This window comes from Sphingobacterium sp. JB170, assembly GCF_900163865.1.
GTDB lineage: Bacteria > Bacteroidota > Bacteroidia > Sphingobacteriales > Sphingobacteriaceae > Sphingobacterium.
In genome coordinates this window covers 1-57,671 of the sequence record NZ_FUKU01000005.1, presented here as the reverse complement: position 1 = coordinate 57,671, position 57,671 = coordinate 1, and the positions used below count along the sequence as shown (strand labels likewise).

At 39.5% G+C, this 57,671-nt stretch carries 49 protein-coding genes, 2 tRNA genes and 1 pseudogene (1 of these 52 running past the window's edge); 26 read left to right on the top strand and 26 right to left on the bottom strand.

Annotated features, from left to right (window positions below; all coding sequences use genetic code 11):
• Together FM107_RS00905 and FM107_RS00900 are read right to left on the bottom strand one after the other, a co-directional pair.
• A protein-coding gene (locus FM107_RS00905) for an efflux RND transporter permease subunit (protein ID WP_086946645.1) crosses the window boundary here: on the bottom strand, positions 1 to 494 show its 5' end (the start). It extends 2,671 nt beyond the left edge of the window; 494 of the gene's 3,165 nt are visible here — the first part of the coding sequence; it begins with the start codon at positions 492 to 494; the stop codon falls past the left edge of the window.
• 87 nt (positions 495 to 581) lie between these two features.
• Positions 582 to 1,742 carry an efflux RND transporter periplasmic adaptor subunit gene (locus FM107_RS00900; protein WP_086946644.1) on the bottom strand — a complete coding sequence of 387 codons (1,161 nt, stop codon included), beginning with the start codon at positions 1,740 to 1,742 and terminating at the stop codon, positions 582 to 584.
• Positions 1,743 to 1,913: 171 nt separating this feature from the next.
• Between FM107_RS00900 and cls the strand changes: the two genes are divergently transcribed.
• Both cls and FM107_RS00890 read left to right on the top strand, forming a co-directional pair.
• Positions 1,914 to 3,389: a cardiolipin synthase gene (gene cls, locus FM107_RS00895; protein ID WP_086946643.1), complete on the top strand. Its 1,476-nt coding sequence runs from the start codon at positions 1,914 to 1,916 to the stop codon at positions 3,387 to 3,389.
• A gap of 68 nt (positions 3,390 to 3,457) precedes the next feature.
• Positions 3,458 to 6,181 carry a carboxypeptidase-like regulatory domain-containing protein gene (locus FM107_RS00890; protein WP_143559392.1) on the top strand — a complete coding sequence of 908 codons (2,724 nt, stop codon included), beginning with the start codon at positions 3,458 to 3,460 and terminating at the stop codon, positions 6,179 to 6,181.
• Positions 6,182 to 6,270: 89 nt separating this feature from the next.
• On the opposite strand, the gene FM107_RS00885 is transcribed toward FM107_RS00890, so the two are convergent.
• Genes FM107_RS00885 through FM107_RS00875 form a run of 3 tightly spaced genes read right to left on the bottom strand, consistent with a single transcriptional unit; the run spans position 6,271 to position 9,862 of the window.
• Positions 6,271 to 7,089: a DMT family transporter gene (locus FM107_RS00885; RefSeq protein ID WP_086946654.1), complete on the bottom strand. Its 819-nt coding sequence runs from the start codon at positions 7,087 to 7,089 to the stop codon at positions 6,271 to 6,273.
• A 23-nt stretch (positions 7,090 to 7,112) separates the two neighbouring features.
• Positions 7,113 to 8,099, bottom strand: a complete 987-nt coding sequence (locus FM107_RS00880; RefSeq protein WP_086946642.1) for a YihY/virulence factor BrkB family protein — start codon at positions 8,097 to 8,099, stop codon at positions 7,113 to 7,115.
• The gene (locus FM107_RS00875) at positions 8,099 to 9,862 is read right to left on the bottom strand and encodes a long-chain fatty acid--CoA ligase (protein ID WP_086946641.1); all 1,764 of its coding nucleotides are present in this window, start codon (positions 9,860 to 9,862) and stop codon (positions 8,099 to 8,101) included. Before FM107_RS00875 ends, FM107_RS00880 begins: the two co-directional genes overlap by 1 nt.
• Positions 9,863 to 10,035: 173 nt before the next feature.
• Here FM107_RS00875 and FM107_RS00870 point away from each other — a divergent pair, with 173 nt between their 5' ends.
• On the top strand, positions 10,036 to 10,563 hold the full coding sequence (locus FM107_RS00870; protein WP_086946653.1) for a hypothetical protein: 528 nt from the start codon (positions 10,036 to 10,038) through the stop codon (positions 10,561 to 10,563).
• A 242-nt stretch (positions 10,564 to 10,805) separates the two neighbouring features.
• On the opposite strand, the gene FM107_RS00865 is transcribed toward FM107_RS00870, so the two are convergent.
• Positions 10,806 to 12,539 carry a M61 family metallopeptidase gene (locus tag FM107_RS00865; RefSeq protein ID WP_086946640.1) on the bottom strand — a complete coding sequence of 578 codons (1,734 nt, stop codon included), beginning with the start codon at positions 12,537 to 12,539 and terminating at the stop codon, positions 10,806 to 10,808.
• Positions 12,540 to 12,812: 273 nt separating this feature from the next.
• Between FM107_RS00865 and FM107_RS00860 the strand changes: the two genes are divergently transcribed.
• A complete protein-coding gene (locus tag FM107_RS00860; protein WP_086946639.1) occupies positions 12,813 to 13,679 on the top strand; it encodes an N-acetylglucosamine kinase in 867 nt (288 codons plus the stop codon).
• A gap of 5 nt (positions 13,680 to 13,684) precedes the next feature.
• The gene (locus FM107_RS00855; protein WP_086946638.1) at positions 13,685 to 14,203 is read left to right on the top strand and encodes a glutathione peroxidase; all 519 of its coding nucleotides are present in this window, start codon (positions 13,685 to 13,687) and stop codon (positions 14,201 to 14,203) included.
• Positions 14,204 to 14,307: 104 nt separating this feature from the next.
• Here FM107_RS00855 and FM107_RS00850 read toward each other — a convergent pair whose 3' ends face one another.
• A complete protein-coding gene (locus FM107_RS00850) occupies positions 14,308 to 14,850 on the bottom strand; it encodes a thymidine kinase (protein ID WP_256959263.1) in 543 nt (180 codons plus the stop codon).
• Positions 14,851 to 15,079: 229 nt separating this feature from the next.
• Here FM107_RS00850 and FM107_RS00845 point away from each other — a divergent pair, with 229 nt between their 5' ends.
• Positions 15,080 to 16,171: a hypothetical protein gene (locus FM107_RS00845; RefSeq protein WP_086946636.1), complete on the top strand. Its 1,092-nt coding sequence runs from the start codon at positions 15,080 to 15,082 to the stop codon at positions 16,169 to 16,171.
• 139 nt (positions 16,172 to 16,310) lie between these two features.
• Here FM107_RS00845 and FM107_RS00840 read toward each other — a convergent pair whose 3' ends face one another.
• Positions 16,311 to 16,811: a hypothetical protein gene (locus FM107_RS00840; protein WP_086946635.1), complete on the bottom strand. Its 501-nt coding sequence runs from the start codon at positions 16,809 to 16,811 to the stop codon at positions 16,311 to 16,313.
• Between the two features lie 118 nt (positions 16,812 to 16,929).
• Here FM107_RS00840 and FM107_RS00835 point away from each other — a divergent pair, with 118 nt between their 5' ends.
• Together FM107_RS00835 and FM107_RS00830 are read left to right on the top strand one after the other, a co-directional pair.
• A complete protein-coding gene (locus FM107_RS00835) occupies positions 16,930 to 17,235 on the top strand; it encodes a YbaB/EbfC family nucleoid-associated protein (protein ID WP_086946634.1) in 306 nt (101 codons plus the stop codon).
• Between the two features lie 8 nt (positions 17,236 to 17,243).
• The gene (locus FM107_RS00830; RefSeq protein ID WP_306298622.1) at positions 17,244 to 17,930 is read left to right on the top strand and encodes a metal-dependent hydrolase; all 687 of its coding nucleotides are present in this window, start codon (positions 17,244 to 17,246) and stop codon (positions 17,928 to 17,930) included.
• Between the two features lie 82 nt (positions 17,931 to 18,012).
• Here the strand turns inward: FM107_RS00830 and FM107_RS00825 are convergent, their stop codons facing one another.
• Both FM107_RS00825 and FM107_RS00820 read right to left on the bottom strand, forming a co-directional pair.
• Positions 18,013 to 18,873 carry an N-acetylglucosamine kinase gene (locus FM107_RS00825; protein WP_086946633.1) on the bottom strand — a complete coding sequence of 287 codons (861 nt, stop codon included), beginning with the start codon at positions 18,871 to 18,873 and terminating at the stop codon, positions 18,013 to 18,015.
• A 236-nt stretch (positions 18,874 to 19,109) separates the two neighbouring features.
• Positions 19,110 to 20,834: an MFS transporter gene (locus tag FM107_RS00820; protein ID WP_086946632.1), complete on the bottom strand. Its 1,725-nt coding sequence runs from the start codon at positions 20,832 to 20,834 to the stop codon at positions 19,110 to 19,112.
• A 360-nt stretch (positions 20,835 to 21,194) separates the two neighbouring features.
• On the opposite strand from FM107_RS00820, the gene rho reads away from it, so the two are divergent.
• Positions 21,195 to 22,685, top strand: coding sequence for a transcription termination factor Rho (gene rho / locus FM107_RS00815; protein WP_086946631.1), 1,491 nt, complete (start codon positions 21,195 to 21,197; stop codon positions 22,683 to 22,685).
• Between the two features lie 68 nt (positions 22,686 to 22,753).
• Positions 22,754 to 23,431 carry a phosphatidylcholine/phosphatidylserine synthase gene (locus FM107_RS00810; protein ID WP_086946630.1) on the top strand — a complete coding sequence of 226 codons (678 nt, stop codon included), beginning with the start codon at positions 22,754 to 22,756 and terminating at the stop codon, positions 23,429 to 23,431.
• Between the two features lie 3 nt (positions 23,432 to 23,434).
• Here the strand turns inward: FM107_RS00810 and FM107_RS00805 are convergent, their stop codons facing one another.
• Together FM107_RS00805 and folK are read right to left on the bottom strand one after the other, a co-directional pair.
• Complete coding sequence (locus FM107_RS00805) at positions 23,435 to 23,788, bottom strand: Hpt domain-containing protein (RefSeq protein ID WP_086946629.1); 354 nt, start codon at positions 23,786 to 23,788, stop codon at positions 23,435 to 23,437.
• A complete protein-coding gene (gene folK, locus FM107_RS00800) occupies positions 23,785 to 24,276 on the bottom strand; it encodes a 2-amino-4-hydroxy-6-hydroxymethyldihydropteridine diphosphokinase (protein ID WP_086946628.1) in 492 nt (163 codons plus the stop codon). Before folK ends, FM107_RS00805 begins: the two co-directional genes overlap by 4 nt.
• A gap of 139 nt (positions 24,277 to 24,415) precedes the next feature.
• Here folK and sppA point away from each other — a divergent pair, with 139 nt between their 5' ends.
• Both sppA and pgk read left to right on the top strand, forming a co-directional pair.
• Positions 24,416 to 26,182, top strand: a complete 1,767-nt coding sequence (gene sppA / locus FM107_RS00795; protein WP_086946627.1) for a signal peptide peptidase SppA — start codon at positions 24,416 to 24,418, stop codon at positions 26,180 to 26,182.
• Between the two features lie 85 nt (positions 26,183 to 26,267).
• Positions 26,268 to 27,458: a phosphoglycerate kinase gene (gene pgk / locus FM107_RS00790; RefSeq protein WP_086946626.1), complete on the top strand. Its 1,191-nt coding sequence runs from the start codon at positions 26,268 to 26,270 to the stop codon at positions 27,456 to 27,458.
• Positions 27,459 to 27,510: 52 nt separating this feature from the next.
• On the opposite strand, the gene FM107_RS00785 is transcribed toward pgk, so the two are convergent.
• On the bottom strand, positions 27,511 to 30,312 hold the full coding sequence (locus tag FM107_RS00785; protein ID WP_086946625.1) for a hypothetical protein: 2,802 nt from the start codon (positions 30,310 to 30,312) through the stop codon (positions 27,511 to 27,513).
• A gap of 661 nt (positions 30,313 to 30,973) precedes the next feature.
• On the opposite strand from FM107_RS00785, the gene mgtE reads away from it, so the two are divergent.
• The 5 genes from mgtE (at position 30,974) to FM107_RS00755 (ending at position 35,339) form a co-directional block, all read left to right on the top strand.
• Positions 30,974 to 32,347, top strand: coding sequence for a magnesium transporter (mgtE, locus tag FM107_RS00780; RefSeq protein ID WP_086946624.1), 1,374 nt, complete (start codon positions 30,974 to 30,976; stop codon positions 32,345 to 32,347).
• A gap of 120 nt (positions 32,348 to 32,467) precedes the next feature.
• Positions 32,468 to 32,541: transfer RNA gene (locus FM107_RS00775), tRNA-Asn, on the top strand.
• A 412-nt stretch (positions 32,542 to 32,953) separates the two neighbouring features.
• A tRNA-Asn gene (locus tag FM107_RS00770) sits at positions 32,954 to 33,030 on the top strand.
• 184 nt (positions 33,031 to 33,214) lie between these two features.
• Positions 33,215 to 34,543 carry a phage integrase SAM-like domain-containing protein gene (locus tag FM107_RS00765; RefSeq protein WP_179204358.1) on the top strand — a complete coding sequence of 443 codons (1,329 nt, stop codon included), beginning with the start codon at positions 33,215 to 33,217 and terminating at the stop codon, positions 34,541 to 34,543.
• 382 nt (positions 34,544 to 34,925) lie between these two features.
• Complete coding sequence (locus tag FM107_RS00755; protein ID WP_086946622.1) at positions 34,926 to 35,339, top strand: GNAT family N-acetyltransferase; 414 nt, start codon at positions 34,926 to 34,928, stop codon at positions 35,337 to 35,339.
• A 36-nt stretch (positions 35,340 to 35,375) separates the two neighbouring features.
• On the opposite strand, the gene FM107_RS00750 is transcribed toward FM107_RS00755, so the two are convergent.
• From FM107_RS00750 to FM107_RS00725, 6 genes are all read right to left on the bottom strand, one after another.
• Entirely contained in the window at positions 35,376 to 35,642 is a 267-nt protein-coding gene (locus FM107_RS00750) for a hypothetical protein (protein WP_086946621.1), read from the bottom strand.
• Positions 35,643 to 35,772: 130 nt separating this feature from the next.
• The gene (locus tag FM107_RS00745) at positions 35,773 to 37,104 is read right to left on the bottom strand and encodes a cytochrome c (RefSeq protein ID WP_086946620.1); all 1,332 of its coding nucleotides are present in this window, start codon (positions 37,102 to 37,104) and stop codon (positions 35,773 to 35,775) included.
• 13 nt (positions 37,105 to 37,117) lie between these two features.
• Positions 37,118 to 38,590: a cytochrome c gene (locus tag FM107_RS00740; protein ID WP_086946619.1), complete on the bottom strand. Its 1,473-nt coding sequence runs from the start codon at positions 38,588 to 38,590 to the stop codon at positions 37,118 to 37,120.
• Between the two features lie 230 nt (positions 38,591 to 38,820).
• On the bottom strand, positions 38,821 to 39,693 hold the full coding sequence (locus FM107_RS00735; RefSeq protein ID WP_086946618.1) for an AraC family transcriptional regulator: 873 nt from the start codon (positions 39,691 to 39,693) through the stop codon (positions 38,821 to 38,823).
• A 42-nt stretch (positions 39,694 to 39,735) separates the two neighbouring features.
• Positions 39,736 to 40,095 (bottom strand): hypothetical protein, encoded by a 360-nt coding sequence (locus FM107_RS00730; RefSeq protein ID WP_143559391.1) that lies wholly within the window; start codon positions 40,093 to 40,095, stop codon positions 39,736 to 39,738.
• A gap of 33 nt (positions 40,096 to 40,128) precedes the next feature.
• Positions 40,129 to 40,689 (bottom strand): SCO family protein, encoded by a 561-nt coding sequence (locus tag FM107_RS00725; RefSeq protein ID WP_086946616.1) that lies wholly within the window; start codon positions 40,687 to 40,689, stop codon positions 40,129 to 40,131.
• A 237-nt stretch (positions 40,690 to 40,926) separates the two neighbouring features.
• Between FM107_RS00725 and FM107_RS00720 the strand changes: the two genes are divergently transcribed.
• From FM107_RS00720 to FM107_RS00680, 9 genes are all read left to right on the top strand, one after another.
• Positions 40,927 to 41,487 (top strand): SCO family protein, encoded by a 561-nt coding sequence (locus FM107_RS00720; RefSeq protein WP_086946615.1) that lies wholly within the window; start codon positions 40,927 to 40,929, stop codon positions 41,485 to 41,487.
• 48 nt (positions 41,488 to 41,535) lie between these two features.
• Positions 41,536 to 42,309, top strand: a complete 774-nt coding sequence (locus FM107_RS00715) for a DJ-1/PfpI family protein (protein ID WP_086946614.1) — start codon at positions 41,536 to 41,538, stop codon at positions 42,307 to 42,309.
• A gap of 16 nt (positions 42,310 to 42,325) precedes the next feature.
• Complete coding sequence (locus FM107_RS00710; RefSeq protein WP_086946613.1) at positions 42,326 to 44,491, top strand: TonB-dependent siderophore receptor; 2,166 nt, start codon at positions 42,326 to 42,328, stop codon at positions 44,489 to 44,491.
• A gap of 79 nt (positions 44,492 to 44,570) precedes the next feature.
• The gene (locus tag FM107_RS20125) at positions 44,571 to 44,759 is read left to right on the top strand and encodes a carboxypeptidase-like regulatory domain-containing protein (protein ID WP_086946612.1); all 189 of its coding nucleotides are present in this window, start codon (positions 44,571 to 44,573) and stop codon (positions 44,757 to 44,759) included.
• Positions 44,760 to 45,310: 551 nt separating this feature from the next.
• On the top strand, positions 45,311 to 45,925 hold the full coding sequence (locus FM107_RS00700) for an SCO family protein (RefSeq protein ID WP_256959262.1): 615 nt from the start codon (positions 45,311 to 45,313) through the stop codon (positions 45,923 to 45,925).
• Between the two features lie 181 nt (positions 45,926 to 46,106).
• Positions 46,107 to 46,322, top strand: coding sequence for a hypothetical protein (locus FM107_RS00695; RefSeq protein WP_143559390.1), 216 nt, complete (start codon positions 46,107 to 46,109; stop codon positions 46,320 to 46,322).
• Between the two features lie 93 nt (positions 46,323 to 46,415).
• Positions 46,416 to 46,685, top strand: coding sequence for a hypothetical protein (locus tag FM107_RS00690; protein WP_086946609.1), 270 nt, complete (start codon positions 46,416 to 46,418; stop codon positions 46,683 to 46,685).
• Between the two features lie 23 nt (positions 46,686 to 46,708).
• Entirely contained in the window at positions 46,709 to 47,008 is a 300-nt protein-coding gene (locus FM107_RS00685) for a transposase (RefSeq protein ID WP_086946608.1), read from the top strand.
• Positions 47,008 to 47,871: an IS3 family transposase gene (locus FM107_RS00680; protein ID WP_086946607.1), complete on the top strand. Its 864-nt coding sequence runs from the start codon at positions 47,008 to 47,010 to the stop codon at positions 47,869 to 47,871. The genes FM107_RS00685 and FM107_RS00680 overlap by 1 nt, the downstream gene beginning before the upstream one ends.
• Here FM107_RS00680 and FM107_RS00675 read toward each other — a convergent pair.
• The 7 genes and pseudogenes from FM107_RS00675 to FM107_RS00645 form a co-directional block, all read right to left on the bottom strand.
• Positions 47,860 to 49,536 carry a heavy metal translocating P-type ATPase gene (locus FM107_RS00675; protein WP_086946606.1) on the bottom strand — a complete coding sequence of 559 codons (1,677 nt, stop codon included), beginning with the start codon at positions 49,534 to 49,536 and terminating at the stop codon, positions 47,860 to 47,862. The two genes, FM107_RS00680 and FM107_RS00675, sit on opposite strands and share 12 nt — an antisense overlap.
• Positions 49,537 to 49,546: 10 nt before the next feature.
• Positions 49,547 to 50,308 carry a phosphatase PAP2 family protein gene (locus FM107_RS00670; RefSeq protein WP_086946605.1) on the bottom strand — a complete coding sequence of 254 codons (762 nt, stop codon included), beginning with the start codon at positions 50,306 to 50,308 and terminating at the stop codon, positions 49,547 to 49,549.
• 11 nt (positions 50,309 to 50,319) lie between these two features.
• The gene (locus FM107_RS00665) at positions 50,320 to 50,781 is read right to left on the bottom strand and encodes a cytochrome b/b6 domain-containing protein (RefSeq protein ID WP_218778882.1); all 462 of its coding nucleotides are present in this window, start codon (positions 50,779 to 50,781) and stop codon (positions 50,320 to 50,322) included.
• A 143-nt stretch (positions 50,782 to 50,924) separates the two neighbouring features.
• Positions 50,925 to 52,082, bottom strand: coding sequence for an efflux RND transporter periplasmic adaptor subunit (locus FM107_RS00660; RefSeq protein WP_086946604.1), 1,158 nt, complete (start codon positions 52,080 to 52,082; stop codon positions 50,925 to 50,927).
• 66 nt (positions 52,083 to 52,148) lie between these two features.
• Positions 52,149 to 56,489 (bottom strand): CusA/CzcA family heavy metal efflux RND transporter, encoded by a 4,341-nt coding sequence (locus FM107_RS00655; protein ID WP_086946603.1) that lies wholly within the window; start codon positions 56,487 to 56,489, stop codon positions 52,149 to 52,151.
• Between the two features lie 160 nt (positions 56,490 to 56,649).
• On the bottom strand, positions 56,650 to 57,045 hold the full coding sequence (locus tag FM107_RS00650) for a hypothetical protein (RefSeq protein ID WP_066852706.1): 396 nt from the start codon (positions 57,043 to 57,045) through the stop codon (positions 56,650 to 56,652).
• 87 nt (positions 57,046 to 57,132) lie between these two features.
• Positions 57,133 to 57,671: pseudogene (locus tag FM107_RS00645) on the bottom strand (type II toxin-antitoxin system MqsR family toxin); the annotation flags it as partial.

Below are 57,671 nucleotides of genomic sequence, written 5' to 3'. Positions count from 1 at the left end.
ATCATATTAATCTGTGCATATGCTTGAAGAAATGTTTCGTCATATACAGAGTCTTTATGGTCGGAAAACAGATTGATAGTCATTATCGCCCCACTTTGTCGAGGTTGGACGGTAATACCATTGTCGTTTACTTCGGAAGGAATGCTACTTATTGCTTTTGATATACGTGTTTGCACGTTTACCGAAGCAATATCGGGGTTAGTTCCTGTTTTAAAAAAAACTTGTACTGAACCGGATCCTGAGTTCGTGGCGGAAGACTTAATATATGTCATATCCTCAACGCCGTTAATTGCTTCTTCTACCGGAAGCAACACGCTTTCTGCTACCGTTTCTGAATTCGCTCCCGGATAACTAAGAGAGACAACCACACTAGGCGGTGCAATTTCAGGAAATCGACTTACGGGAAGCGTTTTTAACCCTACAAGCCCCAGAATAACGAGGATTAACGAAACGACGGTAGCTAATACGGGTCTATTTACAAATGTTTTTAACATAGATGCGGATTAAGGTGCATATGAATTTTGCACTATATCAAATGATATAATTTTTTTAGTTTTTTTTGATAATTAATATAAAAGAAATTATTGCTGAATCGGTGTTATACTTGATCCGTCCGTAATTTTATCTAATCCAGAAATTAAGACTCTATCTCCAATTTCTAATCCAGAAGCGACTATATATTTATCTTTACTTGTACCGTTAATCGTAATTGAGCGTCGTTCTGCTTTATTATCTGCTGTCAGAACATAAACAAATGTACGGTCTTGTAATTCACTTGTGGCGATTTGAGGAATCTGTATTACACCTTTTTTAACTTCTGAAATCTTCAATGTACCTGTACTACCACTGCGTAATATATTGTCAGTGTTTTCAAATGAAGCACGTAACGAAATTGCGCCCGTTGTCCGATCTACTTGACCATTGATCGCATCCACCTTTCCTCTTTTTTTATAGGCTTCGCCGTCAGCTAGGATTAAAGTTGCATCGGGGAAGCTTAATTGGTTTTCACGTTTTATACCATTAATACTATCTTCCTTCGCTTTCTGTTTCGAGAAATACAAAAAGTCAGATTCATTCATTGAAAAATACACGAATACTTCCTGTACATCAGACAACATCGTAAGTGGCTCTTTATCGCCTTTAGTAACTAGGTTCCCAATTCGTTTAGGAATCCGGCTTATATAGCCTGTAACAGGTGCTGTAATTAGAGTAAATTCTTTATTAATTTGCGCACTACCGACTGCAGCAGTTGCCTGAGCTAAGGATGCTTTTGCTACGTCATAATCAGATTTTGCCGAACGTAAACGCACTTCAGAAATTACATCGTTTTCAACGAGCGGTTTTAAGCGATCGATCTCAAGCTGGGCATTTTCAAGTTTGGCTTTGGCAACGTTCTGAGTTGCTACGGCATTGTTTAATTCTTCTTGAAATGCGGATGCATCAATCTTGAACATTTTTTGACCCTTTTGTACAAACTGACCTTCGTCTACATATATTTCTCGAAGTATACCTTCTATTTGTGGTCGAACGTCTACCGTTACTTTCCCTTCAATTGTCCCGAGGTAATCTCGAACAGTAACAGCGTCGCTTGTATCCACTGTATATACAGGAAGTGCCAGCGGTTTATTTGAGGTGTCATTTTCTTCGGATTTGCCCGTCGAACATTTTATTGCAATCGTAGCAGTTACAACTACTAATGATAAAGATAGAATTTGTTTTATCCTTAAGCTTTTTATATTCATCACTTTTAATTATCTTGTTTAACCAGCTTTTGTGTGTAACAGCGAAGTTACAGTAGGTGCAATAATAAGACAAAATAGGCATTTTTTTTGGTTCTTTAACAATTCTTAACGTTAATATTACTCTGTATCCGCCTTTAAAATAGGCCTTTTTTTGAATATTTTGAAATATTTATGGAATTATTCTTAGTTGTTTTGGATTTTGTAAAGCAGTGGTATTGGATACCTTTGTTTATCCTTTATTTGGGCGTAATTTCAACTATTCTAATTGAAAATCGAAATCCTTCGAAAACGATTTCCTGGGTTTTAGTTATTGCATTTGTACCATTCGTTGGTCTACTATTGTATTACCTATTTGGTCAGAAATTTATTAAAGTCAAGCGTATTAAGCGTGAAAGTCGCATACAAGAACTTCGATTACGGAACGAATGGAATAGGTTCATTCCGTATATGGAAAGAGACTTGGAACGCTTGAGCCATCGAATTGGTAACCTTTCGCGTGTTTTTAGATTTTCCACGAATGAAAGACTTTCCTCGCCAACTTTAGGAAATCAGGTGACCTTGCTTATTAATGGAGAACAAAAATTCGTGGAGTTAGTGAAATCCATTAGAGACGCAAAGCATTCGATACATTTAGAGTACTATATTTTTGAACTGGATCGAATTGGAACGCATATATTGGATTTGTTAGAACAAAAAGCTGAGAAAGGACTTTCCGTTCGACTCTTAGTAGATAGTATTGGTTCGCCGACACTGACGAAATATTTTGTAAAGCACAAGGAATCGAAAATTAAATTCGTTTCATTCATGCCTGTACAGTTTACTTCTTTGGCAAATAGTAACTACCGTAATCATCGTAAAGTAGCAGTCGTCGATGGGAAAATTGGTTTTATAGGGGGAATAAATATTTCCGATCGATACATAAACGATAAAGAGGACGATGGTGAACTTTATTGGCGGGACACGTCGGTTAAAATTGTCGGGAACGGAGTTGCAATGTTGCAAATTGGATTTTGGAATTCATGGAATTTGGCGGGGGGATATCCCTATCAACTTAAAGACGGTTATCTAATTCGCGACGACACAAACCCCAAAAAGGGCGACGCTGCTGTAACATTTGTTTCAAGTGATCCGGGGTCAGTAGGTCCTTTCAATATGGAAGCGATTCTTATTGGAATTGGAGAAGCGGATTGGAAAATTCAATTAGTAACGCCATATTATGTGCCGAGCGATGAACTTTCGACAGCTTTAAAAGTAGCCGCAGCCGCTGGAATAGAGGTTGAACTTATGTTGCCAAAAAAATCAGATTCCTACCTCGTACAACACGCCACCTTGTCATTTGTCAAACCGCTATTGGAAAGAGGTGTTAAGGTTTATTTTTATGATAAGGGTTTTATTCATGCAAAAACTATAAATATTGATGGAAAATTATCTTTCATAGGTACCGTTAACCTCGATATACGCAGTTTTTATATTAACTATGAAGTTGCTGCTATAATTTCTGATGAGGTGTTATGTAGTCAACTTGAAAAGCAATTCGAATTGGATAAAAAAGAATGTGAAGAAATGACTTTAAGTAAGTGGAAAAAGCGACCAGCGTGGAAACGTGGCTTGGATTCAATTTGTCGATTATTGGCTCCCTTGTTATAAGCTGTTAAATTCTTTTATATTGGGAATAAAAATCAATATATTTAGCGCTTTGAATAATCAAAGTTTTAATGAAAAAAAGCTATTTCTATTTTGCCGCCATCTTTCTGTTGCTATCAAACGTACAATACTTGTCCGCACAAGAGCGGCCAACTGTTCCTATTAATACCGTAGTTGAGAAAGTTCAAAAATATTTTGGCTCTTATCCTGTAGAAAAGGTACACTTACATTTTGATAAGCCATATTACGCCGTGGGTGACACACTGTGGTTTAAAGCTTATCTGAATCATAATCTGTTTGAATATACACCAAGTAAAATCGTGTATGTCGAGATGCTTGACAGTAAGGATTCGTTGATACAGACGATGCGCGTGCCCCTTAAAGATAACGGAGGATCGGGTCAACTTGTGCTGGATCCGCAGTTTATTGCACAAGATAATTATCGTTTTCGAGCATACACGAAATGGATGGCAAATTTCGATGCGGGTTATTTTTATAATAAAATTGTACCTGTCGGGGACGCAATAAATAAAAAGTTAGGTGCTGAGGTTACTTTTTCACCTCAGAACGCAACAAAGACAAAAGTTACCTTTCAATTTCGGGATCGTTCAGGTAACCTTTTGGGTCGCAAGAAAGTTACCTGGCAGGCTATTGATGGGTGGGATGCATTTGATAAAGGCAGGACAGAGACAGATGATATGGGTAAGGTTTCAGTGAATCTTAATATTAAAGAAAAAGAATACTTAAAAAAAGGACGTTTAAACATTATCATCGAAAACTCCAATTCCGACGGAGAACTGCGAGGCAGCTACCCATTGAAGAATGCATTATGGGATGCCGACGTGCAATTTTTCCCTGAAGGGGGGGATTTGTTAGCCGGGGTGTCTAAAAAATTAGCATTTAAAGCAGTAAGTACGACGGGAAAGGGTTTAAAAGTTGAAGGTAAAATAATAGATAGCAAGAAGAAAGAAGTAGCGTCATTCCATGACCTAGCGATGGGCATGGGCGCGATTGATTTTTTGCCCGTAGCTGGAGAAACATACAAAGCATTGATAAAGTTCGAGAATGAAGAAGAGCGAACAGTAGACCTGCCTGAAGTAATGAATGAGGGTATTAATGTCATACTCGTTAAGGAGGACTCTTTAACGTTGAATTTAGCATTAATTACAAACGAAACTTTTTATCAGAACAACATAAATCAACCATTCTATGTGCTCGGTCAATCCAATGGACATTTAGTATACGCCGCACAAGCGACGCTCAAGAATTCATCAATCTTAGTGAATATCCCGCGGGAGAAACTGCCAAATGGCATCATTCAAATCACCGTAATGCAGCCAGATGGAAAATTATTGAGCGAGCGATTGGTATTCAACGCTTCGCAACCGCTTTTGGATATAGCTGTTAAAAGCGACAAAGATAATTATACAAGGAAAGAACCGGTGAAGTTATCTATTAATGTGGCACCGAAGGATTCACTTGTAGGGGATTATTCTGTTTCCGTAATAGATGAGGTTAAGGTTCCTTTTAATGATGATAACGATATTGGAATTCTGAGCAACTTTCTTCTGGTATCAGACTTAAAGGGCTATGTGGAGAAACCAAATTATTATTTTAATCGAGAGAACGAAAATAGGAATGAGGCACTGAATGCGTTATTGATGACGCAAGGCTTTCGCCGGTTTTCTTATGATGATTTGTTAGCCGAAAAGTTGCCGAAGGTCGATTTTTTCCCCGAACAGGGGATTAGTTTGACTGGAACTTTACGGTTGAACACCGGGCGCCCGTACCCGAATGGAGGTTTGCTACTCTCAGTTCCTTCACGTGCACTCCGTAAAGATGCTTACACTGACAATAACGGAAGGTTCGCATTTGAAAATTTAGTGTTTTCAGATTCCTCAAAAGTAACAGTTAATGCGAGAGGGAATGATAATTTTCGGAATTTGGTAATTAATATGGACCAAAGTTATTTTCCAGGAATTGACGACGGTAATACGTATATGAATGATAACCTTCAAAATATTGATCAACAAATGAAGGCTTATTTGACGAATAGTAAAAATGAGTACAGGACCTCAATATTAATTGATGAGGTGGAAGTAACGGGGATACAGAAAAAGACTGTGACAAGCAAAGAGTTTTCTGCGTTGTCCGGGCTGTCGATGCCAGAGCACCGAATCGAAGCCGAACGTGTATCGGGGTGTAACGTTTTAACTATGTGTCTTTCTACTTTATTAACAGGCATAACGTACGACAACCAGACGTTAAAATATTATATAACTAGAAATTACAATCAAGGGAGTCGTGTTCCCGTTCAATTTTTCTTAAACGGAATGCCGATTGACGAACCCTCATTAAATTCGATACAACCCGCAGAAATTGAAGCGATAGAAATATTTTTGCGTGACGATCTAGGGACAGTCAGTCGTATGTACCAGAATGACGGGGTAGTTTCTATAATGACTAAGAAAGATGATACGAAAAAACAACCCCGCATGTCCTTAGCCGAAATCGAAAGTATGTTGCCTAAGACGAATATCATTGAGATGATGCCGCTCGGATACGTCAAGGAGCGTAAATTCTATATGCCAAAATATGCGACACCGGAATCTAAGAATACGAACGATTATAGAACGACTATCTATTGGAATCCACATGTAACGCCTGATTCAACGGGAAGCGTGAATCTCGAATATTACAATGGTGATGGTAGTGGAAAATATAAAGTAATTATTGAAGGTCAGGATCAGTCAGGCGCGATCGGTAGACAAATCTATCATTACGAAGTGAATTAATACTTCTGCCAGTTATTTTTCATAAATTTATAAAGTCATTCTAGGTCTGATCGCTAGAGTGACTTTTTTTGTTACGCGACGGCGTTAAACTATTTTTGTATTGCTGGTTTTGTGAGGAAGTTTAGAACAACGGCCAGTAAGATCAATACGATACCTATGGTCGAATGGCTATTTAATTGTTCGCCGAAGAAGAAATAGCCAAAGGTTATAGCATAAATAACGCCCAAATAATTTAAACTCGCAATTTTACCTAGATTCGCCTGTTGATAAGATCGAGTCATGTAATATTGTGCCCCTTGTGATAATAGCCCAATCGATAGTAAATAAACGTAGTCGGTGCTTGAAGGAGAGTGCCAATCAAGAATAGTGAAGATCGATACAATAGGAAGAGTGACTAGTGGAAAGTAAAAAATAATCACGAGCGAGTGCTCACTAGTTTTTAGTCGGGCTATGATGTTATACGCGAGGCCCGCAGACAGGGCTGCCGTTAAACCGATAGTTAGGTCCATCATGGATATGCGACTGTCAAAACCTTTCAGAGCAAGTACGCCGCCGATAGCCATTACAAAGTATAGATATTGTATCGGTCTTAAGCGTTGTTTTACCAAAAAAATACCGAGCATGGCCGTAAACATAGGGGAGAGGTAATTTATTGTTACGGCGGAGGCCAATGGGATATTTTGCAACGTGTAAAACGATCCTATTAATCCGATGCACCCTGCGATTCCACGGATTGACAAGAGCACTTTATTATTCCCAAATAAGGGAATCTGTAGTTTTTTTAATATTACGAAACATATGGCTAGACTTATAATCGAGCGAAATAACACCACTTCCATTGTCGGCAGGTGGCTGACCTGCTTTACGCAGACATTCATAATCGCAAAAAGAAATCCGGCGATTAACATGTATTGAAGACTTTTGTTTTGCACTACTTTATCTCTGATTTTTCTGTTTCCACAATTTCACGCATGCCTGTTTGGAGATCGATCTCCAGTTCAGTTTGTTTAACGAGCACGGCGTACGAATTCGGACGGATCCCTTTACCGTATTTCATCGCAAAGCATTTTGTGAATTCAGCACCAAAATAGAGAATCGCTGCAGCATAATAGACAAATGCGAGCAAAATAATAATTGATCCCGCGGCGCCAAAAGAGCTTGCTGTAGCATTGTTGCTGAGGTAGTAGGAGATAAAATATTTGCCTACCAAAAACAAAAGAGTCGTAAATATTGAACCCCAAAAAATATCTTTGAAGCGTACTCTCGCGTCAGGAAGAAACGCGAATATAAAAGCAAACAGGGTAGCTACCAGAAAAAAAGAAATTGCTGAATTCACTAAGCTCAACGACTGAATGTTCAGTTCAGGAAAATATGCAACTATATGGTTCGTCATTAGACCAATTATGCTACTTAGCACTAAAGAAATCATCAATAGAAATCCCAAACCCAGCACCATTGAAAACGAGATTAAGCGATCGATAATTATTTTTAGCCATCCTTTTTTTGGTTTTGCTTTTACCCGCCAAATTTCATTTATGGAGTTTTGAATATCGACGAATATTGTCGTTGAAGAGAAAATGAGTGCGCCAATACCGATATAGAGTCCTATTGATGATTTGCTTTCGAGGGAAATCTTTTGTATTGCGGAATTAAGCATCGCTGCAATGTCATTACCAAACAAACTGCTTAGTTCTTGCATTATTTCGTCGCGTGCGCCCGTTGGCCCCTCAAGCTGGTTTCCGTAAAAGAAACCTACTGCCCATATCAGAATTAGAATTAATGGGCCAATTGAAAAAACTGAATAATAGGCTAACGATGCACTTTTTTTAAGACATTTGTCTTGAAGAAAACGATTAACAGTATCAATCAAGAGCATTCCAAAATCACGTGTTTCTTTTTTAACCGTCGCTAAAATCATTATGATTCTTGATAAATTTGAGTTATTGTGTCCTCCAATTTTTGTAATATTACTTTTCGTTTTAAACTAAGTTTTGGCGTTAATTCGCCGCCATCGATTGTCCAATCATTAGCTAAAAGAACGAACTTTTTTACTTTTTCCCACTGCCCAAATCCATTATTTAAACGATCAATTTCTTGTTGATATTTATCAATCACTTGGGCTTTTTGGATTATAGACTCCCGACTTTCAAATGGGATTCCCCTGCGGTTAGCCCATTTTTCTAACTCTTCAAAAGCAGGAACAATTAACGCCGCGGGGAATCGCTGGTTTTCTCCTACGACCATGATCTGTGCGATAAGTGTTGACTCCATAAATTTATTTTCCAGTGCTTGTGGTGAAATATATTTACCACCTGCGGTTTTGAACATTTCCTTTTTTCGATCGGTAATTTTTAAGAACCCATCAGGGGTAAGTTCGCCAATATCACCCGTACGAAAATAACCATTTTCATCGAATGCTTCACGCGTAGCATCTTTGTTTTTGTAGTATCCCGATGTTACACTTGGACCCTTTACGAGAATTTCGCCATCATCAGCAATCTTCACGTCAAGATTATCCAATACCCGACCGACGGTGCCGAATTTAATATCTGTTTCAATAGGGGAATTAACCGCAATAACAGGGGACGTTTCGGTTAGCCCGTAACCCTCCAGCACTTTGATGTCTGCTGCCCAAAAAACACGTGCTAATCGTTCCTGCAAGGCCGCGCCTCCAGATATTATTAAACCAACATTACCACCAAGAGCCTCTTTCCACTTCGAAAAGACTAATCGACGTGCGATTTCTAATTTTATATTATAGAATACACTGTTTTTTGACGGTTCCTGGAAGGTATGCCCCAGATCAAGTGCCCATAGGAAGATATATTTTTTGATTTTTGTTAATGATTTTCCTTTTTCCACGACTTTATCGTATACCTTTTCTAATACACGTGGAACCGTTGTGAATATGTGGGGCTTCACATCATTTATATCACCCACAATATTATCTAAATTCTCGGCATAATTAATTGTGATCCCTTTTGTCAAGTACATGTATACAACCATTCGTTCGAATATATGACACAATGGGAGAAAACTTAAAGCTTTTTTCGCATAGTCGGGCACTAAGTGTTCTGAGGCATCGACGTTGCTTAAGATATTCTTATGCGTTAAAAATACGCCTTTTGGTTTCCCTGTCGTGCCCGATGTGTAAATTAGTGTCAGTAGGTCGTCCGGTACTACTGCGTCTTTATACGGTACAAGATCTGTAGCGAGTTGCTTTCCTTTCTCGATCAATAAATCTATATGCTGCTTTCCGGGCACTTGATCAAAGGAATACATCTCGATGTTTAAATCATGTTCATTGATAGCTTGATCAATTTTTGCCGCTAATTCTTGGTTACTCACAAAAATGAGTTTGGCCTCCGCATCATTTATTATATAGGAAAGATCTTGAGCAGATAGTGTGGGATACAGTGGAACTATCGCGATACCCAACTGGTTACAAGCAAAATCGATTATATTCCATTCTGGACGGTTGCCTGACATTAAAGCAACTCGGTCTCCATTGACCAGTCCTCGGTCAAGGAGTGCTTTGCTGATTGAATCGGTAAGGTCAATAAATTCAGCCGTCGAATAATATCGCCACCTTCCGTTTTGTTTACCGGCAACCATATCAGGTTTTTCGTGCTGGCTTTTATAATTATCTAGTATGTCAATCAACCTATTAAGCCTGTTCATATGCACTTGAGTTAGCGGTTTATACTTTGTGTTGTCCTCCTACTAATATACTGATTTAACAGGCAAAGAACGAATCCCTGGTAAAAAAGTTAATTGGGTTTGATAACAGAATTTAACTTTTGGGCCACAAAAAAAATGTTACTTTTGGAGGTATTTTAAAAATTATTAAATTCATGAAGAAAGCAAATTGGCTATTATTGACGTTGGGGTTATTATTGTTGTCATTTGATAAGGCATCTGCGCAGTTAGATACTCAACATGCTGCCGGGGGACGTTTCGGAAGTGCAACTGGTTTTACTTATCGTTATACATTGGCTCCAGATCGCGCTATGGAAGGGATATTAAGCGTACAGAGTAACTCCAAATCTCGCCGTTTCCGGATAGTTGGTTTGTATGAATTTCATAAACCCCTTGCAGAAAATTTCACTTGGTTTTATGGTTTTGGGGGGAGTATAGGTAGCATGAAATATAAAGCTATTGAAACCAGAACAGAAAATCCTGATGGGTCGATTACCACTCGAAAAACGGACTCAAAATCGGAGTTAGCATTAAGTATTGATGGAGTAATTGGTGTAGAATATGCGATTCCGACCTCACCATTTTCGGTGTCCGTCGATGTAAAACCATATTTTGATTTCCTACAAGAGAGTTCGATCAAAATTTTTGATCCATTTGGATTATCGATACGTTACAAATTTTAATAATTTGGTTTGATTTTTAAAACCCAAAAAAGGGCGGTACAAAAAGTCTTTTTAGAATACTGATTGATGTTTTCTAAAATAACGCAATTTTATTGTTATAGAATGAAAGTGTGGTAATGCTAAAAGCTGTCTGTTGAAAGTATTAAAATGAAAAAGGGCTGTTTCTGACAGCCCTTTTTCGGTTTAAAGGAAATCAAGTCGTCTATACGAAATGATATGTATGTTTATAAATGGAATTATCCTTAGATAGATAACCAAATATCACCTAAAGCACTTTCTTGCACTGAGGAGTCTTCGTTTTTCTCAATTACCCATTGGCTTTTGGTGCTTGTTAGCAAAGGTACAGGTATCGTTCGCACTTGACTGTCTCTCGCGATTAATACATCGATAATATCGCCGGCTTTTTCAGTAGATAGCACATAGTCCATTTCTTTACCTAAATTATCTAGTCTATTGCCGTTAATTGCAATTAATTCATCATCCACATTAAGACCTGCCTGCCATGCCGCGCTGTCGCGTTCAACATTCTTAATTTGAAGACGGCCATCGTGGGTTGTTGTTTTTATTCCCAGTTGAAGCTCTTGACTTTCTTGGAGTAAGTTGACTAAGTTATAACCAACTCTTTGAAAGTATTTGTTATAATCGATTTCAATAGCGTCGTGGGCAGCCCGAAATATCTCGGAGAGACTTACCCCTGTAATGTCTTCGGCTAGTAATAAGAACTCTTCCTCCTGGAATCCACGCTGTTCTTCTTTATAAAATTTTTTATAAGCAGCACGGAGAACATCGTCCAAACGTTTTGTACCGTTCGTATGGGATATAATTTCTATATCAAGGGCAACAGAGTGCATCGCACCTTTATTGTAGTACGATACGCCTGAATTTAGCGAATTTTCGTCTTGCCGGTAGTGCTTAATCCAAGTGTCAAAGCTTGATTCGGCGGCAGACTGCAAGCGATGCCCCGGACGCGCATACACGAGATTGAATTCATTTGCAAGAGCATTAAGATATTCTTTTACGGAGAAGAAACCACATCGGCGCAGAACGAGGTTATCGTAATAGGACGTAAATCCCTCCATCATCCAGAGGCCCTCGGTATAGTTTTCCTCGTTATAGTTGAACGGACCTAAGGCTTCTGGACGTAGACGTTTGACGTTCCATAGATGAAAGTACTCATGCGCTACTAAACTCAGGTAGTTTTTGTAGGATGATTCAATATGATAAGCGAAGCGGCTCGCGCCTAGGACTGTAGAATTTAGATGCTCCAGTCCGCCGCCGCCATTCTGACGATTGTGGGTAATAAAAACATACCTGGCATTCGGGTTCTCACCCCATAACGCTGTTTCTGTTTCGATGATCTTGGTAACATCTTCCGTTAACTTATTCTTATTGTAATTTCCACCACCGACCATCGCGAATTCATGCTGCACTCCTGCAGCATCAAAAGTCCATGTGTCCTGGTTCCCAATTTCTATCGGCGAATCGAATAAGATGTCAAAATTTTCAGCGAAAAATAAATGCTCTTCTGCATTTTTGCACGGTAAACCTGTTGATATGTTCTTCCAATATTCAGGTAGAGCGATTTCTACGGTTGCATGATGGTTAATCGCTCCCTCGATATACATGAATGTGGCAGGAGGATTAAGATAGGCGTGATCACTGTCGACAAAATTAGTCCTTACTGATACCTCAAACCCGTACACGCGGTAATTGACTTTCAATACGCCTCGATCGTTCTTTATGCGCCAAGTGTTTTTATTAATTTTCTTACTTTCGGTCAACTCATTTTCGTTTCGAGCAGTTAACGATTCAACATGTCGGGCATATTCACGAATGAGATATGATCCGGGCGACCAAACAGGCATTTTTAGATCGATGAATTCTTGGTCGAAATTCTTGATGGTGATTTCAACCTCAAAATAATGGGCTTGCGGTTCGATGAAGGAAATGCGAAAATGTATACTGGAGTCTGACATTAAAATTTGTGTTTTTATTACCTACAAAACTAACCTTAATCTGCTCGGGATGCAATTCGAAATTATCATTAGATGTGATACCGTCGGCAGAGGTCCCCCTCTTTTTGAGTAGGTGTGATATTCAAGCTGTCGTTAAAATTATTATTTGATTCGAACTAGCATTCCATATATGGCGCATAGGGCTGTGTAATGCTAGTTCCGAATTTGAACTTGTTAGGTTATATTTCCCAATTTTTGCTTAAATTTGATTATATAAAAATATGAGTGTAGCCTATGATTCTTGTTGCAGATAGCGGATCTTCAAATTCCGATTGGATGCTAAATTTGCCAGATAGTAAACCATTATCTTTTAGAACGAAAGGGTTGAATCCTTTTTTCGTCAATGAAAAAGAGATTGCAAAAGTGATGAAAGATGTGCCTGAGATTTTGCCATATGCCAATGAAATACATGAAGTGTACTTTTTCGGAGCTGGCTGCATTACTCCCGATCGTAGGGAGATTGTTTCGAATGCATTAACTGAAATTTTCCCGACAGCGTTTATCTCGGTAGAAAGTGACTTACTGGGCTGTGCTTACGCGACATGTGGAAATCGTGAGGGATATGTCAGCACAATTGGTACGGGCTCGGATATCGGCTTTTATGATGGAGAAGAGCTGCACTCTGGGATCCATGGAATGGGTTACGTATTAGGAGACGAAGGGTCAGGTGCGTGGTTTGGAAAAAATTTAATTACCAGTTACCTGTATGGTACAATGCCCAAAGACTTATCGCGGCAATTTGGGGAAAAATACAGGCTGAATAAAGATATCGTTATTAAAAATGTGTATCAAAAGGACCGTCCTAACGCATATTTAGCTTCTTTCGCGGAATTTATGTCAGAAAACCTCTTACATCCCTACATCGATCGGCTGCTACGTAATGGTTTCGATGAATTTGTACGTACCAATATTATGACATATCCCGACTATTGGGATTATAAAGTGCATTTTGTCGGTCGTATAGCGTATTACTTCGATCTTCAGCTTCGTGAAGTGTGCGAAGTGCTTGGGGTGAAGGTTGGAACGATTCTTAAAAACCCTATTGAACATTTATTCCATTACATTGTTGATAGAGAACAGAAATTAATGCAAATAAAATAGAGATTATGGTATTATTGAACACAATTATGTTGTTGGCGACGCTTATAAGCCCACCAACATCCATTTACGATTTTAGTTTCACTTCAATTGATGGTAAGCAAATTGATATGTCGGAGTTTAAGGGCAAGAATATACTGATCGTTAACACGGCTTCGAAATGCGGCTTTACCGAGCAATATAAGGATTTGCAAACGCTTCATGAGACTTACGGTGAAGAATTAGTGATTATTGGATTTCCAGCAAATAATTTCAAAGGGCAGGAGCCAGGTAGTAATGAAGAGATTCAAAGCTTTTGTGAACGTAATTACGGTGTGAATTTTTTATTGTCAGAGAAAATTGACGTAGTTGGCGAGAATATTAATCCACTGTTTGCCTATTTAACGAGTGCAGAAAATGAAGATTTTACCGGCGCGATCAATTGGAATTTTGAAAAATTTCTTGTGAATAAAGAGGGGAAATTGGTACATCGGTATCGTTCAAAGGTCAAACCACTTGATGCATCGATTACCGAAAATTTAAAATAGTAAATTGGGGACTTTAGTGGTCCCCTTTTTATTTTACGAAAAGCCATAAATGTATGTGTAGATAAGGTTCGTCGTAAGCTTTCAAGCTAACGTTTTCCGGCGAATTAGTACAATTTGTAGTAACATCGGCGACAGCGCGGCTCATAATTATCTTTTTCTCCCAGCAGTACGCGTTCTTCACTTGCTGCGACTCGATAAGAATATGTGGCCGGAGCACCACATTGTACACATACGGCATGTACCTTAGTGATATGTTCGGCTACAGCTAACAAATTTGGAAGGGGTCCGAATGGCACTCCTTTGTAGTCCATATCTAAGCCAGCAACGATGACTCGAACGCCTCGATTTGCTAGTTGTACACATACATTGGGAAGTTCATCGTCGAAGAATTGTGCTTCATCAATTCCGACAACTTTTGTGGCCGAACTCAAAAGTAAGATGGCTGAAGAGTGGGATACGGGCGTTGATGGGATACTATTGCTGTTATGCGAGACAATCTCATTTTCATCGTACCTTACATCAATTTCTGGTTTAAAAATTTCAACAGGTAATCTAGCATATTGCGCTCGTTTGAGCCTTCGTATTAACTCTTCAGTCTTTCCTGAAAACATCGATCCGCAGATCACTTCGATACTTCCTACGTGCATAAGTGCTCGGATAAAATTATGTTCGGAAAACAGCATACGTTTTGTGTTATTTGCTTCGGATTTCTTGGTTAAAATACCGTTAAAACTTATTGTTGAATCATGCTAATATCGAAATTATATCTTAAATTTGATATTAGGAAATGAGGTCTACTTCGGAATAGAGTATTAATCAATGATTTTCTTTTAGAAAACAAAATAAATATCTGCAGTCCGGATTAAAAAAATACATATGGGATACACACAAGAATCTATCTTTTCAAAAATAGGCGAGCTACTTCGGGAAATCAATGATACCTACGAAGAGTTCTCCGAAAAAGGAGTTGATGATCACACGGGACAGCTTGTGCTCCTCGAAGCAAAATCAGAATTTTTGACTACCCATATTCGAGTGCTCTCTCGTTTAGCGGAGGCCAACAACAACTCACAAGCCGTAGTGAGTGAAAATTCAGGAATCGTGCTGGAGGAAGACAAGACGTTAGCAAAGGTAGAAAATGATTTTTTTACACCGCCCATCGAGTTAGATAATAAGTCAGATAAGCAGCTGGTAGAACCCGAAATTCATGAAGAAAAGAACACGGATGATACGTCAGATGCGAAATCTGAAAAGGATCAGTCTACGGATTCTTCTTCTAAAGCTGAGTTGTTAACGCCCGAAGACCTAGAAGAATCTGCCGCGGATACCTCGTCACCAAATGCGGAAGAACAGAGGCCAGTTCAAAAAGAAGCGGTAGCTTCTATCGAACAAGAAAATGAGGATCTGTCCAATACAGACTATTCGAAGGGCTCCAAACAAACTTTATTTGGCCAGACCAAAGATCCGTCAATGGAAGAACGGAATGAGGCTGCTGTGTCGAGGGCATTGGAGGAGACAGATCTGGAACCCGATGCCGCTGCCGAAAGTAAACCCGTTGTTGTCCAGGTCATCGAAGAACCTAGGGAGGTGGTAATCGAACAACCTAAAGCCAATGAGGAAAATAGGAATGCTCGTCCGATGACAATAAATGAAATATTGCAGCAGCAACGACAAGACGCTGCTGCTCCGGGGGCGACGAATACTTCGAACCCTGGTGTACCGGGAATTAATAAATCTGTAGATCTTAAAACGGTAATAAACTTGAACGATAAACTCTTGTTTATTAAAGATCTTTTTAATGGATATACTTTAGCGTATAGCGAAGCAGTAGAATTGTTGAATCGTTATAATTCGTTTGCCGAAGCAGATGCATTTCTACAAACGAATTACGCGCTGAAAAATAATTGGGCCGACAAACCTCAGACGGTTGAAAAATTATACGCTGTTCTGCGAAAGAAATTTTTCTAAAATATTACTGTTGACGGGCCTGGTGTATAGTTGACGCCGGGCCGTTAAACGGACATAAAAAAAGCGAGAAAATCTATTAATGGCCAATTAAGAATATTTAAATATTTGAGGCACACATTAGCAGCTCGCTTTTTTTGTTTTAAGCTAAAAGGTCAAACTTCACCCAATCTATACCCTGTCTTCCATAAACAAAATATTTAGGCTGCATAATTTCTGCAGTGATTTCGACATCCGATAGGAAATCTTCGGGATTATTGCCGAAATCTGGCTTACTGATTATGTAAACTTCATTTTTTTGTACAGCATCTGTTCTACTCAATATTACGTCGTCTAATACAGAAATAATATCTGCGAATAAATTACCACTATGTTGAATGAACACCAATTTGCTAGGATTGTCGAACTTTTCTGATAGCAGGTTTCCTCCACCGATAGATATCGTATCTGTGAGCTGGGGGGAGCTTTTTGGTTCATAAAAAGTAGCTTGATCAAGTACGAGTACCGAAGGTCTCGACTCTTCGGGAATGAACTTCAGTTTATGGATAACGATGTCAACCTCTTCTTCGAGATCGGCAGTTTTTTGAGGGTTTGTTGAAGTCGTGTTTGTTAATAATCTGTTATAGAAATCGAGTTTTTCCATGCGTTACCATTTAATTTACGCAAAAATAACGAAGGCATATTAAAGAACCTAATAAAACACGTGTTTATCGCTTTATGCGTATCATTTTGTAAATTGCAGTTAAAATAAGGATTTAATTATGTTTGATAAAATAATGCAAGCGCAGCAAAAAGCTGACGAAGTAAAGAAACGTTTAGACAATATTTCTGTATCTGGCGAAGCAGAAGGAGGGAAAGTGAAAGTAATTGTAACGGCAAATAAAGAAGTCCGCGAGATTTCGGTTGATCCGGAATTTTATGCACAAGCAGATAAAGAAGAATTGGAGGAAATTATTATTGTCGCCGTCAATAAGGCATTGGCGCAAGCTGAAAATGTTAGTCAATCGGAGATGCAGGCCGTATCGCAAGATTTGCTTGGCGGTTTCGGTAATCTTTTTAATAAATAAGACGCTGTATGATTAAAGTTACTTATTATGGTCAGTCCTGTGTCGAATTTGATTTTCACGGGACTAAAGTATTGCTGGATCCGTTTATTAGTAGCAATGGGTTAGCTAAAGATATTGACGTGGATTCGATTCGTCCAGATTTTATCTTTTTAAGTCATTGTCATGGGGATCATGTTGCAGATTTGACACGCATCCAGAAGGATAGTGACGCTACAGTCGCGGCCATCGTGGAAACGGCAGATTGGGCCCGTACGCAGGGCATCCCAGAAAATAAATTGTTAGAATTCAATTTTGGCGGTACACTTGAATTACCGTTTGGGAAAGTAAAGATGGTCTATGCGCTGCATACTAACAGTACGCCAGAAGGATTGTACGCGGGTGTCGCTGCTGGTTTCGTATTTTTTGTTGGTGGACGTAAATTCTACTTTGCAGGCGATACTGCATTAACAATGGAGATGAAACTACTAGGCGATTTGGATTTAGATTGGGCATTTCTTCCAATAGGCGGGCATTATACAATGGATGTCGATGATGCGATTAAGGCCGCGCAGTTTATCAACTGTAAAAAGATATGCGGAATACATTATAACACTTTTGCGCCGATCTCGATTGACATGGACGATGCAAAAGGGAAGTTTGCAACCGCTAATTTGGATTTGTTTTTGCCAAAAATAGGCGAATCGCTTACGCTTTAAGATTAAAGTATTAGGTTACTTAATACCAAAGGCCACTTCAATATTATTGAAGTGGCCTTTGGTATTTAACCGTATTACAATATTACTTATTTTTTGCCGCTCTATTGATGTGAAATACCACTAAATCGTCGATCGGCGAACGCAATATTTTACCGACTTGCATACCGTACTCTTTCGCTTTATTTTCTAAGACATTGCGGAAGTTGTAACCGACTGATCCGATACAGTTGAATGAGTATTTTTGGTAGTCCGGGTATTTACTGACGAGGTTCTTGAAGAACGCCTCAAACGCATCTTCCACAATTTGGCGTGTGTATTCGATGTTTACATTGTTGTCGTAAACGAATTTACTGAAACTAGCACAGAATCGATTGGCAAGAGGTTTTGTGTAAACATTGTCCATTATTTCGTCCGGTGTTAAGTTATACGTTTCAAAAAAGGATTTTGCGACATTTTCTGGCATCAAATTACGAATAAAGTCCGTAAGAAGTTTCTTTCCGATATAACTCCCACTACCCTCATCACCTAAAATATATGCCGCTGAATCGATATTAAAAGTGATTTCATTTCCGTTGTAGATGCAGCTATTTGTTCCTGTTCCTAAAATTGCAGCAAAACCCTCATTATCGCCTAATAATGCACGGGCGGCCGCCAATAAGTCATGGCCTACTTCCACTTTTGAGTTCGTGAACACTTTTTGAAGTGCAACTTCAACTATTTTCGCTTTTTCAGCATTATGTACGCCAGCGCCATAATAGTTTACTTCAGTCACATTTTCGAAAGGAAGGTCATGGGGTAATCCTTTTTTAAGGGAGTTAACAATGTATTCGCTGTCTACAAAATATGGGTTGTAGCCCTCGGTATTGAAATATATTTTTTTATTTGAATCATCTAACAAACACCAGTTTGTTTTAGTTGATCCTCCGTCCGCAATGATAATCATTATAGATTTGGTTTTATTGTGTTATGTTTAGTTTTTGCTTTAATTCTATTCAATATTGTCTTTTCGAAAATACGTTATTAAGTTTAAAAACACGAATTTTAGTACTTAAAAAATGAAATTGCAGAATTTTCATTTTTATTAAATGGTGAAAAAAATGCCCCTACGGTTACGTAAGGGCATTTTTTTATTAATTTAAATTTTTCTGTACTTAGTGTATTTAGTACAATATCTAACGTCTAATGGGAACTTTCAGATTCTATTTCATCGATATTGATTCCTTGGTCCTTCAAAAATTTCCGCACGATTACCGCAAAAAATATAATATAGCAAAAGCCTATCACGGGTAATATATAGGAGTTATGGATACCAATAATGTCGGCAAGTTTACCTTGTAACGGAGGAATGATTGCTCCACCGAGGATCATCATTACTAAGAATGCGGAACCTTGTTCAGTGTATTTCCCTAGCCCGACGATTGATAGGCTAAAGATTGAGCCCCACATAATTGAACAGGCAAGACCGCCGGTCAAGAACGCGTAAATGGCGACCATTCCGCTCGTAAACAAACCAATCGTCATTGCCAGTAGTCCGAGTCCACCAAAGATAATTAACGTTCGTGCTGGTTTTTCTTTACTTAAAAAGAAGGCTCCTATTTGTACAAGTACACATATAAAGAAAAAGATTAGGTGCGACATGTCAAAGCCAGCCAGACTGTTTACTCCTATTATTAATGCAAATGCGACAATTGGAACAATTAATAAAAGCAGTTTTTTGGTTGCTGTTTTAAATTGAAAAGCACTAATTGCTCCGGCCCATCGTCCGATCATCATACCTCCCCAATAAATCGAGACATATGGTGTGATTTCAGAAGATTGCAAGTTTCCAAATTCGTCGAGTTTAAGCAATTCGCCTAGGTTACTACCAATTCCGACTTCGATACCGACATAAATAAAGAGCGCCAACATCCCTAAGACGAGTTGTGGATATTTCATTGCACCCCATCCTTCTTGATTTTTGTTTGCCCGGGTGTAAGCGAACAGCAATCCGCAGACTATGGAAAGCAATGCACCTACTAGCCATGCCATGCGAGTAAGCTCTAATGGGTGGATAAGTTCTTTTATTTTTGCATTTAGTTGCGTAATTTCCAGTTGATCCGTGGTGTTAGCAAGCTGGGTATGTAGGTTTTCAACCATGATGGACGTTTCGCTCTTATAGCTTAAGAACACGGGAACAAACATTAAAAGTAAGAGGATAGTCATTACTATTAACGTATTCTTCGCTTTGTTTGCAGGTTCCATTGGTTCATTATTGATACCGGGCGGTACCTTTTTTGAGAAGTGAAAAAGTCCGGCGGCCAATACAAAAAGGAGCCCAACAATGACGTATAGATATACTACTTTGTCAAGTGGTAGATTTGCTATTTCTCCATCCGAAATTGGTTCGAATGTGCCGAACAATGCGAATCCGATTACCAAAGGTCCAATCGTGGTCCCAAACGAATTGATTGCTCCTCCTAGATTGACTCGCGAGGCCCCCGTTTTAGGATCGCCTAACAGTACCGCAAAAGGATTGGCCGCAGTCTGCTGTAAAGAGAATCCTAAAGCGACAATGAATAATCCAATGAGCATACCTATATAGACATTGACCTCGACGGCAATAATCATGGCCGTAGCACCTAATGCAGAAAATAGAAGGCCGTAAATAATACTTCTTTTGTATCCCCATTTCCCCACCAGGTCTTTCCCAGAGATTGTGCTAAAAATAAAAAGTAAAAGGGCCCCAAGATAATACGCACTGTAAAATGCGAAATCAATTAATTGAGATTGAAACTGATCCAATTGAAAATAATTCTTGCAAAATGGGATGAAAACACTGTTTCCAGCGGCTATAAAGCCCCAAAAGAAGAATACAACTACCAAGGTATATAGCGCGGGGTAGTTGGTTGATTGGTTTTCTTTCATAGAAGATAAAACGTTTTAGTTTATTTGTAAACTTAATAAGGAATACTAAAAGTGAGAAAAAAATATAAAGTTTGCAACAAATAAAACAAATATTCTAAAAGCGCGTTAAGAATATAGTTGGTTTTTACTCTACGTAAAACTCTATGTAAAAAAAAATCACGCATTTTCTTTTGAAATTACAAATGTTATATTATTTTTGTGCCGATTCTCAAATTTATCCTTGTAGGAGTTAAAATAAGCATGCTCTTAAATAGTCCTCAGTCATAATTTTAGTTTGTCTCAAATTAATAGCGTGTGCTAGAATAAGAAAATGGGTAAATTCAAAAGCAGTAAAATCCTATATCTCATAATAACAAGTTAATGGATATTAATGAACTAAATACCAAGCTCGTGTCAGAGTTACGCGAGATTGCAAAAGTATTGGGCATCGCCGATGTCGATAAACTAAGAAAGCAAGAATTAATTGATCGTATTTCAATAATTGCAAAACAGTCGCTGAATAACTCGAGTGAAACAAACACCGGCGAAAGTGAAGAAAACATGTCAGACAGACCTAGAAAACGCGTTAGAACGAGTAAAACAGAATCGGTATCAGTACCAAAAAGACCGGCCGTTGCAACAGATGTAGATGTCGAGAGACCTTCGAATCAGGACTTGCAAGTGAAAACAGCTACGCCTGAAGAGGCACCTGTACCTACCAAATCGGAGGCTTCATCACCGGTTTTACCAACTGATTTCGATAATGTAATCGTCAACGAAGGGGTGTTGGAAATAATGCCGGACGGTTATGGCTTTTTACGCTCTTCAGATTATAACTATTTAACATCTCCAGACGATATCTATGTTTCTCAATCGCAGATAAAGTTATTTGGATTGAAGACAGGTGATAACGTGCGGGGATCAATTCGCCCGCCAAAAGAAGGCGAAAAGTATTTTCCATTGGTACGCGTTGAAGCAATTAACGGACAAGTACCGGCAGAAATCCGTGACCGTGTTCCGTTCGACTATCTAACACCTTTATTTCCAACAGAAAAATTAAATCTAGATTTAGGAGTAGGTAACTATTCGACACGGATCATGGATTTATTTACACCAATTGGAAAAGGTCAACGTGGTTTAATTGTAGCGCAGCCGAAGACGGGTAAAACCAATCTTTTGAAAGAAGTTGCGAATGCAATTGCGAAAAATCATCCAGAAGTTTATCTGATTATTTTGTTAATCGATGAACGCCCTGAAGAGGTTACTGATATGGCCAGAAGTGTACGTGCTGAAGTTATTTCGTCTACATTTGATGAGCCAGCTGATCGTCACGTTAAGATTGCTAATATCGTTTTGGAGAAAGCAAAACGTATGGTTGAATGTGGTCATGACGTTGTAATTCTGTTAGACTCTATTACACGTTTAGCACGTGCATATAATACGGTTGCTCCTGCTTCGGGTAAGATTCTCTCCGGTGGTGTAGATGCAAACGCACTGCATAAGCCAAAGCGTTTCTTTGGTGCTGCACGTAACATTGAGGACGGTGGCTCGTTGACAATTCTTGCCACCGCGCTAACGGATACAGGCTCGAAAATGGATGAAGTTATCTTTGAGGAATTCAAAGGTACGGGTAACATGGAATTACAGTTGGATCGCAAATTGGCGAACAAGCGTATTTTCCCGGCGATCGATCTTACGGCATCGAGTACCCGTCGCGATGATTTACTTGTAGATCGCGATACACTTCAACGTTTATGGGTATTACGTAATCATTTGTCAGATATGAATTCAACCGAATCTATGGAATTCCTATTAACACAATTACGCGGTACCAGATCCAATGAAGAGTTTTTGATAAGTATGAATAGTTAATACCATCGATATTTGATAATTTTAAGGCATCTTTTCTGTTTACGGGAAGATGCCTTGAAATTTTTGCTATGAAAAGACATATCCCAAATACACTTACTTGCCTTAATCTTTTCTTCGGGTGCATAGCGGTGGTATATGCTTTTGAAAAGAATATAGAGGTTGTCTTTTATTGCATTCTTATATCAGGAATATGCGATTTCTTCGACGGAATGGCGGCTCGCGCGCTGCATGTCAAATCTACAATTGGAAAGGAGTTAGATTCTTTGGCAGATATGGTCAGTTTTGGTTTTGTGCCGGGTGTAGTCTTCTTTATGATGTTAAAGGATAGTACTAATCTCGTTTTTCTTCCATATTTGGGTTTTTTAGTGACAGTGTTCTCTGCGCTGCGATTAGCAAAATTTAATGTCGACGAACGGCAAAGCCAGGATTTTATTGGACTTAATACCCCAATGAACACATTTTTTGTACTATCGTTACCTTTTATTGGAAGAGATTTTCCCGATCTGGTGTATTCACCGTACATGCTGATTCTAATAGTCGGCATGGTTAGTTATTTACTAGTTAGCGAGGTGCGCTTGTTTAGTATGAAATTATCGTCACCGAGTTGGGAGAAAAACAAATTTCAGTTTATCTTTGTAATTTTGACGGTAACCCTTGTTGTATTCTTAAAATTCATAGCATTACCACTAGTCTTGTTGTCTTATATCATTTTTTCCAAGCTCCATTTTTTAAGTTCCAAGCCCTAGCGCTTAGAGGTGCTTTAAATATAGGTCGATTTCGTCTGTTAGTGTTTCGTAGTCTTTTTCTAGCTCTTTAAATAGTATTTGGATCTCGCTGCTATTTTTTGATTGCGCGGCCGACTCAATTTTCTGTAACTTCTTTTGCTGTTCATTAGCGCCTATATATATCATCGTTGGCTTTATGTGATGCGCTTTGTTGGCAATATCTTTAAAGTCGCCACGGGAAATTGCATCATTTAGCGCTTTAAAGTCGACTGGGAGCTGCGTTTGATACAAGGTCAGGAATTGTTTAATCAGATCAGGATTACTCATCATGTTCTCTTGTATTATGTTGGTTTTTATGATGCTGTAGTTTGTGTTCATTTTTCGGGTTGATAACGGTAAACATTCAATGGGTCCTTACACAACTCTAAAACTTCTGCGTTGCTAATTTTTAATACAGGGTGAATGTATTCGGGAGCTATTTCGCATAGTGGAATTAAAGTGAATTTTCGATCCGCAATATACGGGTGGGGGATAATCAGCCGTTCATGGTCAAGCTGTAATTCGTTATAATAAAGGATATCAATGTCTATTACACGTGCGCCCCAGGTCGTTAGCCGTACGCGACCTAATTTTTCCTCAATAGCCTGTATTACCTCGAGGATTTGAAGTGGAGCAAGCGTGGTTTCAATGTTTACAACTTGATTAAGGAATTTTGGTTGATCCGTTACGCCCCAGGCCTCCGTTTCATATACCGAAGAATAGCGTGTAATTCGGCCAACTTTCTCGTTAATTTCCTTTAGAGCATCCTTTAATTGTCGATCTGGTTCTCCTAAATTGGCGCCTAAAAGCAGAAATGCATTATTCATTGCGGATATTAGTCTACTTATCCCATCACATTAGAAGTAATGAATAGGATAATTGTGTTGCATAAAGATAATGCATATCTATTTAAATTTCGCATTGTTGGAAATAAAGAATTATCTTAGATTCTTAATTATATACTGTATGAGATCATTTTTTAAATACGTTTTAGCGACAGTTACAGGCATTGGAATCGTTGTTGTGCTACTGGTTGTGGTACTAATTGCGATCATTACGACTACCGTACGTCAAATGAGTTCCGGTAACGATACACCGGTACCGTCGAATTCTATTCTTTATATTTCCTTGAACCATGAGATTACTGAGCGGACCGAGGAAAATCCTTTTGAAGGTATTACTGTTCCAGGATTGGGCGAAGTAAAGTCTCTCGGTTTGAATGATATCATCGGAAGAATTAGAGCCGCAAAAACCGACGATCGAATAAAAGGGATATACTTGAATCCTCGCTCAGTGAATACCGGCTTTGCAAGTACCAAAGCAATTTACGACGCACTCGACGATTTTAAGACCTCTGGTAAATTTATCGTAGCCTATAGTGACGTGTTTACCCAGAAAGCTTATATGCTTGCTTCGCTGGCCGATAAGGTTTATATAAATCCTGAAGGAAGTTTGGATTTTAAGGGATTATCCGCGACTGTGACCTTTATGAAAGAAGCGTTGGATAAATTAGGGGTGCAGATGCAGGTCGTGAAAGTCGGGACCTACAAATCGGCGGTAGAACCATTTATTCTGAACGAAATGAGTGATGCGAATAGGGAACAGATGACCTCTTATTTAGGTAGTACTTACGATTCTTTTCTTGAAAATGTATCCTCCTCGCGCGGAATTACCATAGATTCTTTGCGAAACATTGCAGATAATTATTTAATTCGTAACGCAGAGGATGCGATTAAGTATGGTTTTGTTGACGATATGCTTTTTACCGATCAAGTTATTAACGCGCTGAAAGAACGCGTTGGGATTGACGAGAAAAAAGATTTGTCGGCTATCTCTATTTTAGATTATCGAGATACTCATAAGACGACTGTAACAGGAGATCGCATTGCAGTATTATACGCCTATGGTGCAATTGTCGATGGTGAAGGTGAAGAAACTAATATTGGAGGCGATCGGATTTCGCGCGAATTACGCAAACTAAGAAGAGACGATCGCGTGAAGGCTGTTGTCATTCGTGTAAATTCTCCAGGAGGCTCGGCATTAGCATCTGATATTATTGCGAGAGAGGTCGAATTAACCAAAGAGAGTAAGCCGGTTGTCGTTTCCATGGGCGACTATGCAGCTTCTGGCGGCTATTACATTTCGGCGCTCGCTGATTCTATTTTTGCTGAAAACGAGACCTTAACAGGATCTATCGGTGTGTTTGGGCTTATTCCGAGTTTTAAAGGCTTGCTGAACAATAAATTGGGCATCCATTTAGATGAAGTTAAAACAGGGAAGTATGCCGATTTACTCGCATCTCCAGATCGTTTAATGACTGAAGATGAACGTGCGATAATACAAACTGAAGTCAATCGTGTCTATGGTACGTTTATGAATAAAGTGGCGACTGGTCGCGGTATGGAGATTTCGGAAGTGGACAGTATTGGCCAAGGTAGAGTGTGGACCGGACGTCAAGCGCTAGATAATGGATTAGTCGATGGTATCGGCAATGTTTCACGTGCAATTGAGGCGGCTGCAAGTAAAGCAAATTTGACCGATTATAGGATTGCGTACTACCCGAGAGTCAAGGATCCCATTACTTCATTATTAGGAACCTCGAAGGAAAAAATAAAATTGTGGATGTTTAGCGAGGAGTTCGGTGAGTTCCGTGAGCATCTGGATCAGTTACGAACGGTGACTAAATCTTCTGGAATACAGGCTCGTATGCCGTATAAGGTGGAGATCAGATAAATATAGTCGAGTTTTTTTTGAAGTCACTGCTTTTTTCTATATTTATGGCGTGAAGATACACAGGTCAACTTAAATTTTATTTTTTATGAAAACTATTGAAGATATAAACTTCTCAGGAAAGAAAGCGCTTGTGCGCGTGGACTTTAATGTGCCCTTAGATGAGAATTTTAATATAACTGATGATAATCGTATTCAGGGGGCAAAACCCTCGATACAGAAAATATTAAATGACGGTGGTTCGGTAATTTTGATGTCTCATTTAGGGAGACCAAAAGATGGACCCGTTGATAAATATTCATTGAAGCATATCGTAACGCATTTATCGAAAGAACTGGCGGTTGATGTACAATTCGCTGATGATTGTATTGGGGAACAAGCCGTTTCCAAAAGTGCTGCGTTGCAAGATGGTCAAGTCTTGTTATTAGAAAACCTGCGTTTTTACAAGGAAGAGGAAAATGGAGATGTTGCTTTCGCAGAGAAGTTATCAAAATTAGGCGATGTATACGTTAACGATGCGTTCGGTACAGCACATCGTGCCCATGCGTCTACTGCTGTCATTGCGCAATTTTTTCCAGGCGAGAAATTTGCTGGATTCTTAATGGCTTCAGAAATTAACAATGCAGAGAAAGTTCTCAATCGTCCACAACGTCCTTTCACCGCTATTATGGGGGGAGCGAAGGTTTCCGACAAGATTCAACTCATCGAATCTTTACTGGATAAAGTTGATAATTTGATTGTTGGTGGAGGTATGGCATACACCTTTGTTAAGGCTGTTGGTGGCGAAATTGGTCAGTCTCTTGTCGAGCTAGATAAGTTGGATCTTGCGAACGAATTAGTGGCAAAGGCAGAAGAAAAGGGTGTGAACTTGGTTTTACCGACGGATGCACAGATTGCTGATGGGTTTTCTAATGACGCTAATACATACGATGGACCGAATGACCAAATTCCAGCTGATAAACAAGGATTAGACATCGGACCTGACTCGTCATTTCACTTTGCCGAGGTAATTGGTGCGTCGAACACTATACTATGGAATGGCCCGATGGGTGTGTTTGAATTTGAGACTTTCGCAAAAGGAACCAAAACGGTGGCCGATGCGATCGTTGCGGCAACCGAGCGGGGAGCTTTTTCGTTGATTGGTGGCGGTGATTCTGCAGCTGCAATTTCGAAATTCGGGATGACCGAACACGTGAGTTACGTAAGTACGGGTGGTGGTGCTCTGTTGGAATATATGGAAGGTAAGATACTTCCAGGTGTTCAAGCATTGAACGATTAAACGATTTTATAGATATTAAGTGAGCCATGGCGAAATTTTTGCCATGGCTTTTTTAGTAGGTATAACTTACACTAAATGATGGAACAATTTTTTGACTAGCAGTTTTATCATTGACATAGGTTCCCTTCATACCGAGGTTAATATCCGGAAGGACATACCGAAATATATTGATGTCTGCCGAAATACCGACGCCGAAGCTTTTTGGAATTCCTGTATGGTGCATGTTTTGGAAGTCTGAGAAAACAAATCCCTGAAATCTCTTTATATATCCCGCTGATCCGATGCTCCAGTCCGGGTAAAATAAGGGCATTTTGTAGTTTACCGATACTGTATTTTCGACGATCGGTGAGTGAAAATAACCCCATCCAGCGACCATTGGTATATCATATGCGCCTTCGTATGTGCCTTGGCCGTCCTGCAGCGCAACACGGATTTGTAAGCTGTGATTTTTTGCAATACCCGGAAAGTACAGATTAGTTCGAGCAGAAAAAATGTGCCCTTTTTGGTTTCGAGCAAATGGGAGGTGGCGGTAGGTAACGCTGATATTTTGCCCCCACTTGGGGGCCAAATCCATTTTGCTACGCATGGTATTTCGATTGAAATACAATTGGTAATTTAGGGGAAAGACAATATTTTTCGTGAAATTTTGTAAATCAACACTAACATTATATCTATTTGTAAACGAGGTTCCGAAGTTTGCGCCATAGCTGTAAACGATGTTTTGGCGATATATAGAAAATGGGAGAGCGATATCAAGCGACAAATGATTATCGCGGTAATCATACATTATCGTGTTTTTAGGGTTATTCGCACTTACTGCGTTGCGCGTTAAACCGCGATTTAAATAGCGAAGTGTGATTATCGGGAGGTATTTTCTGTAAGATATTTCGGCTGAATATCGGCTTTTTTGTAATTCTGGATCATACTCGTACCCAACGCGCATTTGCGTGGTATTTAGAATATCATTGGAAAGCCAAAATAGTCCAGGAATATAGTTGTCGAAACTTTCGAAATTTGTAGCGCTAATGGATAGACTGTGAAAATTCACAAGGTGACGATCGGAGTTATAATCTTTTACTGGTAGTGACATACTTCCAGTATCTATTTGTGGCCGCGGTGTGTTTTTTAACTTTTCTATGGTCGGAGAGAGGTATAGTGGGCGTGCGACTGGGGCGCGTGAAAATATACTGTCTCCAGGGGTTTTCGCTATTTTATAACCATCCGCTTGATAATCGTTGTATAATAAATCGTCATTATTATCTATTGTCCCGTTGAAGGCCCCGTACTGAGCATTCGTTAGTTTGGTCACTTTTCCTTCGGGAGATCGGCTATAAATATTGTCGATTCCATCGTAATGAGCTTTATAAATTACAGATTTATCATTGTAAAATGGTCGGTCGATCTGCTGATTTCCCCACTTCAGGAGGAATTCATATTGTTTGCTATCGATATCAAACTGAATTAAATTTGTTCCTTTTTCGGATACAGCGATCGCGACTATCTTTGTTCCTATTTCGTTATAACGAGGTTGCTGAAGGTGTGTGCCGGATATCGGAGGGATGCTGTCAACGAGTGCGCCTGTTTTTGAGTCCAGTATGATGATTCTGCTTTTGAGGTTTGTGGCAACTTCAACAGCAACAATCTTATCGGATCTAGGGTGAAAGCTAGGAGCATAGTATCTGCTATTCTTTGTTAACGTTTTGATTTTGTGCCTTTTAATATCGTATACATTTACAACACTGTAGGTTTGTTTCCCGAATCGGGAATTCTTGCGATATTCGTCCCAAACTATTTCCCCGCCCCTAATATCGAAGTGAGGTGCGATTTGGAGGCCTGTTTTGAGCACTTCTTGGTTTTTTTTTGCACCAATTTTCACAATTTTGTTTACGGTTTCTGGCGATCTATATAATGCATAGATAGCTCCGCTGTCTCCCATTTGTGGTAGTAAATAGTCTGTTGGGTACGGGCTTTCGGGCGTGTTGATTAGCGCCGATTTGCTCGCTAAACGTGGCCTTTCGTGTTCCCATTTCTCTTTAAGTTCCTGTGTTACTTTTTGGAAAATAGTGGACGAGGTTTCCCCGGTTTCTTCTTTTAAAGCGCGTCTAAAATTGAACGGCCGGATCAGTTTACCTTGCATTTTGGATAATATGTTATCGGTGCTATTGGTCGTGTAATGATTCGCGATATAGCTGTTTATAAAGTAACCAATAGTATAGTAGGAGGGGGTGAGATCTTTATATGTTCCCAATACGTATTTCTCAAAACTATATGTTTTTCCAGAAAGTAAGTTTGTGCGTAGTGGCATTTCCCAGGAAGGTAATCGCCCCCTTCCACCTGTGCTATTTAAAGTTTCGGAAAGGACGGCATCGCCTTCGAAGTACCATGCCGGAAGGTTTAAGCCATATAGTGCAAATGCTAATTGTTCGAGAAAAGGTCGCTTCATTTTTCCTGTCATTTTGTCAAACTGAGCAATGTGTCGCAGTTCATGTATCGCTAAATTTGGAAGCCAGGATTGGTTGTCCGCTGTAGCAGATGCAACGGGGAATAGCTCGGACTTCCGTGGCGCGAGCTGAACAAAACCATTTTGAGCAAGGTGATTTCCCTGTAGGATAATTGACGTTTTCTTGGATTTTATGCGAAAGTATTCGTCGTTGCGCAATATGTAATAAGGCAGATCAGCGGCGAGTCTTTGAGCTACTTCTTCCATCTCAGCGGGGAAAATAAGTTGATAATTTTCATGGTCTATCTGCTTCCAATCTATCGATGGACGCGATTGCTCGTCGTCAATAATTTGGCTAAAGCTTGATAGTGTAATTATTATTAAGGTAATTGTTGTTATTAGTTTGATTATCATGGTTTAATATGTTCAATACATAGGTTAAATATATTGATTACTAGTATTTTTAGTTGAAAAGGACTTTTATAGTTGTTCTAATTGTTTATGTAGTACGTGTAAAGTGTTGATTATAAGTGTAAAATATGTTTTTGTAAATATTTTATTTTGCGGTTTTTTATCATTTATTTTGTCTTTTTTGTGATTTCCGTTCTTCTGAACTTGGGTGTTTTACTCCAGTTGAAGTATATGCAAAAGCATGATGCAAGATAAGATAAATTTGTAGATATTTTGTTTCCGTAGATACTGTCCTTATAATTGGAATTGTAGGTTCGCCTTTGTTTGATTTTGAGTTTTTTTCTTTTGAAGCCCTCTGTGAGATTTCCTTCAGTTCGCCTATAAATGTTTTAGTATTCGAGATTCAGTTCGGAGTATTATTGTCAGGTGACTGTGAGTCGAACTGGCAATGTGTGCATCGCATATTGTTGGAATATGTCGCATGACATTAGGTCATTTATACCGGTTAATGGAGAAAAGAATCGGGAGTCAGTTTGCAATGATTTGTGTTTGTTTTGATGACGGAAGGTGTCAAAAATAGTATTAGTTATTTCAAACAAAAAAAGCGACTTTTGCTCCAAATAAATAATACCCATGTAGGAATTGGAATAAACTAAGAATAGTTATGGAAGAATTAGAGATGCAAGTAGAACTTGTTGAAAAGTGGATCGAGGAAGGTGAGATCTCGATACTTCAGGATTTTCTTAATGAGCAGAACATTTCTGACGTCGAAGAGCTGATCGACGAACTTCCAGAGCATGCCGCTTTGTTTATTGAAACGTTAAATATTAACCGAGCTGTTCATGTTTTCGGTATCCTAGATTTCCCCACGCAAGAACGTATTTTTAAAAAGCTATCGGCACCAAAAGTCCGAGAGCTTATCAACGAAATGCCGCCAGATGACCGGACGTCTTTTTTTAGTGAATTAAAAGGTGATGTCGTAAAGCATTTAATTATTATGCTTTCTCCCGAAGAACGCAAGGAGGCGCTTTCGCTCTTGGGTTATCTCGAAGATAGTGTAGGCCGTTTGATGACCCCAGATTATATAACCGTGAAACCACACTGGTCGATCGCGCGCATTCTAGAACACATCCGGCGTTATGGTAATGCATCTGAAACGATCGATGTATTATACGTTATTGATCAGCAAGGGCATCTTGTCGACGATATTCGTATTCGTGATATATTAATTTCTGATCCAGAAACCAAAGTTGAAGATCTTATTGATAATCGGTTGATTGCACTTCATGCTGACGATCCGCAGGAAGAGGCTGTAAATGTTTTTAGAATGAATAACAGAGTCGCGCTACCTGTTGTTGATGAACAAGGCATTATGCTCGGGATTGTAACGATTGACGATATTCTTTGGGTGGCAAATGAAGAATATAGCGAGGATATGCAGCGAATTGGGGGTACTGAAGCACTTGATGAGCCGTATTTAGACGTTTCGATCTTTAATTTGGTGAAAAAGCGCGGAGGCTGGCTTATTGTACTTTTCCTCGGTCAACTTTTAACCTTTAATGTTCTGACATTTTATGAAGATCGTCTTACTACAATTTTAGTATTGCTGATGCCATTAATTATGTCGAGTGGGGGAAATAGCGGATCGCAAGCTTCGACATTAATTATCCAGGCAATGGCAATGGGTGAAGTTACATTGCGAGACTGGTGGCGCGTCATGCGTCGTGAGATCCTCTCGGGTTTATTTCTGGGGCTTATTTTGGGTACAATGGGATTTCTTCGTATTTCGGTAGATCAAGCGTTTACTGGTGGTTATGGAGATGTTTGGGTACTGTATGGATTAGCTATTGGATTCTCGCTGGTGGGCGTTGTTATGTGGGGTTCGATAGTCGGGGCAATGTTGCCCTTCTTGCTTCGCAAATTCGGGGCCGATCCAGCAAGTTCATCTGCTCCATTTGTCTCGACACTTGTCGATGTTACCGGACTAATAATTTATTTTACGGTTACATCGTTAATATTAGGTGGCGCGCTGTTGTAAAAAAAAGATTGTATTGGGTTTGAGTAACTTGTGGTTTTATGCTAAAAAATATTTGCACAATTCGTTAAAACTTCCGATAATTGCATCACTGAAACGGAAACAACGCTTCAGTAAATAAATTCCTGAATAGCTCAGTTGGTTAGAGCATCTGACTGTTAATCAGAGGGTCGCTGGTTCGAGCCCAGCTTCAGGAGCAAAAAAGGCTGTTTTTCGAGAAGAAGAATAGCTTTTTGCTTTTATAGGGTTAGATGGAAAATTTTTTCGAAGGATAACCGACATCCTGAATCGGATTGTTATATATAGTTTCTGGGTACGTGCGAAAGTTTTGATCGGCGTAAAATGTACTTCGTTTTTTTATGGGTTCTTTTCTTTAGTTCTAATGCGCAATTCATTTGCATTTAGGTACGGCTTAGCTGGATTTTTTCCCTTCGGAACTGAAGATTGAGATTGCGCAAGGAGCAGTAGTCGATAGGTGGTTGCTGTATATGAGCTCATTAAGAATTATCTAGTTTTTTTTGGATAAAAATATGAGATTATTTTGCAAATAAGCTAATTAAGCGCTACTTTTGCAACACTGAAACGGGAACAACGCTTCAGCGAATAGATTCCTGAATAGCTCAGTTGGTTAGAGCATCTGACTGTTAATCAGAGGGTCGCTGGTTCGAGCCCAGCTTCAGGAGCCAATAAAAAAAGTCGTTTTTGATATCAAAAAACGGCTTTTTTTGCGTTTTAGGGCAGATTAGGAACGTCTGCGTTTGCCAAGTCGGGTTCTCCGAAATGGCGTGATTTACATAGTTTTTTGTTGAACTTCACGTAGGAATGGTACAAATAGGGTACAGAAATTCCTGCGTGCTTAAGGAAAAAATTATGGCAACCGTAAGCGCAAAAATCTTTGAACATCACAAGAAAGCTGATGGCACTTACAACGTAAAAATCAGGGTCTATCACAAAGGAGACAGAAAGTACATCGACACAACCCATTTTGTAGTCAGGAAGCAACTGACCAAAGATTTCAAAATTAAAGATCCTTTTGTTGCGGATATAGTCGAGCAACAGTTGAGGAAATACCGAAACACTATCAGTGATTTGGAGGCAAAACTTGACCATTTTTCTACGGAGGCCTTACGGGATTTTTTAAGAGATATGGACGAGGAAGTTGATTTTGTGAAATTCTGCGACGAACATATAAAGGGTTTAAAAGAGGTAGGAAGAACCAAGAGTGCTGAAAACTTCAATGTAGTGCGAAACAGTCTTGTGGATTATTTTAAGATGGAATCCTTTTCTATAAACCAAATTCATTACACCATGCTCTTATCTTATGAGCGTTTTTTGAAGTCGGAGCGCACGATTAACCGACTTAATCAATTCGGTAAACCCGTTACGACCATTTCAAAAGGCATAAGTAGTTCGGCTGTTCATAATTATATGCGTGATCTTCGTACCCTGTTCAACGCTGCGAGAAACCGTTATAACGAAGAAGATATTGGGATATTCCGAATAAAGCATTATCCATTCAAGAAGTATAAAGTTGGTTCACCTCCTGCAAGGACTAAAGAAAAGCATAATAATCTTGAAGAAGTTTTTCTTATAAAGAATTGCATTACGAAACACGGTAGCCGTGCAGAACTTGCACGAGATCTGTATATGCTTTCGTTTTACCTATGTGGTACAAATGCCGTAGATTTTTACAAATTCAATCAACAAAATATTAAAGGTGACCGGCTTGAATACAAACGTTCAAAAACCACAGATCGAAGAAAAGATTCAGCCTTTATAAGTATCAAAATCGTGGATGAAGCCAAACCATTGTTAGAAAAATATATGGGTAAGCTGGCAGAGCGATATGCTACTATCGGAAATCTAAATAAGGCTTTGAGCAAAGGGATGGAAGAAATATGTCGCTTGACTGGTCTATCCGAGGTAACGTATTATTGGGCCAGACATACATTTGCCAATGTAGCACGGAATGAATGCCGTATGAGCAAAGATGATATAGCCCTTGCGCTCAACCATGTCGATGAGGGTAATCGAACAACTGATATTTATATTGCGAAAGACTGGAAGATTGTGGATGACGTACAGCGGAAAGTTATCGCCCTATTTAGAAAAGTTGAAATTAGAATGCTGAAACGTATAGAAAAGACTAAAGGAATAGAAATACCACAAGTAAACAAAACAGAAAAAGTCGCCGCTTAATAAAATAGAATGAATTACATGGGAATATTTTTTCCATGTAATTCGTTCTAAGTATTTAAACATGTAAATTTGACTAACGATGAAAAATGTAGTTTGGTTTTTTATTACCTGTATCATTGCAACGGTTGGATTCTTTGCAGCCTTATCTATGAAAACACCGTGGATAGGATTTGCCGTAGCTTTTGGTATGTGGTTTATATTTATATGGACTACGACAACGCCAAAAAGACGTAGAAGATGATTTTCATTTTTAGGCGTTCACCCAAATTAGAACAATTATTATCCAAAGCATTAACTACGGTGATTAATTTTCCTGCAAGTAATATAACCCCCGGACCATGTGATAGTACTCGAATAGATTTTTTAAGCAAAGCTGATAAATATGACATACAAAGCTGTTTACGACTCTCCAACGGTGGAGAAGTACCGATTTTTAAGAGAGACTTGCGGGCTTTTTCCAAAGTCGGAAAAAGCTGCAACAATAGCGCTAAGAAATTCACTTTGCAGTGTCATCGTATTAGACACAAACAACCAAAACGAAGTGATAGGTATGGGAAGATTGGTTGGCGATGGTGGCTGCCATTGCCAAATAGTGGATATATGCGTATTACCCGCCCATCAGAAAAAAGGATTGGGAAAGCGTATCATGCAGATGCTAAATGATTTTATCGAACGTGAACTGCCATCGTCCTGCTACGTAAATCTTATTGCAGACGGAAATGCCTATGATTTATATGCTCAATATGGTTTTGAGCCCGTTTGGCCAAAATCAAGAGGAATGGGCAAAGTGATCTGAAGGTTCTCTTATTCGTGTCCACTTTGCATATTAATTTTAGTAAAGCCCTCGAATAAACTCGTACGTTTTGTTTCTATCATTTTCTTTGTAACCGACTTCGGGCATTTTAGCAGTGAAAATCGTTATAAAAATTAGATTGAGACACTGTGCTAAAATGGCTATTACGCCAAATACAAGTCCGATAAAAAGAATCCAAATCCGAGGTTCTTTTTCCGTGTACCATAGCACCGCAAAGAGTAGCGATGCCAGTATGGTAAGTACGAGTAAAAATGTCGTTTTAATTTTGGGTATGTTACGTATCATAAGACTTTAAAAAAACAGATTAAATAGTATGTAAGCGATTTTTAATGTCATACAACCGATGAGTATGGCATCAACTATTCTCGTTTGTAAGGTTCTTTCTTTTTCGTTGATCATGGTATTCTTCTGTAACTTATTCAACAGAAAGAATGTACTTCGCAATTTCTTTTAAATCCTCGTCTGGGATCTGAGGAAAGCCGGGCATCTGCATAAGTTCCTGACGTTTTCTTCCCGGTGCTTTTATCCAAGCGATCAACTTAGCCTCATCTCCCTCATAGATCTGTTTCATTTCTTTGATTGGTGGTCCTACCAGTTGTTGATCCATTTGGTGACATCCTGCACAACTTGCTTGAAATAGTGCTGTCCCTTTTGCTAAATCACCTAATGACTCGTCGATTACTAAAGCTCCCTCTTCCTCAACATAGTTTTCCCGTGCTTCTTTGCTCATCGCTTGAAACGAGGCTGTATGTGCTGCCACCATCTTCTGGTGCTTATCCAGCGCATTATGACGGTACATCTGTCTGCTGCCTCCATAACAAATCATAAAGGCAAGCATAGCGATGGTAATTTTCCAAAAATGCTTATCGAGACGCTCGTCAGTATCCTTTATTGTTTTCCATATCCACCAAAGTGCCAGTACGAGCAGTCCACCAGCTACCCCCATAATTTCAATGACTTCAAAACTTACGCCTTTTGCGGGCAAGGTCATCAAGACAATCGCTCCAAATACAATCTGAGCGGCCAGCCCAATCAACGCAATGTGGTAACCGACCCGCTTGACTTGAGCTCTTGTCAATGAAATATAGATTTCCTCGAATGGATAATTCCTACGTCCGTTGTACCATACAATGAATATACCCGTTACAGCGATACAGGCACCTAAGAACTCAAAATACCTCGGGAACACATTAGGCAAAACCAGTGCACTCAGGAATCCCTTGACGGCTCCCCACTTCTCGGGAAACATCATCAGGTTCACATTCGTCAAAAATATCAATGGAATAAATAAGAATATGGCTACAGACAGCGCAATGATACCAATGTGCAAAGCTTTGTGATTCTTCATGGTTTCCCATGTATACTTATGCAGGTAAGTCAGCAAAAACGCAATCGTAACCAAGGGGATAATCATGATCCAGGCAAAGCCTGTCAGGGCATTTGCGGAGTAAAAATATACGGTGTAAAGGGTGTTAATACTCAGGAGAGGTGCAACACCAAGCACAACCGCTATACTTTTATTGACCGTGATGGTCTTAGCAATTTCATAGGCGAATATATCATATTGTTTTTCTTTTAAACCTCTGATCTGTGCCCAAAGGGTGACTATACTACCACCTACCATCAAGTTGATAAAGACAATGTGAAATAAAAAAGATACGATCAATAGTGTTACCAACAACCACTCGGGCAGGGGTAAATCCAATGGAATATCTTTTGGTACTGGTGTGTTTATCTGTAATAACATGTATATAAAAATCTTAGTTGTTTTCGCTTTCTTGTTCTTTTTCCGCCTCTATACGCTTCGCAACAGCGTCTACCGCATTGTCTGCATTGACGGCAACGCCGTCAGTCTGTGCGCCTTGCAATGATTCGCCTGAGCTCTGTAACTGCTTAATGTAGGCAACCAGCGCTTCCAGTTCTTTTTTATTTCCCGGAAATGGCGGCATAAATGCCCGCCCTTGATGCATACCCGGTATATAGCTCGCCATAGCTTGTTCGTTCAAAGGCTTATCCTTGCCATACATGTTTTCGAAAACATCTACGATAGAATTGACACCATTGGTCGTGTGGCATCGGCTACAGGTCAGCATAAAAACGTCCCGTCCGGCCATGACTTTATTATCGGGCGTAATCTCATGAACAGATGTGTATGTAGCATGCTTTAGTATCCCATCTTTTTTGTACAATGGGTAATCTTCCTCACGAAGCAAATTTGAATACATATAATTACCAATTACGTAGGGTTTCCGAACAAATTCCCTGACTCGCTCGAATATTCCTAAAAAGCCGAAAACAAAAAGGCATGGTATCATCACAAGACCGAAACTAACTTTCTTGGGTTTGAAAATAGCCCAAAATGCCAGAACGATGGACAACGATGCTGCTCCGATAATAAAGTATTTCAACAGGTCATAGTATTCTTCGAAATCCATAGAACCTACTGCGGTACTCATATTGGCCTTCATCGCCTCCGGCATCACATTCCAATAATATACCGCTCCTGCAATCGCAAATGCTGTCCAAAACAGAACCCATCGCCCTGCATACTTGATTGCCAGAATCCGTATTTCGGAGCCTTTCTTAGAAAAAATGGTGGTTAATAGCATACCAAATATTCCACCTACCAACATAGCTACTGGTGTACGAAATGCCAATTGAGGGATATAAATGGGGTTAGTAAACCCGTTCAACAAACTTTTATCGGCATTCCAGTTCCCCGGATCCATCATAAAACCGAGGATTGATACAATAATAACCATCGTAATCCAAGATGCAATACTCAGAAATACACCGAATCGAATGTGTTTTAGCTTTGCATTCAGTGATTTATTGGAGTTCTTCCATGTCAAGTAATAAATCATAATGAGCACCACTTCCGTTACGAAAACAACCCATTCGGTAAACCATGCCCAATAAAACACTCGGATCAAGCTGCCTATCGAACTTGGACTGACTAATGCTACGGAGAACCAGATACCTACTCCCGTCATGGCACCGATTGTCGTAGTGATGATAAACGCCACCTTCATTTTATTGTAAATAAGTGTATCCCATTTACTATCCGAAATCTGATCAGTCGGTGCGTTCTTAACACCTTTGTATTCCAACCAGGTGATATAGGGAATAAAACCTACAGCAAGGCCGTGGTTAATCATAACGTGGATGATAGCGATGACCGCTATTAAAAACCGGTCATTTAACCAGTCCAAGTGGAACATTGGAAAATCCATAAATCTCTCTCGTTTATTTTTTTTGATAAAATTCCGACATTACGGCGAAGAGCGGAGGAAATATAGGTGCGAAACGCTTCTGTTTTTGGAACAGAATTATGCGGTTTACAGGATAATAGTTTAGCTATTCGTAACTGCTTCTATTTTGGAGAAATGGATTGCCGCATATAACAAAAAAGCAGTCCCAACTAACTGGAACCGCTTAAATTAATTCAATGGAGATATTACCTTTATCTCTGTGTCTTTCTAAACTCTTCTGGGCTAAGTCCATGCTTCTTTTTAAAAAAAGTAATGAAGTAAGAAGAACTGTCGAATCCAAGTTCAAATGATATTTCCGAAACCGTTTTGAACGTATGATAGAGCAACCTTTCTGCCTCCATCAGTATTCGGTCTCTTATTACTTCTCCGACACTCCTGCTCCGCCGTTCTTTACAGATACGGTTTAGGTAATTCGTTGAGATGTTCAATTTTTCGGCATAAAATGAAGGGAATCGTTCTCTTCTGTAATACTGTTCCAACAATTGTTCAAACAGTCGTACTTTACTCTCTTTTTCTCTATTATAGGGAGCATCGACAGCTATACCATTGTGTCTCTCCATAATACCCAATACGATATTCAGGTAAGAGCGCAATATCGTTCTTGAATCAGCTCCTGAGCGCTTGAATTCATCGTACATTGCGTCCATCATCATGCGCCAACGGGGCATATCTTCCGTATACTCCAACTGTTTACATACGCTATTACTTTTCAGAAATGAAAAATCGTATAAAACATTGTCGTTATATCGCTTCGAAAAGAAAGCGTCCGTAAACAATACCATCCAGCCTTTGGCTTGTTTATCTATTTCAAATGTACAGACACTGGTAGGGCTTACACTCAATACTTCGCCTTTATGGATTTGTGTAGAAGACTGATCTACAACAAACCTTCCGGCTTGATCTTCTAAAAAGATTATCATGTAGAACCTTCGCTGGTTTGGCAACGAAAAAAGACTACAATAATGCTGATTATAAGATTGGAGCGAAGTGATGAAAAAACCTAAATCGGGACTTTCAAAATCTTCCAGTGTCAAAACTCTTATTTCTTCTGTCTTGACAACCATAATAATATTACCTTAATTTAAATAATCGATAGATCAATTAAATCAGGCAATAGGCGGTTTGAAGATAGAAAAGCAAAACCCATCTGATAAGGGGGCAGTAGAAACCGATTGGGTTAATAGGTCTCCAACATCCGTTTGAATAGGCTGCGTATCGTTTAAAGTGAACAATGATAATATCATTGTTACTTCCAGCAACTTAAGTTTCACAGGTGCATCATTATGCTGCTGGTCCTCTTTAATTTTTTCCTCTAAATAACACGATCCTTTACATACTGGAATAGTATCAAATCTATTGATACACAACTGACTTTCTATATAGTCCCGGTTGAGCTGAAAGCCTACAAAAATCCACATACTACTCGTTGACTGTATCAATACAGCTACAAGCAACGATATGTACATGAATCTTTTCAAAATGGTGCGAATGTATTAAATTTATTTTTCTTTTCGTAAAATATCAATATCTGCTAATAATCTCTTGGTTTCCTCGCGTGAAGTTCCGTCGTATACACCTCGGATATGTAAATCCTTATCGACCAAAAGAAATCCACCGCTGTGTGTAAATCCGCCAGGGGCCGTACTATCCGGATAGGCAATAGCATAATAGGATTTCTCAGCAAGATGTAATACATCTTGTGGGCTTCCATATAGAAAATGCCATTTATCACTTTTTACCCCAATCTTGTCAGCGTAGGCTTTCAATGCCGCAATGGTGTCGCGTTTAGGGTCAATACTGAAAGACAGAAGAACAATATCTTCCATTCCCATCGTTTCATCGTACACTTCCTTCATCTGCGCGTTCATTTGCGGACAAATGGTTGGACATGACAAAAAGATAAATGAAGCAATATGGATCTTACCGATCAGGCTCTGATCAGAGATGGGTATACTGTCCTGATCAAGCATGCTAAATTCATCGATCTTAGGATAAATTAGCTCACTCCCTTCCGTAACCGGATTGCCGAGATAGGGAAGTTTTTTTTGTTGACAGCCCATGGAGCATATAGTCAAAACTAAGAATAAGGAGAAGCTTACATATTTCATTAAGATAAATACTATCCTATTTTAAATACCAAATATACATTTTATTGCTGTTAAATATCGATTGAATACCTTAAGTGTACCTTACAACATCCGATATGCACGAAAACCTAAACACGTCGCACGCTTAAGTAAACCACGAAAGCCATATAGTGTTGTAACTTTGCAAAGTTAATAAAGCAGCAGAGAGCAATGTATTTTCAAATTTTCAAAATCCTGCCATTTGGCATATTTTTTCTCGCCTCTTGTGGTCAAGAACGCGATGACAATAATCTTCCTATTATGGGTGAAAAAGAAATTGTTTCGATGGAGAAAGATGGCAAGACGGTTAATGACACGATCTACCACAGCATACCTGAATTCCGTTTTATGGATCAGGATAGTATCTGTATTTCCAATGAAGATGTAGCGGACAAGATATGTCTGGCAGACTTTTTCTTCACGCGCTGTCCTACGATATGTCCTTTGTTGGCAAAAAATATGCTGACCATCGCAAAAGAGTTTGAAAAAGAGGAGCGTCTAATGATATTATCCGACACCATTGATGCGAAACACGACACCCCGGCTGTGCTAAAAGATTACGCCACTAAACTTGGCGCACCGTCAAACTGGCACTTCTTAAATGGCCCACAGGATGCTGTCTACCATATTACAGGAAAAGAGGGTTACTTTTCGTATGCGGAGGAAAACCCGACATTCCCGGAGGCTTTGATCATACACATTCATTTCGCTAGCAGCAAGCCCTTTTTTTAAACACACTATAGATTTTTTTGGCATAAACCAGCAAAATACGAAGATAAAATGAAAGCAATTAACCTACTACTACTACTACTTATATTACAGGGAATGACAACCTATGGACAAGGCTCCTTGCGGGTACATCAGCAAGAAATGTATTCCATTGTAAAAAAAATACAGCAAGACACAATAACTGTTGCTGTTCTTCTGTACGATGATGTAGTGCTTCAGGATTTTGCAGGCCCTATTGAGGTTTTTGACAAGGCACAGAATCTCACAAAAGGAAAATTCAGAACGTTTACGGTTGGTTTAAGTTCCAAAGAAATTCATACCGAAAACAATCTTCTTAAAATTACTGCAGATTATACATTGGAACATTTTCCGAAAGCTGATTATATCATTATTCCGGGTGCAAGCATGCCTGTGATACACAAACTGATGGAAAATGAATCTCTGAAAGCTTTTCTCAAAAAGCAAAATGCAGATCCGAAAACAAAAATTGTATCGGTATGCACGGCAACTTATCTTTTAGCAAGTGCAGGCATTCTGGATGGTAAAAAAGCGACTACCCATTACTTTGTGGCAGACGACTTTGAGGAGCAGTTCCCGAAAATCCAGTTGGTACGAAATGTACGCTTTGTGGATGAAGGGAAAATTATCACATCATCCGGCGTTACTTCCGGAATTGATGCAGCTCTGCATATCGTTGGGCACCATAGTGGTGAGATGATTCAAGGGATGATTAACCGTGCTTTACAGTACACTTACGGTCAGAATGAAACTTGGCCGACTGCCCCCAAAGGAATGAGATACCGCAGTGAAAAACAAACAAATTAAACTTTTTAAAATCAAAATGAACAAAACAATTATATCCATAGCAACTTTGTTATTTGCTATAAACTTGAATGCACAAACCAGTGATTCTTTACAAGTCCAAAATCTTCAGGAAGTAGTTATCCAAGCAGAAAGAAAAGCTTTAGACCGATCCAGCGAAACCGCATCTAAGCTTCCGCTTAAAAATATAGAAAATCCGCAGGTTCTTAATACCGTTAATCATTTGGTTATCGAGCAACAGGGTATTACCAATTTTCCTGATATACTAAGGAATATCCCCGGCATCGGTAGAAGTTGGGCTTCCGTTTCTCCGTATTATACTTCCCGAGGTTTTTTGGTGAGAAATTATATCCGTAACGGAATGATCAGTTATGCAGCTTCGGATATGGATCCTGTAAATATTGAACAGGTAGACGTAATCAAAGGGCCTGTTGGTACGCTTTTCGGCTCCGGTTCAGTTTCATTTGGTGGACTTATTAACCGTGTTACCAAACAACCTTTTGAAGAAAGAAAAATAGCAGTCGGTTATCAGTTTGGAAGTTACGACTTAAGCCGGTTCACTGCTGATGTGAATTTGCCTTTAAATAAAGAAAAAACAGCACTTTTCAGACTCAATGCTTCCCATACCTACGATGGTTCATTTCAGGATGCCGGATTTTTGAAAAGTACTTTTATCGCTCCAAGTTTACTATATAAAGTCAATGAGCGTTTAAACTTATCTCTGGATGCAGAGATCTACGAAAGAGAAGGAACTTCCCAACCACAGTTTTCACCTGTTGGTCCGAAACAGACCGGTAGCACGGAAACATGGGCATCTACTCCCGAAGAACTGAATATTGATTATAAAAAATCTTTCTCCAACAACTCTGTCAAACTAAAAGATCCTGCCCGAAACTTCTTTGGAAAAATAGATTATAAACTTTCTGATCACTGGAAAATGCAGACCAACATCGTAAATGGCTCCACTTCCAATACCGGAAATTACCTGACTTTTGGAATAAAATCCGGAGATTCGGTAATCCAGAGAAAAGTATCCCAATATCCAACATCCAAGATTACAACCATTCAGCTTCAGCAGAATTTTATTGGAGATTTTAAAATTGGTTCAGTCCGAAACCGTCTTGTTGCAGGGATTGACTACTACAGAAATTCCAGCAATTCAGAAAGCAATGCTTTAAGCGGAAGAGGTGGAAGGCCTGTTTTTGATGAATTGAATATAGAAGGCAACAACAGCAATTATAATAATATCAATCCTTTTCTGATTGATGAAGCATTGTCTTCATACAGTTCGACATCGACCAAAACGGTGCAGCAAACCCTTGGTATTTATGTTTCAGATGTTTTTAATCCCATTGAAAGATTATCCGTAATGCTTAGTGCTAGATTTGACCGTTTCTTTAATGATGGCTCTACCAATCTGATAACAGGAGTTACCTCGGGAAACTACAATCAGAATTCCTTTTCTCCCAAATTAGGCGTTGTTTATGAAATTTTAAAAAATGAACTTTCTGTTTTTGCCAATTACAATAATGGTTTTCAAAATGTGGCACCCGTAACACAACCGGACGGAACGGTATCTGTTTTCAAACCACAGTATGCCAATCAGGCCGAATTTGGCTTTAAAACAGATTTACTGAAAAACAAACTGACGGCAACTTTGAGTTATTACGATATCCGTGTGAAAAACACGCTTCGTGCCGATGTAGATCAGCCGACATATACCGTTCAGGAAGGCGATCAGTACAGCAAAGGCGTTGAGTTGGATTTGGTTTCCAGTCCAATAGCCGGTCTTTTTCTGAAAGCCGGCTGGGCATACAATGACAGTAAATATACCAATGCCGTAGAATCCGTAAACGGACGCCGTCCTGTTAATTCCGGTGCTAAAAATGCAGTAAACTGGTATGCTTCCTATACTTTTGGAGGTCTCATTTTCAAAGGGCTTGGGTTTGGTTTTGGAGGTAATTTTAACGGGAAAAACTATCTCATCAACAATACCACGAACGGACAGTTCTATACCAACGAATACACGCTTTTAAATGCCAATCTTTTTTATGACCAGCCGCATTACCGTTTCAGCATCAATGCTGAAAATTTAGGCAATAAAAAATATTATTATGGTGGTTACGGAACATTTACTCCGGGAATGCTAAGGAGAATGATGGCAAGCTTAATTATCAAAATTTAAAATGAGTTTAAAGAACATCATAACAATCTTGCTGTGTCTTTCGGCAACGAGCAGTTTTGCCCAGAGCATACGGTGAACTATTAAATCGCGAACGGGCAAGGCTATTGCCCATACGAACGTTACTGTATTGAACAGTTCTATCAAAACGACTTCCAATGAAGAGGGTAGTTTTTCATTGGAATTAAAAAAGGGGAAGTATCAATTGGAATTTGAAACCCCTGTCTTTGCCCCTGTAAATCGTCAGCAAAAAGTGGACACTAAATATTAAAAAGATCCGGAGTGTTATTATCAAAAAAGCATTAGATTTAATTATGGACACTTCAAAGAAAAAAGTACAGAAAAGTTTGTTAAAGACACCCGTAAGACTTACACAGCCGAACAGAAGATTCTCATTGTGATGGAAAGGCCTACGCGCAGAGACTTCGGTAGCAGAATTGTGTAGAAAGCATTGAATTTCACAATCTCAATTTTAAGTTTGGAACCAAGAATTTATGGAAGCTGGGGAAAATCGGTTAAACGGAGATGTGATACGATAAGCTACAAGCGATGAAGTAACGGATCTGAAGAAAGAAAACGCTAGACTAAAGAAATGGTTGCCAATTTAGTTCTTCGCTACGATATTTAAATACCAAATATACATTTTATTGCTCTTAAATATCGATTGAATACCTCGAGTGTCCCGTACAACACCTGATATGCACTAAAACCTAAACACATAGCACGCTTATGTAAACCATGAAAGCTATATAGTGTTGTAACTTTGCAAAGTTAATAAACCAGTAGAGAGCAATGTATTTTCAAATTTTCAAAATCCTGCCATTGGGCATATTATTTCTCGCCTCTTGTGGTCAACAACGCGATGATAAGGATCTTCCTATTATGGGCGAGAAAGAAATCGTTTCAATGGTGAAAGATGGCAAGACGGTTAATGACACGATCTACCACAGCATACCTGAATTCCGTTTTGTGGATCAGGACAGTGTATGGATTTCCAATGAAGATGTTGCGGATAAGATCTACCTGGCGGATTTCTTTTTTACACGTTGTCCGACTATATGTCCTCTACTTGCTAAAAATATGTTGACCATCGCAAAAGAATTTGAAAACGAGGAGCGTTTAGTGATATTATCGCACACCATTGATGCGAAACACGATACGCCGGCTGTGCTAAAAGATTACGCTACTAAACTTGGCGCACCCTCAAACTGGCACTTCTTAAATGGCCCACAGGATGCTGTCTATCACATTGCAGGAAAAGAGGGTTACTTTTCGTATGCGGAGGAAAACCCCGACATTCCCGGAGGCTTTGATCATAGTGGTGCATTTACATTGGTAGACACTAACGGACACGTAAGAGGTGTTTACGATGGCACCCGTGAAGATGAAGCGAAAAAGGCAATAGCGGATATCCGAAAATTATTAGCACAATTTTAAAAAGATATAAACTAAATTGAAAAGGATCATTTCATTTCTAATACTTGTATCTCTCGCTTACCAATGTTTGGGAAGTATGGGGGTATTTGTGTGGTTTGAAAGCAACCGATCCTATATCACAAACGTATTGTGTGAAAACAGGGCAAAGCCGGAAATGCATTGCAATGGTCAATGCGTACTGATGAAAAAGCTCAAAGCATTGGAAGAGAAATCATCCGATAAAAGTCTTCCGCAGAACGCAAAATACGAAACTTTTCTCTGCGAGATGCAGGAATGGCTGGTGATGCCCGAAAGCATATCCATCCAGTTAGTGAACAAATACGTATCCTATTATAAAGCTTACTACAGTTTTATACATTTCAAGAATAACTTCCGCCCTCCTCGATTCAACGCCTAATTTTTTCTATAATAATTAATAGTGCTGTATTGACCTAAGAGGCTTTATACTCGGTGTGCAATATAGCGATTTTGGCATTGAATAAAATCGAGAATGAAACCATTTTACTTTGGAAAGTCATCCATGCTTTTTAGCATAATGGCTATGGCATTGATATACAGTTTGACCGGGTGCGGCAACAATACACATAACCAACAGCAAGAAGGCGCGGTTGACACGGCAGGTGCTTTGGTTGATATAACCGCTTTGACAAAAATAGCAGATACGACACTGACAGACAAAAGGATAAGTGTACTGGTACAGGACAGCCTGACCAGCAAAAACGAAACTGGAGTTGCTACCTTTAGTGCGAGACAGATTTAATAAGTAATTTTAAATTTGTAGAGATGCATAGAAAATTTGATGATTCATTTAAGATGATGGCTGTCGAGCTGAGCGTTGTTAGGGGCTCTGTATCGGAAGTTGCAAAAGAGCTTGATGTTGATCCCAGCCTACTTAGTAAATGGCGTAGGAACCCTCGTTATAATGGTAATAAAGTTTTGCCTGACAACCCCAAGATAAGCCCTGAGGAACAGGAATTGCGGATTTTGCGAAAACGACTTAGAGATGCCGAACTAGAACGTGACATACTAAAAAAGGCCATAGCCATCTTCTCCAAGGGAGACGGTCCATATACCGGTTCATAGTGGCGAACCGCGATATATATTCCGTAGAGAAGATGTGCCAGATATTGAATGTTAGCAGCGGCTGCTTTTACCGTTGGTTAGTTTCACCAGAGCCTGCCGGGGCACAGCGGAGCAAAATTCTTACTGATAAAATACAGAAAGTCCACAGGGATAGCGGTTACATCTATGGCAGTCCACGTATAACCGCAGAACTACATAAAGGAGGAAATGTTGTATCAAGATCTTATGTAGCCAGATTAATGAAAAAACACGGGATACGCAGTAAAGTGAAGAAGAAATATAAGGTCACCACAGATTCAAGCCATAGTTATAGGATAGCTGAAAATCTCCTCCAAAGAGATTTTTCAGCGGATGCGCTCTCGCAAAAGTGGGTCGGTGACATTACCTATATCCATACCGATAAAGGCTGGTTATATTTGACGACTGTTATTGACCTTGCCGATAGAAAGGTTGTGGGTTGGTCTTTAAGTACAGATATGACAGCAGAAAACACCTCCGTATCGGCAATGAAAATGGCTCTTAAGAATAGAGGTGTGAGAAAAGGGCTGATTTTCCACTCAGACAGAGGAGTCCAGTACGCCTGCGACGAATTTAAATCGATACTCAGCGATAATGACATAATCCAGAGTATGAGCAGAAAGGCGAACTGCTGGGATAATGCGGTAGCGGAGAGTTTTTTCAAATCATTAAAGGCTGAAATGGTTTATCACAGGAGATTTATAGATCAAAAATCGGCTAAATTGGAGGTTTTCGGATATATTGAAGGCTTTTACAATACTAGAAGAATACATTCCGCTTTAGGTTATAAAACCCCTAAGCAGGTGGAGGAAATGCTGTTGAAAAAAGAAAAATTAGCAGCGTAATAAAAGTCTCTCATTTTTAGTTGCAGTTCCAATCTTCATCGTTTCTTTGGAAATGAGAATAATATCACTCACTTTTTGCAGATTGTCTCTTAAAATCACCACATCTGCCGAATCGCTGGCGGCACTCGATCCTTTAGCACCCATCGCAATGCCTACATCGGCAACGGTTAACGACGGTGCATCGTTCACGCCATCACCCACCATTACAACCGGGCGAAATTCGTCGGGCATACTTTTCAGGATTTTCAGTTTGTCTTCCGGCAAACAGCCACCGTGCACTTCCGTAATGCCAATTTCTTTGGCAATGTTTTCAGAAATACTTTGCTTGTCGCCGGAAATCATCATAATTTTTTGGATACCCATTTTTATTAATTGGGCAATGGTTTGCCGGGCTTCGGGGCGCACTTCATCGGTAAAGGTGATTTCCCCTGCATATTTGTCATTCACCGAAACAAATAACGAGGTTTTTTCCGTTTTAATTGAAATGGGTTCGGTCGTTACAAAATTCAGTTTACCCACTTTCACCAGTTTGCCGTTTACTTTTCCTTCAATACCATTTCCTTCTATTTCCTTTAAATCTGTTGCCAGAGGAATCGGTTTATCCCCGATATATTTCATCACCGAAACCGCCAAAACGTGGGAAGACTGCTGTTCTACGCTGGCTACAAAATCAATCAGTTCGTCTTGCGAATAAGAATTTTCCGGGATGATGTCGTCCACAGTAAGATCGCCTTTGGTTAAGGTTCCGGTTTTATCGAAGGCGATGGCTTTCATTCTGTCCAGTTTTTCGATGACAGTCCCGGATTTTATCACCACCCCATTTCTGCTGGAACGGCTCATTCCGGCTATCAGGGCAATGGGAGCCGCCAGAATCAGCGGGCAGGGCGAAGCCACCACCAACACTTCGGCAATGCGGTTGGGATCTTTGGTAATCAAATAAGCAATTCCGGCAATTAAAAAAGCAACGATGGTAAAAGGCAAAGCGTACCGATCCGCCATTCGCACAAAATGTGCCGGCTCTTTTTCGGAATTATGCACCAATTGCACGAGTTGCTGGTACTGGCTGTCTTTGGCGAGTTTGGAAACCTGAATGGTAATGGCTCCCGAACCATTCACCGAACCCGACCATAAGCTGTTGCCTTTGGTTTTGTTGACGGGTTTGGATTCGCCCGTGAGCGAAGATTCGTCCAGCAGCACCTCTGCACTCAGTAAAATTCCGTCCACGGGAATAATTTCCTTGGGTTTTACGATGATGATGTCACCGATTTTAATATCCTCCACAGGAATATCATGTAAATCGTTTCCTGTTTTTTTATGAGCAATTCGGGGTGTATTATCAAGCAATGATTTTAAATCTTTCCGGGCTTTTTTCTGGGCATAATCTTCCAACGAATCACCTCCGGTAATCATAATGAGGATAATGAGTGCCGCCCAATAATTACCAACAGCTAAGGTTGCAGCAATGGCAGAAATCGCCAAAATATCCACGCCAAAATTCCCGGAACGAAGCACGTCGATCATTCCTTTCAGAAGAACAATGGACATCAAAATGCCGGTTGCCGTAATTAAGATTTTAGCATAATGCGGTTCTTTCAGGATAAATTCCAGAACAAGTGCCACTAAGGCAATGCTGAGAACGATAATGAATTTATATATATTTTTCATTTTTATAAATTTAAAAGTTTAAAGACAAACCTAATCCCATTGTTTTATTTTGATAAAACGGATATACAAGAGCACTATTTTTGCTATGATCTTTTGAAAATAATTGACTGACTTTTGGGAACAACCAATAGGCAACTTCTGTGGAGAGAATTCCAATACCGGCACCTGCAACCACATCACCCACCCAATGTTTATCATTCAAAATGCGATAAACTCCCGTAAAAACAGCAATTGGATAACCAGACAAACTTAACCAAATATTTTCATCCTGATATTCACGGAACATAAAATGTGCTGTTGTAAAAGCAGTTGTAGTATGTCCCGAAGGAAACGACAAATTATTAGAACCATCTGGTCGTTCTTCTCTCACCAAATGCTTGGTAGGTAATACGACAGCACTTGAAATCAGCAACGATGTGCCTAAAATAATACTTCGGTCTTTCAAATTATGTTTTCCTTTAAGTCCAATAGCATTTAATCCATAAAACAATATTGCAGGTACGTATTGGGTATAATTATCCAGTTTTATTTTATCCGGCTGATGCTCCCCAATTTCATATTGGGTGGAACGGTTCAGCTGTTTCAGATCATCAGACGTCAGGCTCAGGATTCCGTATCCGATAAAAACAGAAGGTACAATCAGCTTTTTATATTTAAATTGATAGGCGTGGTCAAATGATTGATCCATCTTTTGACCTGTTACCAAACTATCCGTTTGTGCTATTCCCAATTGATAAACGCACAATATGAGTATCAATAATAAATGTCTCATTCTTAAATTTATTAATCATCTCCGCCAATCATTTTGGAAGCAATTCCCTTTTGAGCTGTTTTTTCTGCCAGCCAAATCCCGCCAAAATGCAAAATAATAAAAATCGGAAACCAGTAAATTGCCCATTTATGAATGGTTTCCATTGTATCTTTCAGGTCTCCATTCCACCATTTCAGGTAGGCTCCGGTGATGGATGAAACAATCACAAACAAGTAAAATAGCAGATAAATAAATCCCTGAAATTTTTCTTTTGCTGATGTATTTGCCGAAAAAGGATTTGGAAAACGAATGCCCTTTACCAACATATAAATGATGCGAACCGCAATGATTACAAAGAAAACATACGCTGCATATACGTGCCATTGCCACATAGGGTCCAGAATGCTTTTTACTGTTACGATGGTTTGTTCATTGGTTAAATCAATGCTTTGCATATTTTTTTCAATAGCTCCCAGAATGGCTTTTTTACCCATCTAGTTGATCCGAAGAAATCCGGTGATAAACAAAACCGTCATTAGTAGAGCTGTGCCCCAGTGTAAACCACGATGAAGCGGGGTAAATATTTTTGTTGAATTTCTCATTATTTTAAATTTTTATATCAGATTTTATCTGACTGTTATTCTTCATCTTCACTGGTATTTTTCAACTTCATCAATATGGTATAGGCGTTTTTGACCACGATTTTCTTACCTTGAAAATCAGCAAAGTTGAGGATTTCAACAAAGCCATTTTCGGAAATTCCCAATGTGACCGGGACCATCTTCCAGGTCTGTTTCCCGGTTTCTGTAAAGACATAACTTTTCCCTTCAAAATCCACCACGCTTTCTTCCGGAATAGCATTGGCAAAAGAATTTTCTGTTTTCACTTCGGCATTCATATACATTCCGGGAATGAGTGCAGGATCGTATTTTTCAAAATGACAATTAACCTCAGCCATGCCGCTTCCGTCCACGTCTTTACTCGTCAGCAAAATTTCACCGGCATATTTTTTTGAAGGATCTACATTGGTATAAGCCACAATCTGTTGCCCGGTTTTCAGCATTTCCAAATCCTTTTCATACACTTTTAAATTGAGGTGAATATCAGAAGGATTGATGAGTTTAAACAGCACATCCGAAGACGTTACATATTTGCCTACATTCACATTCACCTTGCTCACAAAACCGTTGATGGTACTATAGACAGGTACGCTCTGCTGAATATTTCCGGCAGATATCTTAGCCGGATTTATGTTGACCAACTTCAGTTGCTGGGCAATGGAATTCATCAGAATTTTCTGATCGCTCATAATGGATTGTGCCTGCTGCATCACTTTATCACTACTTGCCTGGCTTTGGTTGAGCTTAGTTTGTCGGTTATAATCCAGTTGGGCAAAGTGGTATTTGGATTTTGCCATCAGATAATCCTGCTGCAACTGTACAAACTGCGGATTTTCAATAACGGCAATTACCTGACCTTTAACTACTTTCATCCCTGGCAAAAGGCGGGTGCTTTTCAGATAGCCGCCCAGCGGTGTACTTACGGAAACCAGATTTTGCGGTGGTACATCAATTTTACCGTTGAGTTTCAATACGGTGGAAATATGCTGCATCGACAGTTCCGCGGTTTCAATGGGGGTATTGTGTAACTGTGCATCGGTGAAAATAACCGTGTTTTCGTCTTTCGGATTTGCAGTTTTGGTGGCGGTGGTTTCTTGTTTTTGTTGACATTGAACTGCGGAAAGCAGTACTATCAAGACCAAAAAATAAGAACCGTATAATTTTAATATTTTCATTTTCTTGTCTAATTATATATTGATTTGAAAAATTCTGTTTACTGTTTAAAATATCCTGTTCATCAACTACTGAATCGTGATATAATTCAGTTCAACCACGCTTTCGTTTAGTTTCAATAGGGCATCTGCATAATTGCTTTTGAGCAAAACTGCCTGATTGACGAGCATTACAAATTCCAGATAATTGATTTCTCCGTTAATGAATTGTTGCTGTGCTGTTTTGGTAATGATGTCTGCATTTTTCAGTTCATCAGTTTCGTAACGGTTGATGATTTCGAGATTCGTTTGATACATTTGCTTGAGCTGTTTCTGTTTTTTCTCTAATGCAAATTCCGTATTATGCCAATCGTTTTCCGCAATGCTTTCCGCCACTTTAGAAGCGTGAATTCTTGCCTTTTGTCCGCCTGAAAATATTGGAATGCCAACACCTACCATCACCGAATGAAACTGTGGTGTAGCAGAATACAGTTTATCATCAGGTCCCATACCTTTGAACGAATTGAGATTATAACCGATTTGCAAACCCGGAAGAAGTCTGGATTTTTCCACTTCGGTTTGTTTGCCGGCAACCGTTTTTTGCTGTTCCAATACATGTAACAAGGGATGCGAAGCATTTTCCTGAAGCAAAAGAACCGGTCTGGAATTTTCCAAAGGAAGATATTCCGTTTCGGAATTGAGCAACCAACTGAACTGCAACTGCAAGGTTTTTATTTCCTGCTGCACTTGTTTCAACTGAATCTCAATCGCCGATTTTTGGTTGGAAGCCGTTGTTTTTTCCAGAATATTGCTTTCTCCAGCTTTTAAACGCAAACTGGCTTTGTCTAAAAATTGGGTGTACAGTTGCAACGTTTCATTCAGCAATTTTTCCTTATCTTTCCAATACACTATCTGGAAATAACTTTGGCTGACGGCTTTTTTCAGTTCAAATTCTTTAAGCGAAACATTCAACTGGCTTTTTTTCCATTCTTCGGAATGCAAATTTTTCTGTTTCTGATACACAGTTGGAAAAGCGATGCTCTGTGAAATCCCGAATTTCATATCGTTGTATGCACTATTTATTTGTCCGTAATCTGCTGTAACTGCGGTTTGCGGAATATCGGCATTAGAAGTTTTAATCAATGCTTTGGCATAATCCGAACGCAGTTTTTCATTTTTCAGGTTGCGATTGTTTTGCAACGCTGTTTGCACGGCTTCATCTAAAGAAATTATGGTTTGTGCCTTCATTTTTATTCCTGAAAACAGCATAAAAATCAACAGAACAGAGGCGACATGTTTGGATTTTGGTTTTTTCATTTTAAATCCATTTTCGATATTGACATATAAAAGCGGTAGGACAAAAAGGGTGAGCAAAGTGGCCAATATCAGTCCGCCAATTACCACGGTCGCCAAAGGTCGCTGCACTTCTGCTCCAGCACCTGTGCTTATTGCCATCGGGATAAAGCCGAGGGAGGCAACGGCTGCGGTCATCAATACCGGACGCAATCGGCTTTCGCCGCCATCAATCACAATTCTGACGATATTTCTAATGCCGTTTTTATGCAGTCGGTTAAATTCTGAAATCAATACAATACCGTTCAAAACCGCTACGCCAAAAAGAGCGATAAAACCAACGGCAGCACTGATGCTGAAAGGCATTCCGCGTAAATTCAACATAAATACACCTCCGATGACCGACAACGGAATGGCGGTGTAAATCAGAAGACTTTCTTTAATCGACTTGAACGCCATAAACAACAGGACAAATATCAATGCCAATGCCAGCGGAACGGCAATCATCAACCGTTGTTTGGCGTTGTTCAGATTTTCAAAAGAACCGCCATACGTAATAGAATAGCCGGCCGGAAGTTTAATCTGTTTGTCCACTTTACCCTGCAATTCTTCCACAATGCTTTGCACATCACGGTCTTTGATGTTGAAGCCGACGACAATACGGCGTTGTGCATTTTCACGTTGAATTTGATTGGGACCTTCCACCACATCTACGGTTGCCAGCTGATTGAGCGGGATCTGATTGCCTGCAGGTGTTGGAACCAATAGATTTTGAATATCATTGATGTTTTTTCGGTCACTGGCATTCAGGCGTACTACCATATCAAAGCGTTTTTCGCCTTCAAAAACCAAACCTGTACTCTGTCCGGCAAATGCGGTATTAATCACCCGATTGACATCTGCAACAGAAAGATGATACTGAGCAATCACGGGACGATTGTATTTTACCACCACCTGCGGAAGCCCGGAAACCGGTTCTATATAAAGGTTTTGTGTACCTTTTACCGTTTCAATGATTTTACCGAGTTGGTTGGCATTTTGCACCAAAGAATCCAGATTATCGCCAAAGATTTTGATGACCACATCCTGTCTTGCACCGGTCATCAGTTCATTAAAACGCATCGCTACCGGATACTGAAAACCAACTGTAATACCGGGCACATCTTCCAGTGCTTTGCTCATTTTTTCTGATAATTCGGGAAACGTTTTGGCGGAAGTCCATTCTTTTTTGTCTTTCAGAATGACCATCATATCCGAAGCATCCATTGGCATCGGATCGGTAGGCACTTCTCCACTTCCTATCTTGGTGACCACTTTTTCCACTTCGGGGAAACGGGTTTTTAAGATATGGGCTGCTTTTTGCGTACTTTCAATCGTGGTGGTAAGGTTGCTGCCCGGTAAAACGCGGGTATCCACCGCAAAATCACCTTCTTCCAAAGACGGAATAAATTCGCCGCCCATTCTGCTTAGCAGAATTATTGCCGTGATGAACAATATCCCGATTATGGTAAAAATGGTTTTCGGAATGCGTAAAACTTTCAGCAAGGTTTTCAAATAAAGCGCTTCTACTTTCTTCATTACCCTGTCCGACCACGAAGGTTTTAAACTTCTTTTCTTCAACAAAACCGAACTCATCATCGGAATGTAGGTTAGGGAAAGCAGAAATGCACCTAATAATGCAAACGCCACCGTTTCTGCCATCGGGCGGAACATTTTCCCTTCAATCCCCTGCAATGTTAGGATCGGAATGTACACAATGAAGATGATAATTTGTCCGAAAACTGCACTGTTCATCATTCTTCCGGCAGATTCTGTAACTACACTATCCATATCATTGGACGGAATTTTCAGCAGGCTCTTGAACTTAGGATTGAGGGATAACTGATGCAGGACGGCTTCTACAATAATGACCGCTCCGTCGATGATTAATCCAAAATCCAGTGCACCCAAACTCATCAGATTGCCGCTCACCCCGAAAAGGTTCATCATACAAATGGCAAAAAGCATTGCCAGTGGAATCACCGAAGCCACGAGTAAGCCGGCTCTGAAATTTCCGAGAAATAAAACGAGGACAAATACCACGATTAAAGCACCTTCCATAAGGTTTCTCTCTACCGTGCTGATGGCATTATTCACCATTTTGGTACGGTCAAGAAAGGGTTCTATCACCACGCCTTCGGGCAGGGTTTTCTGGATTTGAGCCACTTTGGCTTTTACATCTTTGATGACCTGACTACTGTTGGCACCTTTCAGCATCATCACCACCGCACCCGAAACTTCGCCCTGATCGTTGTAAGTCATCGCTCCGTAACGGGTGGCATAGCCAATTTTGACATCAGCTACATCTTGGATAAACAGCGGTACATCGTTGTTTTTATTGGTAATGGAAATGTTTTGAATATCCTCAATATTGCCCACCAAACCTTCGCTCCGAATGTAGAGAACGGTTGGCCCTTTTTCGATATAAGCACCGCCGGTGTTCTGGTTATTGGCATTCAGTGCATCAAAAACATCATTGATGGTAATGCCGTAAGCATTGAGTCGGTCGGGATTCACGGCAATCTCGTATTGCTTCAATTTACCGCCAAAACTGCTGACTTCCGCTACGCCTTTGACCTGAAGTAGCTGTCGACGCACAATCCAATCCTGAATGGTACGGAGTTCCGTAACGTCGTATTTTTGTTCAAAACCTTCTTTAGGACGAACGACATATTGATAGATTTCGCCCAAACCGGTAGAAATCGGCCCTAATTGCGGTGTTCCGATACCTTGCGGAATTTCATTCTGAACCTGTTGCAGCCGCTCTGCCACTTGTTGTCTTGCCCAATACACATCAATACCATCATCAAAAACAATGGTAACCAAGGACAATCCGAAACGGGAGAAACTGCGGATTTCTTTGAGTCCGGAAATATTGGAGTTCGCCTGTTCAATTGGGAAAGTAACCAGACGTTCGATATCGGTTGCCCCAAAAGACGGAGCGATTGTAATAACCTGCACCTGATTATTGGTAATGTCCGGCACAGCATCAATCGGTAATTTGCTTACCTGATAAGAGCCAATGCCGATTAAACCAAGAACCAATAATGCTATAATGAGTTTGTTCTTTACAGAAAACTCAATGATTTTTGTAAGCATAATTTATTCTGTTAATCGTAAATGATAAATAAAGAGATTTGACGTTTCCAATACATGATCAATCCTACAGGCGGACACAAAATACACCGACTGCCCGAATGAAAGTATTATCAAACAGCAAATGCACGATGAAAGGATTCATCGTGGAAATCAAAAAAGATTAACAGAATTTCGGAGGTTGCCAGATGGCAGAACGGTAATTGTTATCAGAAAATGTATCGTCCAAAGGCAAGGTTTTGGGTTCTTTGCCTACAAGTTTTTTGGTTTCTATATCAAAACTAAAAGGGGGGACAAGTACAAAACTGATATTCAAAACATCGATATGTACGATAAACGGTAATTGTTTGTCTTGTTCATAATCGTCATCGTGTGGATGGTTTTCCAGATGGCTCCCGGCGTAATGAACTTCCAAAAATTGCAAAACAGTAACCTCCGGATTTTTTTCTTTGTGATCGAAATAATGCTCTATAAGTATAGGAAACTTCAATAACTGACCTAATTCAGTTGTCGAAATTAAATACACAGACAATAATAATATTGAAAACATTTTTTTCACTTAACAAAGTTAATAAAAAAGTCTGCTCTCTTTTATAAGACGCTGTAATTTAAAATATTTCAAAATAAATGATTTAAAAATTCAATATTATCCCTCCTGTATCAAATGCTGTAAATTCGGGTCGTTCTTTATACGCTCCATTTCACTTTCCACGATATGAACAATGTCTAATTTTATCTGACGATAATTGTTCTCAATATCCCGTTTCATATTATCTTCTCCGCTTTCATCGACAAAGGATAAAATTTCCGGTATCTTCTGGTACGCTTTTGTTTCGGCAGCAACTTTCTCGTTATCTACTACAATTTCTGCGTGAAATATCTTTTGTTCTATACGTTCGTCAAAGTTATCGGACACTGAACCGACAAACATACCTTGTGTAAGTGTACTGATTTTTGAAGCTGGAATAAGACTGTCTAATTGGGTAGAAATTGAAGTTGATTTGTCATTTCGGTTAATCGTCATACTTTGGCGTTTCTGTAATACTTTCCCAAAGCGTTCTGACAGGCTCTTTGCCGTTTCGCCCACGACCTGACCGCTAAAAATATTACCGACCGTGTTCTGAATTACCGTAAGCATCCGGTGAATACCCTCAAACGGGGATTTACGGGGTATTTTTCCACCTA

Coding starts and splice junctions, on each gene's coding strand:
- FM107_RS00900 (WP_086946644.1), bottom strand. CDS start 1,742: ATGAATATAAAAAGCTTAAGGATAAAACAAATTCTATCTTTATCATTA.
- cls (WP_086946643.1), top strand. CDS start 1,914: ATGGAATTATTCTTAGTTGTTTTGGATTTTGTAAAGCAGTGGTATTGG.
- FM107_RS00890 (WP_143559392.1), top strand. CDS start 3,458: ATGAAAAAAAGCTATTTCTATTTTGCCGCCATCTTTCTGTTGCTATCA.
- FM107_RS00885 (WP_086946654.1), bottom strand. CDS start 7,089: ATGTTAATCGCCGGATTTCTTTTTGCGATTATGAATGTCTGCGTAAAG.
- FM107_RS00880 (WP_086946642.1), bottom strand. CDS start 8,099: ATGATTTTAGCGACGGTTAAAAAAGAAACACGTGATTTTGGAATGCTC.
- FM107_RS00875 (WP_086946641.1), bottom strand. CDS start 9,862: ATGAACAGGCTTAATAGGTTGATTGACATACTAGATAATTATAAAAGC.
- FM107_RS00870 (WP_086946653.1), top strand. CDS start 10,036: ATGAAGAAAGCAAATTGGCTATTATTGACGTTGGGGTTATTATTGTTG.
- FM107_RS00865 (WP_086946640.1), bottom strand. CDS start 12,539: ATGTCAGACTCCAGTATACATTTTCGCATTTCCTTCATCGAACCGCAA.
- FM107_RS00860 (WP_086946639.1), top strand. CDS start 12,813: ATGATTCTTGTTGCAGATAGCGGATCTTCAAATTCCGATTGGATGCTA.
- FM107_RS00855 (WP_086946638.1), top strand. CDS start 13,685: ATGGTATTATTGAACACAATTATGTTGTTGGCGACGCTTATAAGCCCA.
- FM107_RS00850 (WP_256959263.1), bottom strand. CDS start 14,850: ATGCACGTAGGAAGTATCGAAGTGATCTGCGGATCGATGTTTTCAGGA.
- FM107_RS00845 (WP_086946636.1), top strand. CDS start 15,080: ATGGGATACACACAAGAATCTATCTTTTCAAAAATAGGCGAGCTACTT.
- FM107_RS00840 (WP_086946635.1), bottom strand. CDS start 16,811: ATGGAAAAACTCGATTTCTATAACAGATTATTAACAAACACGACTTCA.
- FM107_RS00835 (WP_086946634.1), top strand. CDS start 16,930: ATGTTTGATAAAATAATGCAAGCGCAGCAAAAAGCTGACGAAGTAAAG.
- FM107_RS00830 (WP_306298622.1), top strand. CDS start 17,244: ATGATTAAAGTTACTTATTATGGTCAGTCCTGTGTCGAATTTGATTTT.
- FM107_RS00825 (WP_086946633.1), bottom strand. CDS start 18,873: ATGATTATCATTGCGGACGGAGGATCAACTAAAACAAACTGGTGTTTG.
- FM107_RS00820 (WP_086946632.1), bottom strand. CDS start 20,834: ATGAAAGAAAACCAATCAACCAACTACCCCGCGCTATATACCTTGGTA.
- rho (WP_086946631.1), top strand. CDS start 21,195: ATGGATATTAATGAACTAAATACCAAGCTCGTGTCAGAGTTACGCGAG.
- FM107_RS00810 (WP_086946630.1), top strand. CDS start 22,754: ATGAAAAGACATATCCCAAATACACTTACTTGCCTTAATCTTTTCTTC.
- FM107_RS00805 (WP_086946629.1), bottom strand. CDS start 23,788: ATGAACACAAACTACAGCATCATAAAAACCAACATAATACAAGAGAAC.
- folK (WP_086946628.1), bottom strand. CDS start 24,276: ATGAATAATGCATTTCTGCTTTTAGGCGCCAATTTAGGAGAACCAGAT.
- sppA (WP_086946627.1), top strand. CDS start 24,416: ATGAGATCATTTTTTAAATACGTTTTAGCGACAGTTACAGGCATTGGA.
- pgk (WP_086946626.1), top strand. CDS start 26,268: ATGAAAACTATTGAAGATATAAACTTCTCAGGAAAGAAAGCGCTTGTG.
- FM107_RS00785 (WP_086946625.1), bottom strand. CDS start 30,312: ATGATAATCAAACTAATAACAACAATTACCTTAATAATAATTACACTA.
- mgtE (WP_086946624.1), top strand. CDS start 30,974: ATGGAAGAATTAGAGATGCAAGTAGAACTTGTTGAAAAGTGGATCGAG.
- FM107_RS00765 (WP_179204358.1), top strand. CDS start 33,215: ATGGCAACCGTAAGCGCAAAAATCTTTGAACATCACAAGAAAGCTGAT.
- FM107_RS00755 (WP_086946622.1), top strand. CDS start 34,926: ATGACATACAAAGCTGTTTACGACTCTCCAACGGTGGAGAAGTACCGA.
- FM107_RS00750 (WP_086946621.1), bottom strand. CDS start 35,642: ATGATACGTAACATACCCAAAATTAAAACGACATTTTTACTCGTACTT.
- FM107_RS00745 (WP_086946620.1), bottom strand. CDS start 37,104: ATGTTATTACAGATAAACACACCAGTACCAAAAGATATTCCATTGGAT.
- FM107_RS00740 (WP_086946619.1), bottom strand. CDS start 38,590: ATGGATTTTCCAATGTTCCACTTGGACTGGTTAAATGACCGGTTTTTA.
- FM107_RS00735 (WP_086946618.1), bottom strand. CDS start 39,693: ATGGTTGTCAAGACAGAAGAAATAAGAGTTTTGACACTGGAAGATTTT.
- FM107_RS00730 (WP_143559391.1), bottom strand. CDS start 40,095: ATGTACATATCGTTGCTTGTAGCTGTATTGATACAGTCAACGAGTAGT.
- FM107_RS00725 (WP_086946616.1), bottom strand. CDS start 40,689: ATGGGCTGTCAACAAAAAAAACTTCCCTATCTCGGCAATCCGGTTACG.
- FM107_RS00720 (WP_086946615.1), top strand. CDS start 40,927: ATGTATTTTCAAATTTTCAAAATCCTGCCATTTGGCATATTTTTTCTC.
- FM107_RS00715 (WP_086946614.1), top strand. CDS start 41,536: ATGAAAGCAATTAACCTACTACTACTACTACTTATATTACAGGGAATG.
- FM107_RS00710 (WP_086946613.1), top strand. CDS start 42,326: ATGAACAAAACAATTATATCCATAGCAACTTTGTTATTTGCTATAAAC.
- FM107_RS00695 (WP_143559390.1), top strand. CDS start 46,107: ATGAAAAAGCTCAAAGCATTGGAAGAGAAATCATCCGATAAAAGTCTT.
- FM107_RS00690 (WP_086946609.1), top strand. CDS start 46,416: ATGAAACCATTTTACTTTGGAAAGTCATCCATGCTTTTTAGCATAATG.
- FM107_RS00685 (WP_086946608.1), top strand. CDS start 46,709: ATGCATAGAAAATTTGATGATTCATTTAAGATGATGGCTGTCGAGCTG.
- FM107_RS00675 (WP_086946606.1), bottom strand. CDS start 49,536: ATGAAAAATATATATAAATTCATTATCGTTCTCAGCATTGCCTTAGTG.
- FM107_RS00670 (WP_086946605.1), bottom strand. CDS start 50,308: ATGAGACATTTATTATTGATACTCATATTGTGCGTTTATCAATTGGGA.
- FM107_RS00665 (WP_218778882.1), bottom strand. CDS start 50,781: ATGGGTAAAAAAGCCATTCTGGGAGCTATTGAAAAAAATATGCAAAGC.
- FM107_RS00660 (WP_086946604.1), bottom strand. CDS start 52,082: ATGAAAATATTAAAATTATACGGTTCTTATTTTTTGGTCTTGATAGTA.
- FM107_RS00655 (WP_086946603.1), bottom strand. CDS start 56,489: ATGCTTACAAAAATCATTGAGTTTTCTGTAAAGAACAAACTCATTATA.